Source organism: Acinetobacter sp. YH12140, from assembly GCF_013418475.1.
Lineage (GTDB): Bacteria > Pseudomonadota > Gammaproteobacteria > Pseudomonadales > Moraxellaceae > Acinetobacter > Acinetobacter amyesii.
Window position 1 is genome coordinate 288,356 of the sequence record NZ_VPBZ01000006.1, and the last position, 57,671, is coordinate 346,026.

Below are 57,671 nucleotides of genomic sequence, written 5' to 3' on the forward strand. Positions count from 1 at the left end.
CTGCGCTTTTTGCCTTTCAAATGTGGGTAATTATCCACAACTTCATCACGCAGTTCTTGCAAGGCTTCAATTTGCTCTTCACACAAATTTTCCACTTGCTGAAAAGCCATATTTTCCTGCAGCAGCTGATGCCACTTGGTAAAACGCCGATGCCCTTGCAGCAATTCTTGCTGCCAAAACTCGACACGGCGGGTCAAAGGAACACGTAAATCCAAGTATCCATCTACCATATTATTCAGTAAGCGCAATGCCAAATCTAAGGGTGTAATGGCTAATTTTCGTGGTTTATTTTGTTCATCAATCGGACGAGAAATTAAAGTTTCAATCCGTTGGATATAACTTTCAATGGCTTTGTTGCCTTTTTCGCGCACCGTGATCAGCACTTGGGGCGTGATCAAAAAACTGATCGGGGTGGTCGCCAAACCAAAGACTCGCTCATGCTTTTCAAGAGCTTCTGCACCTGCAACAATTTGGTCATCGGGTGTGACCATTTTTCTAAAAATTAATAAATCGTAATCATCGAGTGTGTCAAAAGCACACGGATGCTCTAAATTTAAAATATCCCGAAGATGGTATTCATTTACCCGTAGATCTGATGCCTGAAAAATATCACTCTGCCACTGCTCTGGGCGGTTGACGACATCTTCACGGGTACAATCAATCCAAATAAACTCAGGTTCAAGTTCAGGATGATGCTCACATTGCACTTGGTCTTGCACATAGATATGCGCGGCTGTTGGATGCTGAAAAAAATAATAGGTTTGCATATCTCATTTATTATTGTGTTTACTTTTTGCATGATGCCATAAAAAAAGCCTTGAGCAAGTCAAAGTTCATACTCTGACTGCACTCAAGGCTTTTTAGAATCCATTCACAGAGCCGAAACCCTGTGAATCAACAAACCATTAAGCTTGTTCGATGTCTTTCATAGTTAATTTGATACGACCACGGTTGTCGACATCAGCAACTTGTACTTTGATCTCTTGACCTTCAGACAATACGTCTGAAACGTTCGCAATGCGTTCGTTAGAAATTTGAGAGATGTGAAGTAAGCCATCAGTACCTGGAAGGATGTTTACAAACGCACCAAATTCAACGATACGGATTACTTTACCAGTGTAGATTGTACCTGGTTCGATTTCAGCAGTAAGCGCTTGGATTTTCGCAACAGCAGCAGAAGCAGCCGCTTTGGTTTCACCAAATACGCGAACTGTACCGTTGTCTTCGATATCAATTGCCGCTTTGGTTTCTTCAGTGATTTGACGGATTGTTGCACCGCCTTTACCAATCACGTCACGGATCTTATCAGGGTTGATGTTGATCACTTGGAATGTAGGTGCATGCATTGAAATTTCAGGACGAGCACGTGAAATCACTTGGTTCATTGCATTTAAGATGTGCATACGACCTGCATACGCTTGGTTTAATGCAACTTCCATGATTTCTTCAGTGATACCTTCGATTTTGATATCCATTTGAAGTGCAGTAATACCGTTTGCAGAACCGGCTACTTTAAAGTCCATATCACCAAGGTGGTCTTCATCACCCAAGATGTCAGAAAGCACTGCGAAACGTTCGCCTTCTTTTACTAGACCCATCGCAATACCAGCAACTGGCGCTTTAATTGGCACACCTGCATCCATAAGTGATAAAGAAGCACCACATACAGACGCCATTGAAGATGAACCGTTTGATTCAGTAATATCAGATACGATACGAATCACGTACGGGAAGCGGTCAGCTGCAGGAAGAACAGCTTGTACACCACGACGCGCTAGACGACCATGACCGATTTCACGACGTTTAGGACCAGATTCACGACCAGTTTCACCTACAGAGTATGCAGGGAAGTTGTAGTGCAACATGAAGTTGTCAGTTTTCGTACCTGCTAATGTATCCACCATTAACGCATCACGTGTATTACCCAAAGTTGTTGTTACCAACGCCTGAGTTTCACCTCGTGTAAATAATGCAGAACCGTGAGCACGGTCTAATACACCAACTTGTACGTCAAGCGCACGAACTGTTTTCGTATCACGGCCATCAATACGTGGCTTACCTGACAAGATGTTGTCACGTACTGTACGGTATTTAAGGTCTTCGAATAATTCAGCTAAGTCGTCAGCGATACCGTCAACGTCATCTTCTGGAACGAATTGAGCAACAGCTTCAGCTTGAAGCGCATCAAGTGCTGCATAACGATCGTGTTTAACCGCGATTGTGTATGCTTCAGAGATTTTCGCTTCAAACGCTTCTTTTAATTTCGCACGAAGCTCTTCGTTTTTCGCAGGTGCAGTCCAAGTAGACTCTGTTGCACCAGCAGCTGCAGCAAATTCTTTAATCGCTTGGATCGCGATTTGCATTTCGTCATGACCGAACAATACAGCGCCAAGCATTTGGTCTTCAGAAAGCTCTTTCGCTTCTGATTCAACCATCAATACCGCAGATTCTGTACCTGCAACCACAAGGTCAAGGTCAGATTCTTTTAGCTGTTCGTGATTCGGGTTAAGGATGTATTCACCGTTGATTAAACCAACGCGAGCACCACCGATTGGACCACGGAAAGGTGTACCCGCAATTGCAAGTGCAGCTGAAGTACCTAACATTGCAGCAATGTCAGCTTCCATTGTCTTATCAGAAGAAATAACAGTCGCAGTCACTTGGATTTCGTTATAGTAACCTTCTGGGAACAATGGACGAATTGGACGGTCAATTAAGCGTGAAATAAGCGTTTCAGCTTCAGACGCACGGCCTTCACGTTTACCATAACCACCTGGAATACGACCTGCAGCATATTGTTTTTCTTGGTAGTTAACAGTCAATGGGAAGAAGTCTTGACCTGCTTTCGCTGTTGGCTGAGCAACAACAGCAACAAGAACTTGTACACCACCCATAGTGATGATCACAGTATTCGCTTGACGCGCAATACGACCTGTTTCTAGGACAACTTGATGCTGACCATATTGGAATTCTTTACGAATAATATTAAACATCGACATGTTTTATTTTTTCCTGATTTTATTCTAGTGGAGACCCCTAAGGTTTGGCATTCATTCAACGCCCCAAACGCTGTAACATAAATGACAAAGCTTAGAAGCCGACCTCACTAGAGATTAAAAACATTAATTTAAAATACTAATTTAAGACACAAAGAAGGAGCGAATCATCGCCCCTTCCCCATTATCCAACCAAGGTTGGATAGACTTTAGTTTTCAGTAATACGGCACTTAGCATGCAATAGTCCGAAAATAAAAGTTTAAATCGAATTAACGACGTAAACCTAAAGCAGCAATCAATGCGCTGTAACGAGTAGCGTCTTTACCTTTAAGGTAGTCAAGAAGCTTACGACGTTGGTTAACCATACGAATAAGACCGCGACGGCTATGGTGGTCGTGCTTGTGCTCTTTGAAGTGACCTTGTAAATCATTGATTTGAGCAGTTAAAAGAGCTACTTGAACTTCTGGTGAACCAGTGTCGTTTTCAGCGCGAGCGAATTTTGCAATGATCTCTGCGCGATCTGCGTTTGTTAAAGCCATTCGATTTCTCCGAGATGCTTATAAAGTTAACTTTTGATACGAATCAACCAATAAATCAGCTGACTGCCGTGCATCACTACAGCAAGTGCATTATATTAAGGGAAAATCGTCTTAATTGCAAAAAGAGATAGCCGACTTCGTCAGGTTTTCTTAATGACAATAACGCCTTATTTTTCCTCTCGATTCCATTATAAATTTTTTATATGCTTCGATACTCTATACGACACAAAACTGCATATTTCCAACACATTGAATTCCATATTATTGAATGAATTTTAAACTTATTTTTGATACATTTTGCCACTCGATGTTTAGGATACAAAACTTAAACTGGAATGATTAAAAAAAAGCCCGAGTTGGGCTCGGGCTTTTTTGCGCTGTAGTTTCTTCTTTTTTAGTTATTGTTTTATTATTTATTGTTTTATGTGGCGCTTTTCCGCGTCCTTATGTTAAACATTCCATGTTTTAACTTGCACTTCCTTATGTGGTAGATTTTGCCACAACGGCTGTTAGATAAAAGTCGTATTTTTCGTATCTATATGTAAGCTTTTTCGTACATCGGTTAAGCTCTATTTCTTTTCTGTTACAGCATATAGGCATTTCTTATTTTCTATACATAAAAAAGCCTTGTAGTCTCTCCCAAAACTACAAGGCTTAGCGGCTGTAAGTTTCCTATTTCCTTACTTCACTGTAAGTTCGCTGTCTTTTGACGTTATTCTTATACTTTTGCGATTTTACTCAACCATCCGTGTTGAGTTCTTTTTCTGTGAAGTCATCTTCTCAAAAAGCTCTAAGAAGCTCTATGCGCAAATCTCCTGAATCAATGTAAGCTATTTCTTACAAAATACGGTACATTTTGCCCAGGCTTTACAAAGATAGGTGATTGTTAATTTTTTCTAACAAACCACTAACTCGTGCTGTTCTTTTTATAAGCGCTTTTGCCAATGCATCTTTTGCAACAAGTAAACTCACCACTTTTTTCGCACGAGTGATGGCGGTATAAATCAGCTCTTTACTCATCATTTCGGTTGCATGATTTTCCAAAACTACCGCCGTATGGGTAAATTCAGAACCTTGAGACTTATGTATAGTCAATGCGTAGGAAGTTTCTATACTTTTAGGTAACCGTGTTGCCACAACCCATTTATCCAAACTCGGAAAATAAACCTCAAACTGCGACTTTTCCGTCATCGGTCGTTTTAAGCAAATCCCAATATCACCATTTGATAGTCCAAGTTGATAATCGTTATAGGTCATCATAACTGGACGACCAACATACCAATCCCCTTGTTTCAACACACCCAAGGCATTTAAGACCCGAAGTTCAATCTGCTGATTGAGCTCATGTAAGCCTAATTTTCCATGTCGAATGGCCGATAGAATTCGATAATCATCAAAATAACGAATCAATTGGGCTAACCAATCTGCATATTCAGCGGATTGCTCTGGCCATTGTTTTAACCATGCCACATAGGGCTGAAAACCATACATCAGTTGATCATAATATTTTGCCCAATGTGCCGCACTGTTCGTGGCTTCGGGGAGATATTGCAACTGAATCACATCGCTCATATTCGGTGTCAGTTGAATCGGCTGAAGTTCGGATGCAGATACCACCTGATGTTCGAATTTCGCCAGAACTTCTGTGGTTGTTTGCTGTTGTTCTTGTTGTTGAATAAAACGAGCAAACTCACCAATGGCTGCACCCTGTACAAAACGGCGGCTGGTCTGTAAATGGGTACGGTTGGCTTGTAAGGCATCAACATCCTGAAGGTTGGCCAAAACAGCGCCAACATCGACCGAAGCCAACTGTTCTGCATCCCCCAATAGAATCAGCTTGCTGTGTTGAGGGATTGCCGCGAATAGCATCTGTGCCAAACTTAAGTCCAACATAGAGGCTTCATCGACCACAATGACGTCATAGGGTAAGCGTTGACGCTCATTAAACCGAGGAATAGCGCGCGTCCCTAAACCCAATAGACGATGCAAAGTTACGGGTTTCAAATGTTTGTGAATAATCGAATAATGCTGCAATGCAGGATCTTTAAACGCTGCTTGTAAGGCTTCTTCCATTCGCTGCGCCGCTTTTCCTGTCGGCGCTGCCATCGCAATTCTTAAATTTGGATTTTGCTCATTCAACACGGCAATAATCCGAGCCAAGGTATAGGTTTTACCTGTCCCAGGTCCACCGGTAATGATATTAAAATTGTGCTGACACACCATGTGCAGTGCTTGGATCTGATGGGGATCGGTCAGTAAATCCTTTTCAATATTAAGCGTCTGCGTTTGATTAAGATTTTGCTCTGTTTGCTGCTTTAAACGTGCGACTTGCTTGGCCAAAGCATTTTCTAATGCCCAATAGCGATAAAGATACAGTCGCTGTGAATCAAAAATAAAAGGTGCAACAGGTGTATTTTCAGCTTGCTCATGCTGAACCATCTGAGCCAAACATTGAATCTGTGCATCTTCGGCCAAGATACAACTATCGCCTTTTTCCACGGCTTGCATCAATTGTTGAATTAACTGATTTGCAGCAGGATGACTGACCTGATTGGGTAAATAGTGTTGGATTAAATAGTCAATCCAATCCGGCAAAACCGCATCTAAATCAGCTTTTTCTTGTGTATTTTGGGGAACTAAAAGCTGCGTTTCTGCAGTATTTTCTTGTCCCGCGTACAAAGGCTGTGCTGACAAGGCTTTTTGATCATTTTCCACACAGTTATCCTCAAACTTATCCACAATGCAACTTATTGTTTCAGCGTGAATATTTTTATCTTTTTCGTGCTTATTTACGTTTTAACCACAACCTTTTCGCTCAATATTGCATCGAGGTTTTGAATGAATGTATCCGCCGGCTTCCAGTGATATACTCCACGATCGGACTGTCCATCCATACCGCGAAGATATAAATAACTCGCCCCACCCAAATGCTGCGTCATGTCATAGTCTTTCATCACTGCTTTCAAATAACGATGTAGGGCCACCAAATATAAAGCCGCCTGCAACCAGTAACTGGAATGACTCATACTTTCTCGAATATAGGCATGATCATAATGTGCGGTCTGATCGCCTAAGAAATTACTTTTATAATCGGCAATATGATAACGCTGACCATCAAAATATACCAAGTCAATCGACCCCGTCAGATAGCGTGCTGTAAACACATCATTCAAATCTTGTATCTGTAAATCTGGCTCATTTAGGCTTTCAAATAGCATGCGTATTTTACGTATTGCCAATGCACGATCCGCCATACTTAAATGAAAGTCCATTTCTGAACGATATTCACCATCGTTTAACTGATGCAGGCTAAAACCATCATGCAACGGTGTATGAATGATTTGACTGTACCATTCCTGCATTTCTTCAATCAGTTCAGCTTCGTCTTGTTCAGGGTTCGCCGTTTGCCCAAACTGTTTAATCAAATTTTGCAATATTTGCGGCGAATCAAACTCAACATCACTATGAAAACGCGTTGCGATGGCTTTGGCCAACTTATCTTCTGGGGTGCTAAATCGAACTTTTTCCATCAACTTGTGCAAGAAACTTCCGGGCTTGGTTCCCTTTGGAAAGTGCCGTTTAATCCAACTAATTTTCTCTGCAGTTTCTGCTTCAATAATTTCAAGCTGTTCCACTTCATCGGCAGCACTGTCTTCTGGCTCGGTCATGACCGCTGCCAGTTGGTCACGTTGTATATGTGCCTTATGTGTCGTGCGCGTGAGCGCGGTAAAGCTGGTGGTTTCCCGTGGATAAAAATGGCTGTTGGGAATTTCTTCCGCGTCTAATACAACAGCTTCAACCTGAGTCTGAGTCAAAATCGGTGGTGCTGCACGCAAAACATCAGCATCCACACTTTCTGCATGTTGGAACAGATCAGGTTCGCTTCCACGCCAAAAAGTCAGTCCTGAACGCGCTTCTGCCATTTGTTTCTTTTCTACTTCATGATGACGTAGCACGGCATAGACACGATAACTGGCACGGGTCAACGCCACGTACCACAAGCGATGATGCTCTGCTTCATTGCGCGCATCATTTTGTTGAATATCATCTTCGGGTAAGTCCGAAGACTTCACGGCAATCACACGTTCTAACCCAAGGCTTTTTTGCTGATTGTCTTTAAGGGAAAAATTCAAATTGCCTTTTTCACTTAAGCCTGCATTTGCTCCCAATAAAAATACACAACCAAACTCTAAGCCTTTGGATGCATGAATCGTCATCAGTTGCACCCCCAATTGCCCAGTCAATTTTCGCTCTTGGGTGCTTTCATTATTGATGCCTAAATTGATTTGGCGAATAAACCATTGATAAAGCTTATGTGCACCTGTGTAATGTTCACTTTGCTGACTTAATAATTCTGCGATATGGCGTAAATTCACCACTGTGCGTTCATTATCTCGACTTTGCCCAGCCACCAAACGCGTCCACACCTGAAAGACTGTCATGCAGCTATTCCACGCGCTGCGGAATCCTTGCTCATTCCAAATTTGTCGGATCTGTTCGAGTTTTTCGATAATTTCGCTCAGTCCATCTGCCTGCTGTTCGAGTGCGACCAGTTGTTTCAGATCAAAACCCAATAAACGGCTCAGCAGCGCACGTTTCACCTTGGCTTCTTGATAAGGATTCAAAATCGCCGTCAGCAAAGCGGCAACATCTTGTGCGACGGAACTTTTATAGACACTGTCCCGAGAGGCTTTATAACAAGGAACGCCCAGCTGCAATAAACATTGTTGCACTTGCTCTAAGTCGAAATGGTTTTGCCCCAAGACCGCAATATCGTTTGCTGTCAGTGCTCGCTGGGTATTGTTGTCTTGAAAATATAAATGTCCTTGCTGAGCTTGGTTGAGCAAGGACTGAATCTGCCAAGCCACTTGCTCTGCTTCATTCAGCGTTTCATCCAAAGCCAACCAACGCAGCGGTTGTGGATTGACTTGATCATGATCAATCAACGGCGGATGCTCGCGCTCCCCTGCTTGAATTGGGGTGTATTCAACATGCTCACCAAAGTCCATTTGCCGATGAAACAAGGCATCCACCACTTCAACCAAATTTTTGACTGAACGATGGTTTTTGTTCAAGGTATAACAACGCCCACCCTTGCTTTGAATATCATGACGCGCTTTACGATAGGTCAGCATGTCACCGCCACGGAACCCATAAATCGCCTGTTTGGGGTCGCCAACCATAATCATACAACCCTGATGTAAGCGCTCCTTGACCCGCCAAATACTGGACAGCATGTCATCTTGATCTTGGTTGGTGTCTTGAAATTCATCGACTAAAATCAGCGGATATCGTGCTAAAACATGAGCGGCAAAACTATCTTTCCTTGCTGATGAACTTTGCTGCAAGGCTTCCGATAAAGTCCGAATTTGCTGTGAAAAGGTGGTTTCCCCAGCGTGGGACAACACTTGAGGCAAACGCTTTTTAACTTCCTGCGCCAAATAAAAATTCAGGTATTGTTCAGCTTGATTGATATGTTCATAAGCGCTGAGCACCGCTCGGAGTTGTTGAACAAAAGCATGTTGATAAAATTCTTTTGAGACATCTGGCTGCTCTTCAACGACTTTGTCTTTAAATACACGTGGCTTGAATTCAGTTTTATTCGGATCATAAAACAATGAACGAATGGCTTTCATTGTCGGTTGTAACACGTCGGACTGAGTCAATACCCCTTGGCTACCCGAATCTTCAAAGTGCTGTAAAAACTCGGGAATGCGTGTGTTAAAGGTGACAAAGAATGCCCCTTTATTAAAACGTCGAGCGTCGACAAGGTTCTTATAATGACTTGCGGCATCAAAACACGCTGCAAGTTCTACACGAGCAGCAGGCAGCATTTGCGCAAGCTGATGACACATCGCCTCAAAATGTGCCAAAGCATTTTCGGGTAATTCAGGGACACGTAAATCCACCGATGGGAAGTTTAGACTTTCCTTTACCACGCCCAGATAGTATTCAGGGCCTTTCAACTGATGATTCAACAGCAAATATTCAATCAAATGCGCAGGCTGCTGCTGAATCCAATCTCTTAATAAATCATGAATAATACGTTCAATATGTAGATCTTCATCTTCACTGATTTGCACCTGTTCAATACGACCACTTTCAAAGGCAAATTCACGTAATAACTTTTGACTAAAGCTGTCTAAAGTTCCGACAAAGAGTTCTTCATATTGTTGTAAGACCACGTTCAGCCGATTGTAGGCATAATCTAAATGATGCCCATGATCTTTCAACACCTGCTGATACAAAGGGTCACTCAAACTCTGCTGAAGTTCGGCCAACTCATCTTGAGGTGCCGCTAACAGGCTATAAATAAAGTTACGGGTTTCTTCAATCCGCAGTCGAACCCGCGCTTTGAGTTCCGCTGTAGCCTTACGTGTAAAGGTAGTGGCAATGACCTGATTCGGCATATAACGATCGAGAAAAATCCGCACCATCAGACTGGAAAGCGTATAGGTTTTCCCTGTACCCGCAGAAGCCTCTATCCAATGCAGTCCCGTAAAGCTCATGTCTGCAATCGGGTTGGTGGACATATTCATCGTTTGCTGTGGCATATTCATTTTTTGACCTCAGGCTTGATGACATTAAGTTTTTTTAGGCCGTCATCTGCCTCGGTATCCATCACATGATATAAACGTTCTGCATAATAACGACAGGACAATGCCAGAAGCTCATCTGCCGCTTGTTGCTGTAAAATAAAGCTCCAATCACGATGGTGGCTATTGGCTTCATTCGACTCCAACCCCACTCCACCAAAACTATGATTTTTCAACCATTCCTCTTGAAGCTTTGCAAAATTATCTGGCATGAGTTGGCCTGTTTCATTTTCCACCCAAGTGCATTTTTCTTGGCGAATTAAAGCAGCAGGCAGCACCACAGGACGTTTTTGTGCATGTTTCCACATCGCCAGCCATTCACTGAGCTGCAGCTTGGCTTGTGCAGAGCTTAAACCACAACAAACTATACTTTTATCATTACAAATTACTTCACGACGATACGTCGCGCCCTCATCGCCTAAGTCTAAATAGCTCAACCACAGTAGATATTCGAGCCACGTTTGCGTCTGACGTTTAGGCTTTGCCCCTGACGCCATACAGCTTAACCAATGCATACTCTGACGGTCTTCAGGCACGGTGATGCTCAGTATCAAATGCGGTTCAAGCTGTAAGTTTTGTAAAGTGGTCGCAGTTACACAACGTCCATCTAAACGTGCTAACAATTGTGTCTGCTCTTGTAAACTGAGCTTCCAAGTCGCTATTTGGCTATGTCCTACAGGCAGTACATCTTGGAATAATGCTATATCTGGTTCAGTTGGAGTCGTAGAGTTCTGATCCTCAGCTTGATTGACACGAGATGCAGGCTGCACATAATGCTTTTGCAATAATTCACGGACATGGTATTGCTGTAAACGGTCAAGTAATAAAGGCTCTTTCTGTGGTAACTGATCACCGGTATACACACTGGCCACACCAAGCGTTTTCAAATATGCCCGAGCTGGGAATACCACATCTTTAATCCATTCCTGACCATCTAACACCCTTACTTCTTGTGCATCATGCACTGGATAATCAAGGTTAATCCAGGGTTGGCGTTGTCCAGACTGATTTAAAATATGTTCCGCCACAGCAAACCATTGATCTTTATATCGTACGTTTTTCGACTGCTGAAATCCTGTCGGGTCAAATGGCTGCAACGGATAGATATGATAGAGCGGTTCGAGTTGCTCTGGAATTCGTAAGCCATCCAAATCCAACATGGCATTATGTGGCTGATCTAACTGCTGGGGTTGAATCATTCGAGCGAGGAATTGGCTAAACTCATAAATGACAGATGATGGTTCACGACTTTCACCTCCATTGACATCAAAGCCATTATAGAAAATCCATAAGGACTTTCGGGCAAATAACAAGGCATCTAAAAATGCACCTTTATCATCTTCCAAACGTGAGCGATCACCCAATACTGGCTTAAACACATCCATTAAATCAAAAGGTACTTTCTGATCACGACGTGGGAATTTTCCACTATCCATGTTCAACAACACCACCAGTGAAAATGGGACTTGACGGATTTTACCCATGTCTGCAAAGGTCACTGAACCAGTTGGTTCGATCTGATCGACAGAACCATCGATGCCTTGTTGTATCTCCTTGAGCAATAAAGATAGCGGTAAATTAAAGCTATTTGGTAGCGACTCAACTTTTTCACTTTGGGCATTTTTCAATCGTTGTGTCATTGCACGCATCACACCGCGTATGGTTTCAAATGCTCGACCACTGGCTTCAACAAAAGGTTTTAAATCTGCATCTAGCTTTTGCAACCACGCTTTGACCGTCTGTGCACTGAGGTTCGGATTAAGCCAATCTCGACGCGCACTGATATCTTGATAGATCTGAATTAAGGTTTGCACCAACTCAAAATCACTACTCTGCACCCCTGCGAAACTTAAGGTATTCTCAAATACGGCATGCTGTGGAATCGCAATCCCTATCGCCAAACGGTCTAAAGCAAATTTAAAGGTATAACGATAATCTCGGTCTTGCTCAGACAAATAAGCCAACATGTGCTGTTCATCTAAACCACGACGGAAACCGGCTTGAATTAGCAGTTCCATCATACGTTCCATTTGTACATGGTCGAGCTGATACAGTTCTTGCACCGCATTCAAATTCAACCAATCGTGAAAATCTTCTGCGGTAAAACGACCTTGGCTAATTTCAATGCGTCCAACAAAGGCTTTCCATGCATTTTGAATATCTTGACTAACCACACCTGCAATTTTTACTGGGATATAAGGTAAATCCACAGCACTGCGACCCATGCCTCGAGTCGTCGAAAAGACCGTCCGAATATGCGGTTCCAGTTCTTTTAAGTTTGGCACCAATACCAAGATATCACTCGGATGGCGTGGCTCTTGTTCCGAGCCTTCGGCCAACCAATGTACCAACTGCTCACGTAAAACTTCTAACTGACGCAGGCTAGAATGACAGACATGAAATTGAATCGATTCATCTGAACCCGCGAGTGCATATTGATGCTGTTCGGGCTCTTCTAGAGTCATGATGTCATATTGAATTTGAGCGAGCAGCGTTGTCGGCTCAGTATCTGGAAAAATATCTTCCCAGCCTTCGCCACCAGACATATTCACCAATAATGCAAAGTTATCCCGCGCACGTTTGCCTAAACGAGTCAATAATGAATGCTGTGATTCACGAAATTCCGCATTGGTCGTACTCAGATAGGCCTGAATTTGCGCTGTGCTGACATTAGGATTTCGTTCAATATAACGCTGTTGCAATTTTAGGTTATAACGATCTTTCCAAACAGGATCGACCATGTCTGCCCAATACTCACGCGATGGGTTGAAATACAACAAATGTACTTCGGTATACGCCGCCAAACGATATAAAAATTTGAGTTGTGCAGGTGGTAGCTCTAAGGTAGTAAAGACGAAAATCTGTTCAGGTAAACCGTTATAGGTTTGATGACGCTCATCATCATCGCGTTCATCATCCTCAGCATCCAAATCAAACTGCTGCTGCCGATTTTGCTCAGCATGCGCCAAGGCAAACCAAAATTTATTGTCTATTTCCTGACGGTCATTAAAATCTTTTTTGAATACTTGATGCCACAACCAACGCTGCCACTGCTCTAGTTGTCGAGCCTGCGTCGGTAGATATTCATCAGCTTGTTCAGGTTTCAGACCTGTGAGTTGCATAATATTTAATGGCTGGTTATGACTCCACGCTTTTAGCCAGTCGGTATCGCAATGTGGACAAATCCATTGCTCAACACCTTCATCAGGGGTATGAATACAACTGCCACGAAAGGCCATGTAGTTGGTAAAAAGCCGAGTGACTTGAGCAGCGATCCAGTACAACATTTCTTGGCGCTTTTGCTCACGTTTTTTTTGATCTGAGAGTTGTGCTGTGCTGTCAAAAATACGCTGAACTAAGGGCTGCACGTCTGTCGGAATCTGAGCAGCATCAAACTTATCAGCCGCAATAAAACCGGCTAGAGCATTATAAATACGCCATTGCATAATCAATGGCGGCATGTTGATACCTTTAATTCGCTCACGGTCTTGTTTGTTCGGCAAGGCCCAATCGTAGGCTTTCCACTGCAACCCTAAAATTTTACGATGATGCTTAATATTGGCACTAATACTGATTTTTTCAGCAACTTGTTTTTCTAACCATGCTGCAATGGCTTGATCGGGTACCACGATATGCCGTTCTTGCAAGACAGATAATGCATTAGTCGACTGATTTGATTTTAATTTTTTGATTAGACAATCCACCAAAACTTCGATTCTTTGACTCTGAATTACATGTATTGCCATGGATTACCTTTACAGCCTGAGTGACCAACTACTACAAAACAACAATGATTATTTACTATACATCTTGGGCTGTCTATGCGACTTTGACAAGAGAATAGATTGCAAAAAATGCTTTTAAACAAGTATCTTAATGATACTTTATGAGAAAAAAACCAATCCAGTATTAAGGGTATTTGCTTATGAAAATTGATAACATTCCTGATTCCATCGACCCTAACTTAAATCTGGACATTATTCGCGCTGAATGCTTAGAGCTCGTCAAAAAACGTGCTTATTTTTCAGCAGGTGCAGCCATTATTCCTGTGCCATTTTTGGATGTGGTGATTGACGTCGGAATTTTGTCACAGCTCATTCCAGAAATTAATGCGCGTTTTGGTTTAGCGCCAGATCAAATTAGTGTGTATGATCCAAAAACCAAACAAATTCATTGGACAGAACTGCGTAAACGTGGTGTCGAATTTTCTGGTTTAGTGGTTGCACGAACTGCGATGAAAAAATCGCTAAATAACATTGCAGCAAAATATATTACCAAACAAGTCACTAAATTTATTCCATTAGGTGGACAATTGGTGGCAGCCAGTTTGGGTTATATTGTGATGAAAAAAGTCGCTGAAACCCATGTAGAAGAAAGCTACCAATTGGCGAAGCGTATTCAACAGAAATTTCCGAACCAACCTGTTCCAACGCCGAACAATGGTTAACGAAACGATGTCTAGCGCATCAACAAGATTTAAGAATCAAAGTGATTTAAACCATAGATCTAAAGATGAAGTAAATCTGAAAATGAGCGAGTTTTGAAAATGAAGAAAAAAGCCACGAATTGCGTGGCTTTTTTCATAAAATCAATCTGCTTTCAACTGCGCTAAAATCGTTTTTAGCACTTGTAAACGAGCACTATGCTTATCATTGGTCGCAATCACATGCCACGGCGCATATTCTGTATTCGTGCGTTGCAACATATCTGCAGCAGCTTTGAGATAGTCATCCCAACGGTCACGATTCCGCCAGTCATCTGGAGTGATTTTAAAACGTTTATGCGCGGTTTCTTCGCGGGCTTTAAACCGCGCAGCTTGCTCATCCTTATCTATGGCTAACCAGAACTTGATGACAACCGTTTGACTGTTATATAGGTCCTTTTCAAAGCGATTAATTTCATCGTATGCCCTCTGCCATTCAACGGTATTAGCAAATCCTTCAATCCGCTCAACCAAAACACGACCATACCAACTGCGATCAAAAATCGTGATTTTCTCTTCAGGGACAATTTTATTCCAAAAGCGCCATAAGTAAGGACGGCGTAGTTCATATTTTTCAGGTGCTGCTATGGTATGAATTTCATATTCGCGTGGGTCTAACTTTTTAACAATACGTTTAATTGCTCCGCCTTTCCCTGCGGCATCCATCCCTTCAAACACGATCACCACGTTGCGTGAATCAAAACGTAAAGCTTCAGCCACCTTACGGCTTAATTTTTTTAATTCTTTTTTATAATCGGCTTCATCAGCGACTGCTGTACTTGGCTCCAATAAAGCCTGTGGTGTTTTGGCTTGTTTCCAACGCCCTACCGCTTTAGTTTCATGTGTTGGACAATGTTTTAAAGTGCGTAAAATATACTGTGCAAATTGCTGATCACGGACTTGCTCATCTTCACAGTCGATAATGATCCAGTCATGACTAAAACGCTGACGTAAACGTTGCAAGTTGTCATATTGTTTTTTATTGCGCCAATCTAAACCATGCAATTTATGCCAACGCGCTTCACTCGGGTCCATTTCATCCAAACGTTTTTGTAAAGATTTCCAAGATAAATCGAACCAGACCTTAATCACATCGACATGATTATTTTTTAGGTCTCGTTCATAAGCCCGCATGTTCTCGACATATTCATCAAATAAGGTTTCATCCAAAGGCTTCGACACATGCATGGCGGTACTGAGCAAATCACTATACCAGTTTCCAAACATCACCATAATTTGCCCTTCGGCAGGAATAAACCGTGCATAAGACTGCCAAAAGGTTTGTTTTGGATTAAATATGATCGGGGCATCCGCTTTCACCCTTAAGTAACGTGGATCGACCCATTCGCGGAGCTGTTTGACGGCCTCGCCCTTACCCGCAAGCTCGATTCCACTGACTAAAATCAACACGCTTTTGGCATTAGGCTGACGGCTGGTATTTTTCAGTTGATATTGCGCTTCAATTAGCTCAACCGAGAGTTGTTCTTCATCCATCAATTGAAATTCTGTTTCTTTTAAGCTCATGGCGGACCCTTGGTTTTATTCTGTTTTGAGTATAACCATGCCATTCATCACACAACAATGCTTTCATGTATATGCTGAAATGCAAAATATGACCATTTCTGCAACAAACTGACTCAGATTAACCTGTAATTTCGTCACTTTGTCATAGCCCTAAGCTACAACACCCACTAAGATTCAAACATCTAAAAAATAATTGAGACACTCAATGTCCAAACTTGCAGTATTAGATGATTTACTTGAACTGTATTACCAGTTGAACTACCACAAAAAGCCAGAAATTTTACAGCGTTTACAAGATGTCCAGCAGTGGCAAAAACAGCGTATGCAACGCACTCATGCCGTACAATTTGCTGAAAAACACAATGTGCTGATGTCTGAATATTTTATTAATCGTTTATATGGCGGTCCTGATTTTGATGCATTAGCAGCACAAATTGCTCGTCTCACGCGCTATGCACACAAAGCTGAAAAATTGATTCCAGACAATGCTATAAAGACTGGTACTTCGGGCGTACAACTTGCCATTTTAGCCGTACAGCTTGATGAACAAGTGGCCATGCAATTATTAGAAGATTATCCATCCAATCTGACCCTAACCGATGAAATGATGCGCCAGACTTATCTTAAGCTTGATCAGGGCAAGGACCGTATGTTACAGCTGCAACTATTGGACGATTTAGGTCGTAATTTAGATAAATATATGCGCTCATTTATGGTCTATACCGCCTTTAAGATGTGCAAAGGTGCAGCAATAAAATATAACTTCGAAGTGATGTATGACTTTATGCAAGATGGCTTTCTCGCAATGAAACCACTTAAGTCAGCAGAAAAATTTGTGCGTGAATTTACCACTGTAGAACGTCAAATCATTGACCGTGTACATGCTGGAGACCCGAACCCGTTTCAGCCTGCGGCCTAACAAAATTATCATCCCCATTCAGCCCACATTTGATATAAAACAAACAGGGCGCTCAAAGCTGAATTCAGATTTTTTATAGGGGTTTTGCAAAGCAATTACAGCAGCCCCTGATTTTTTCTGTATATTATTCACAACAAATGCAAATGACTGCTGTATAACAACAGAGAATCTGTCATCATGCTTACAAAGTAACATTAACCCTATTTATAAGTTAGGAGTGACTCTAATGTCTAACGAGAATCAAACGCCTGTCCCTACACCTGAGTCGGCACAAAATACAGACAAAGCGAGTCCATTCTTAACTGAACCTTTACCACAAGGGACAGCGCAAGGTCAGCAACAATCTTTAGAACAACGTCTGACCGACACACCTGTGACAGGTTCAGTACCCAAATATAATCTGCCACGTGGCGCGAACACAGGTAATGTTGGGCCAACTACACACTTTGGTTATCAGACCGTGAGCAGCGAAGACAAAGCACAAAAAGTCGCGGAAGTGTTCCACTCAGTGGCTGCGAAATACGACATCATGAATGATTTAATGTCATTTGGTATTCACCGTCTATGGAAACGTTTTGCCATTAACATGTCAGGTGTTCGTCGCGGTCAGCACGTACTGGATATTGCAGGCGGTACAGGTGACCTTGCTAAAGTGTTCAGTCGTGAAGTTGGTCCGACAGGTCATGTGGTGCTTTCAGACATTAACGAATCGATGCTCAATGTCGGTCGTGACCGCCTCATTGATGCTGGTTGTACCAATGTCGATTTCGTTTTGGCCAATGCTGAAACTTTAGAACCTTTTGCAGACAACAGTTTTGACCTATTAACCATTTCATTTGGTCTACGTAACGTGACTGACAAAGATGCTGCTCTTGCTGCAATGTACCGCGTTCTTAAGCCAGGTGGTCGTTTACTGATTTTAGAATTCTCTAAACCGGTATTTGAACCATTCTCAAAACTGTATGACTTATACTCATTCACTGCATTACCAATTATGGGAAAAATCGTAGCAAATGATTCTGAAAGTTATAAATACCTTGCAGAATCAATTCGTATGCACCCAGACCAACGTACTCTTAAAGGTATGATGGAAAATGCAGGCTTCCAAAACTGTGATTATCACAACTTAACGGGTGGTATCGTAGCCGTACATCGTGGTTTCAAACTTTAATACTGCAGGCTGAACTATGTGGTCGATTCTCGCACTTGGTGCAGTTGAACGCTTAATTCATCATTTCATTGATCTGGATGCTATTACTCGCATCCAACTGAATGAATTGCAAGGCAAAATGCTTCGTGTGGTGATCGACTCACCACAGTTGTCGGTGGATGTGTTTTTTGACGATCAGAAAGTTCGCTTAGAACCGACGCCAACAGGACACTCTGAAACCGCATCCATCTTTGAGCAACGCCCTTACGAGCAGCAGTCAAGTACGACCGAAGCAACGGCGACCTTGCATGTCAAAACGGTCGTCGAGCTCCTTAAACTGCTGTTGGCTGAAGATGTCGGCAATATCCCATTGCAAGGTGATTATCATTTATTGCAGGATATCCAACGCATTATGCAGCAAGCTGAGCCCGATTTAGCTTCGCATTTAAGCCCTTGGATAGGTCCAAGCCTTGCGCATGAAATTGGTAAGTTGCAACTTGCACCCAAATATCTCAAACGTACTTTACAAAGCCATTTGTTCTTTGCTGAAGACGCGTTAAAAGAAGATTCTGGCTTGTTTGCCCCACGTTGGCAGATGGATGACCTGAATCAAGACACACGAATTTTGAATCAAAATCTGGACCGTGCAGAAGCAAAAATTCAGCAACTGCATAGCCAAATTGACTCATTACAAGACAACACTTAAGACTAGGTAATTGCACATATGATTCCGCACGTTTCACGTTTACTCGACCTTTGGCGCATCGCTGCGCACTATAGACTCGACACGTTGTTTCCTGCGGAAGAATTACCGGAAAAAGCCCGTCATATTCTTTCTCTCATTCGCATGCACCCTGCGGCTTGGTCAAGCCGCGAGCGTAAAAATCCGCTCAAGCTCAAAGAAGCCATGGAAGAGATGGGCCCGCTGGCCATTAAAATGGGGCAATTACTGTCTACCCGTCGTGACTTGATTCCACCTGAAGTTTTACAGCAATTGGTACTACTACAAGACCGTGTAAAACCTTTTTCGAATGACGTTGCCAAAATGCGTATTCAGGAATCACTCAAAGCGGATGTGAATACCTTATTTGCACGCTTTGACGAGCAGCCTTTAGCAGCAGCATCTATTGCACAAGTGCATACTGCAGCCCTGCATGATGGCCGTGAAGTCGTGGTAAAAGTGACTCGCCCAAATATTCACAATCAAATTCTGGAAGATTTTGAAATATTAGAGTGGCTTGGTCAGTTCCTTGAAAAACGTCTAGAAGCCGCTCGTGCCCTGCATTTATCTGAAATTATTCAGGACTACCGTCAAATTATTCTCAATGAGTTGGATTTGACTTTAGAAGCGGATAACACCCGTCGTATGCGTCATTACTTCACTGGTTCAAGCATGATGTACGTGCCTGAAGTCTATATGGACAGCCGTGATGTCATGGTCGAAGAACGTATTACGGGTGTACCCATTTCAGATATTGCGACCTTTGATCGCTTGGGCATGGATCGTAAAGATTTAGCCGAAAAAGGGCTCACCATTTTCTTTACCCAAGTGTTCCGCGACAACTTCTTCCATGCCGATATGCATCCGGGGAATGTCTTCGTCGAAACCATCAATCCTAGCAATCCACGCTTTATTGCCTTGGACTGCGCGATTATGGGTGAGCTTTCAAAGCACGACCAAATGACCGTAGCACGCATGCTACTTGCGGTTATGAACAGCGACTTTATGCAGCTGATTCAAATCGTGCATCAAGCGGGTTGGATTCCACCGGGTACAGATCAAGATGCCTTAGCACGTGAAATGCGTCGCACAGTTGGCCCAATGGTCTCTAAACCAATGCATGAATTGGACTTCGCCGGCATTCTGATTCAAGTGATGGATATTGCGCGTCGTTTCCATTTAGAGATTCCGCCACAACTGATGTTGCTGCTCAAAACCTTGGTCCATGTCGAAGGTTTAGGAACTGATCTCTATCCCGAATTGGATATTTGGAGTTTGGCAAAACCAATCCTCACCGATTGGATTAAAGCGCAAATGAATCCTCAGAAAAACTTAAAAGAACTCGGACAAAAAATTCCAGACTTACTTTTAGGTGCGCAAGATTTACCAACGCTGATGATCGACAGTCTGAATGGTTTAAAAAATCAGTCAGCTTGGCATGCAAAACAACTCAATGAACTGCAAAGCATGCGCTTGCAAATGGAACATCAGCAAAAGCGTAGTTGGGTCTTTGGCAGTGTTATGGCCATCTTTCTCTCCATTGCGATAATTGCGCCATGGTATGTTTCCATCGTATTAATTGCACTTTCAAGCTTACTTGCCATTTGGCGTGTGTTTAAATAATCTGTATTTAAATGATCTTGATGTATCCATAAATCCTTTAAGCCTTTTGACAATAAAGGGCTTAAAGCTATAAAAACAAAAAATTCAAAAAATTAAATAAGGCTGAACGCCATGTCATACAGTTATTTAGGGGTACTGTATGGTCGAAATCTACTCCGAGCATGTGCAACAGCCTCGCTGTATAGTTTTTCGACCCTGCTTGATGTGTTGGTTAAACTAAATATACACATGCCGTTTCTAAACTGGCAACCGTCAGCCAACACCACCCTGTATAGGATGCAGCGTAGCTGCTGCATTTTGGTGGATCATTATCTTTAATGCACTTCCCTGTTTATTCCTACTTTGTTTGCCACAGCAAAAACTGATGGCCGGGTTAAATTATTGGTTATTAGCTGGGGCCGTGGTTTTTATCATTAATCTATTTGCTTGGGCGATCTTCCCAATGGCGACATGGGCAATCGTCTGCCTCAGTTTGTTTCAATTGCATCGGCATAATGAACAATTATTACAGCATTCGTGAGCGGTGCCCTGATATGACTGAGAAGTCATTTGTCGTAAGTTTCAGCCATTGGGTCTGTGCAAAAACGCACTAGAATAATTCTACGACTGTATTTTAAGCGACTGCCATGACTCAAATTTTGCAAAAAAACCCGCCTGCGCTCAATATCCGTGCTGGCCATTTAGCACGCCAACTGATTGAACAAGAAGGTTTAAACGCTGCTCAAGTGGATATCCTGCCCGGTGCTGCTGGTGGCCCGAAAGGCATTGGTATTCAAGGTTTAGATCAGGCGATTTTTGCTGACTTTTTGCCACGTGCGCAACAAAAGCGTACTTTAATTGGTTCATCGATTGGCAGTTGGCGCTTTGCCAGTATTGCTGCTTGGGGAGCTATCGAAGGCACGAAACGCCTCTCTGAGCTGTATACCAATCTGAGCTTTCATAAAAAGATGAGTCGTCAAGAAGTCAGCGATGTGTGTCGTGGCATGCTGATCGATTTGATTCAAGGTCAAGAAGCTGCACTGGTTAATCATCCTGATTATCACCTCACTGTGCTTTCAGTCAAAGCTCAGCATATTTTCCAAAGTGATAAAGCCCTGCCGCTGTTAGCCTCTGTCGCAGGGATCGTGGGCACGACAGCGCTTGCACGTAAACACAGTCGTTATTTCATGCAGCGTGTGATTAGTCAGCCTGTGTCAGGTCATCAATTTACCGTGGCAGATGATGGCTTTACCACGCATTACCATGCATTGACTCAAGACAGTGTCATGCCGTGGCTTATGGCTTCTGCATCTATCCCCGGTGTCATGGCCGCGATACGTGATATCCCTGATGCGCCACAAGGCAGTTACCGCGATGGCGGCCTGATTGACTATCATATTGACCTACCCTTCCAAAGTCAGGGCATCGTGCTGTATCCGCATTTCACGGATAGCATCACCCCAGGTTGGTTTGATAAATTATTTAAACGCCAAGCCAATCCTGAAAATCAGGCGCGTACCCTGTTGCTGTCACCTTCACAAGAATACCTTGCAAGCTTGCCGCTTGGCCGACTGCCTGATCGTAAAGACTTTACCCTCAAAGGCTTAGACAACCAACAACGCATTAAAATGTGGAATCAATGTGTGGCTGAAAGTCAGCGTATGGGCGATGAGTTTTTGGAGTTGGTTGAAAAGCAACATTTCCCAGCAGTCATGCAAGCACTCTAAGCGTTACAGTAATCTCTTGCGAGGGACGCTATAATCCTGTTTCAGAATTTTGAGCTTATTTAGTATAGATTTATGCGGATATTTTTAACTGTTTTGCAGTATGCCTGCATCGCTTTTGCACTTTTCCTTGGCTATCAAGTGTCAACCGCCTTGATCAGCGGCCAATACGATTTAATGGAAGTGGTAGCAGATGTCGGTACCATTTTAATTTGTATCGATTTGGCGGTGTTTTTATTTACCAGTAATGCAAAACAAGGCATTAGCATCGAAGACTATGCGAAACAATTGGAACAAAAGCCGTCAAAATTGGTATATGTCACCCGTAAATTGGGACATTTCGGTATTTTGCTGATCATTACCAGTTGGATTGTACCGATGATTCGCTAATGTATTTTAGTTCAATAAAAAGGATCATCATGTGTTCATGATGATCCTTTTTATGTCATCGGATTTTATTTATCCGAAGAAATTAACCCGTCCAGTTTTTACATCATACACTGCACCAACAATCGCCACTTTACCTTCTTGCACCAACTGCTGTAGCACTTCACTATTTTGCAAAATATAGCGGATGTTGTAATGCACATTCATTTGCGTCACTTGCTCTAAAAATGCCGGACTCAGCGTTTGTGGTTGCATCAATTCGGCAACACGCGATACAGACTCATTGAGTGGCCCCAGCACATATTGAATATGTGGCATACGCGTCAGGCTCTGAATCGATTGACCAGCTAAATGCAACTGACAAGCACTGCTAACCGCACCACAGTCCGTATGACCAAGCACTACGATCACTTTGGCACCTTTGGCTTCGCAGGCAAATTCCAATGATCCCAAAACTTTTTGTCCCGCGACATTCCCCGCAATGCGTAAACTAAATAAATCGCCAATTCCAACATCAAAGATCATTTCAGTCGGCGCACGAGAATCCATACAACCTAACACTGCCGCAATCGGATGCTGTCCTTCTTCTGCGGTCACCCGCAGTTGACGATAGATATCTCGTTGCAAACGCTCATTTTGTACAAACCGCTCATTGCCGGCTTTAAGCAAAGCGAGCACGGCCTCCGGAGTCAAACGTTGCTGTAAAGCTGCGGTACTGATATCTATATCTAATGCCGCCTCCTGCGCATCGGCATAGTGTGCCTTGAAACCAATCAACTGCACTTGCACTTTACGCTGCACAGCCTTTTCCTGTTGGTACTCTTGAATGAGTTGGAAAATATCAGCATCCATATCACTCACATGTGTGGCATCAATCACCACTTGTTCGCCGCGATGGATATGTTCCAATGCAGATATTAATGCCGAACGGTTGAGAAAACTGACTTGTGAAGGCAATTCAATCCGTGTAATCACCCCATGTAAATGATGCTCTTTATACACCTTCAGTCCCTTATTAAAATTGGCATATAAAATAAAGGCCGCACTACTGGCTAAACCAATCAAGATTCCGAGCAATAAGTCTGTGAATAAAATCGCCAGTAAGGTAATGATAAAAGGAATAAATTGTTTCCAACCTTTTAAATACAACTGTTTAAACAATTTGGGATGTGTCAGTTTAAACCCAGTGAGGATTAAAATTGCGGCTAATGCTGAAAGCGGAATCATGTTCATCAAAGGCACTAAACACAGTACGGCAAACAAGAGCAATACGCCATGAAAGATGGCAGAACATTTACTTTTAGCTCCAGCACTGGCATTGACAGAACTACGAACAATTACTGACGTTAGCGGCATCCCGCCTATAGCACCCGAAACGACATTGCCGATGCCTTGCGCCCATAACTCTCGGTTGGGGGGTGAAGAGCGCTTATGCGGATCCAATTTATCTGCTGCTTCTAAATTCAATAGAGTTTCTAATGACGCCACAACCGCCAAAGTAATTGCACCCGTATAAATCAGAGGATTATTTAAAGCGGTCCAATCCGGAAAGATCATCACATTTTGTGGCTGATCCCAAAGGTTAGGAAGTTGGATGAGATTTGATGGATGAACTGCAAAAGACGAGCCACTAAGCACCAACATGGCATTACATAGTGCAGCGAGGACTACAGCAACCAAGGCTGAAGGCAGAACCCAGTTTTTGCATGGACTCCTCTCCCAAAGCAACATCAAGACAATGCTACCTATACCGATCAGAACGGCACCGATATCCCATTGCAAATCGAGCGGCTGTGACTGCCACAGCACAGACCATGAAAATTGGTTCAAGCCAAACAAATAAGGTATTTGACTCCCAATCAAGATCAGCCCGATAGCTGCCAACAAACCCAATATGACATTGTTCGGAATAAAGTTGGCAAAGAAACCGAGCCGAAATATGCCAAATCCAATCTGTAAAATACCGGCAAAAACAATACACAATAAAAAGGCGGCATAGTTGCCGCCCAGTAATTCAAGCTGTACCAAAATGACTGCTGTTAAACCTGCTGCTGGGCCTGCAACACTGATATGTGAGCCACTCAGTACCCCAACTAAAATACCACCGACAATGCCAGCAATAATGCCAGAGAGAATCGGTGCGCCAGAAGCCAATGCAATGCCTAGACATAGTGGTAAAGCCACGAGAAATACCACTGTTCCAGATAAAAAGTCGTGAATATGAAATCGATGTCGTTCAATTTTAGATATCATCATTTTACCGTTTATAATAAATATCAAATAATTAGATGTAAGTATGTAAAGCCTAAAGTTTGTGACCACTTTATGGCGTGACTTATATTGTCTGACAATCGAACGATTCTATAGTGTGTTTTGATACGTGATTTGTGTAATTTTTACACTTTATTGCGAAGTTTAAGGTTCAGCTCATTTATCTTTGATAGGCCGTAAAAGAAAATAAAAAAAACCTCCCAAATGGGAGGTTTTTTTAACAGTTCAAGATTACTTCGAACCTTTAATCCCTGCTTGTAATAACAACGCACCTAAACCACCAATTTTATTTTCTTGTGGTTTCGCTGCTTGAGGTTTTTTATGACCTTGTGGGCGGTCGCCTTGCGGACGAGCATGCTGTGGACGTTTCGCATGTGGCTTACGCTCACCACGTTGTTCTTGCTGCGCATTGTCACGACGTGGTTGACGTTGTGGTTTCGCTGCAGCAGCACCTTCTGCACGCATAGACAAGTTGACACGGTTACGTTCAACATCGACATTCAAGACACGAACTTGAACAATTTGACCTGGTTTCACGACTTTGTGCGGATCTGCAACAAATTCATTTGCAAGCTCTGAAATATGAACTAAACCGTCTTGGTGTACACCCACATCCACGAATGCACCGAAGTTAGTCACATTCGTAACCACACCTTCAAGCTGTAAACCTTCAGTCAACTGCGCCACTTCTGTGATGTCTTCACGGAATTTAGCCGTGCGGAACTCTGGACGTGGGTCACGGCCTGGTTTTTCAAGTTCAGATAAAACGTCTTGAATTGTCGGTAGACCAAATTGGTCATTCACAAATTCTTCGGCGTTTACTTGGCGAATAATTTCAGTATTACCAATAATATCTTTGACTGTGGTTGCTTTCGCTGCCGCAATTTTTTCTACTAAACCATAAGATTCAGGGTGAACAGCAGAAGCATCAAGTGGCTCAGACCCATCTTGAATACGCAAGAAGCCTGCTGCTTGTTCAAAGGTCCGCTCGCCTAAACGAGGAACTTTTTTCAAACTTTGGCGGTTGTCAAAACGACCATTTTCTTTACGGAAATCCACAATTTGTTGTGCAATTGATTTATTCAAACCCGCGATATAACCCAAGATTGCAGATGATGCAGTGTTGACATCGACACCCACTGAGTTCACACAGTCTTCCACAACCGCTTCTAGCGTTTTTGCCAAACCGGTTTGGTTCACGTCATGTTGGTATTGACCTACACCAATCGATTTCGGATCAATTTTCACAAGCTCCGCCAATGGATCTTGTAAACGACGAGCAATCGACACTGCACCGCGAATAGATACATCTAGCTCTGGCAATTCTTGAGATGCCAATTCAGATGCTGAATAAACAGATGCACCTGCTTCAGAGACAGACACACGAATCAAGTTTAAGTCTGTATTTGCTGCCATCATTTCGGCCACAACCGCTTCAGTTTCACGGCTTGCAGTACCATTACCAATCGCAATTAATTCAACATTGAATTCGCGGCAAAGGCGCGCAAGTTCAGCAACTGAACCAGCTTTATCTTCTTTCGGGGCAAATGGGTAAATCGTGCTATGTGCAAGAACATCACCTGATGCATTGACAACAGCCAATTTCACACCCGTACGGATACCAGGGTCAACACCCAGAGTGGTACGCGCGCCTGCTGGTGCAGAAAGTAATAAATGACGTAGGTTTTCAGCAAATACATCCATTGCTTCAGCTTCGGCAGCCAAACGTTTTTCAGTCAATAATGAATGTTCAATCGCAGGACGTACTTTGCCCAACCAGAACAGTTTTGCTGTTTGTTTTAAGAAATCTGCACGCGCTTGTGGCTGAGCTGTTTCTATATTATATTCAGTTTCAATACGTGCCAATGGTGCATCATCTTCACCATCGACTTTTAAGCCTAAGACATTTTCTTGACGGCCACGTAGCATCGCCAATAAACGGTGTGAAGGGACTTTGTTTAAGCTTTCAGAGAAATCAAAGTAATCACGGAATTTTTTACCGACTTCCTTTTTCTCATCACTTGCAACTAAACTTTTCAACACTGCAGTTTTCGCAAATGTTGCTTTGAGTTCAGTGGTTAATGCAATATTTTGTGCCCAGTCATCAATTAAAATGTGTTGAATCGCGTCTAATTGGCTTTCAACATCAGCATAATCTTCATGACTAAAACCAGCTAAAGCTTCGGTTGGATCAACCGCTTCATTAAAGATTTTTTCAGCGATTGGGCCTAAACCCGCTTCTTTGGCTTTAAATGATTTACTTGTACGTTTTGGACGGTACGGCGCGTAAATCTCTTCTAAAGCATTTTTCGTTTCTGCTGCATTCACACGAGCAAGTAAGTCATCAGATAACTTGTTTTGTTCTTTTAGAGATTCGATTACCTTTTCACGGCGCTCAAATAAATCACGCAGGTAAGTCAGACGTGTATCGAGCTGACGTAATTGAGTATCGTCCAGACCTTGCGTCACTTCTTTACGGTAACGTGCGATAAATGGAACACTGGCACCTTCATCAATGAGCTTGATGGCAGCTTCAATTTGATTTGGACGTACGGCAATTTCTTTTGCCAACTGCTGAACTAAGTCAGTCATCGTATTAGATCCCTGCAAGGATAAGTTCTAAAAGCCATGATTATAAAGACCAAGACCATAAAATCCACAATTGTTTTTATAAATTTATTCGTGGTTTTTAATGCCAATTCATCTCAAATACACATTTTTTTACGAAACTGACTATGAAACAGCAAATTAGCGAGACTTAGGCAAGCAAACTGATTCGAACAACATGTATACATTTGGTATCTATGTCTTGATTTTAACTGCAATATTTGTTGCTTTAGAGCATAGTAAATTTATATAAATGAATCGTATACTCAAGTGAAATCGACTTTTTGTTTACGATGACAATAAAGAATAAGGAGCACGTCATGAGTTTAGTTGTACCTGCTGAAAAAACAGATGCCGTACAAGCCGAAACCGACCGAGTCGAACGCATTCTGGTTGTCGATGATGATGTGCGTCTACGCACCCTCTTACAACGCTTCCTAGAAGATAAAGGTTTTGTGGTCAAAACCGCACATGATGCGACTCAGATGGATCGTCTGTTGCAGCGGGAACTCTTTTCCCTGATTGTGCTCGACTTTATGTTACCTGTTGAAGATGGCTTGAGTATTTGTCGCCGTCTGCGCCAATCTAGCATCGATACCCCAATCATTATGCTGACCGCTCGTGGTAGCGATTCAGACCGTATTGCAGGACTTGAAGCCGGTGCAGATGACTATTTACCAAAACCATTTAACCCGAATGAGCTATTAGCTCGTATTCGTGCGGTCCTACGTCGCCAAGTGCGTGAAGTTCCGGGCGCACCAAGCCAACAAATGGAAGTGGTGTCTTTTGGTCCTTGGTCACTCGACCTGTCTACTCGTACATTAACCCGTGAAGGTCAAGTCGTCACATTAACAACGGGTGAATTTGCCGTACTCAAAGCATTAGTTCAACACCCACGTGAACCACTGACACGCGACAAGTTAATGAATCTTGCTCGTGGTCGTGAATGGGGCGCGATGGAACGTTCAATTGACGTTCAGGTTTCTCGCCTGCGCCGTTTGGTTGAAGAAAACCCAGCACGTGCGCGCTATATTCAAACCGTTTGGGGCGTAGGTTATGTCTTTGTTCCAGATGGTGCTGAATAAGCCATAAAATAAGACCTGAGAATCGAGTCACCGTACCTCATGTCCGGAAATACCATTCGCTGCTGTCTGAGCCACTTGAAATTGAATGAATAAAAGTAATGTGCGCGAGTTCAGCGAATGGCAAAAATTTTGGTTACTTTTTTAAAAAGTAATATAACGAACTCCTCCCGAAGAACGTTCCAGCAGTAAGATTCCATCGCAAAGAATAAAAACTGCCTTTCAAAAAATTTGCTTAAAGGATTCTGCGTGAAACTCGAACCCATCGACCCACAGGAATTTACCGACTACGTTACCTACTCCGAAAAAAAACGGACACCTTGGGAACGCTTCCTCGATAAAATCAAACCTCGCTCTGCAGCCATGCGGACCACCGTATTGGTCTTATTTGTGGTGTTTTTTAGCCTGTTTATGTCCTTATGGTTCTTTTGGCGCACACTCTATTTACCCGAAATTCAACAACATGCTCGTTACCTCGCGGTCGAACTTGAAATCATTAACAATCCTGATTTACGGATTTTTCATAACAATGCCGAAGTGGATGTCGACGACTGGATGCGCAACCGTGTCGGGATCGAATATGTGACCGATCCGAAAGAATTCCCCAACGTCAAAGACAAAGTCATTGCAGAGTTCTTTACCAATCAAATTGAAAAGAAACTGGCCAAAGAAATGCGCATTGATAATGCGACCGTGTATTTCCAATTTAAACCTGACCCACGCATCTGGATTCAAACTCCAGAAATGAATGGCAACTGGGTTCGCGAGCCTTTAAAAACCTATGCCAACTATAGCGCAGAGCTGATTTTAGGCTGGTTATTGGGTATTCCGCTGATTGCTGGCATCATTATCTTAACCTTGGTTCGTCAGCTCAACCGTCCACTAAAACGTTTACAAGATGCGGCAAACAACTATAGTAAACAAGGCACTGCTCCTTATTTAGAAACCAACCATGGGCCACAAGAAATCCGTGAAGTAAACCAAGCTTTTAACCACATGGTCTACACGCTGGAACAAACTGAACGTGATCGTCGCATCATGTTGGCCGGTATTTCCCACGATTTGCGTACTCCGCTGACCCGTATTCGACTCAGCGCAGAAATGATGCCTGATGATGACTTCCTAAAAGAAGGTCTGATTTACGATGTTGAAGATATGGATGCGATTCTGAATCAGTTCATTTCGTATATGCGAGATGGCTCTGATGAAGTTCCGCAAGATACTGATTTAAATGCGCTATTGCAGGAATTAGTGATTCAATTTAAACCTTTAGATATTCGCTTTGAACCTCAAGACTTACCGATTATTCAAGCACGTAGCCTGTCCTTAAAACGACTAATAGGCAACTTAATCAATAACTCAAAACGCTATGGTGCCGAGCCGATTGAACTGTCTACCGAATATGAAGGTGACCATATTCAAATTCGCGTTGCCGATAATGGCGAAGGGATTCCTGAAGACCAAATTGAAGACCTGATGCAACCTTTTGTACGTGGTAATGATGCACGTACCATTCAAGGCAGTGGACTCGGTTTAGCCATTGTAAAACGTATTGTGGATATTCACGAAGGTCAACTTTCAATTCACAATCGAGCAGAAGGTGGACTCGAAGCGATCATTTCTTTACCACTGCAAAAACTCGAAAATGATGAAATATTAAACAACAGCCCATTGGAAAAAATTAAGCAAAGTTTAACTGAACGCTTTTAACAAGCGTTCAAAAAAGCAACGAACAGTTTTGTTCAATCCTTAATCATTGGTATTTTTAACTTTATTATTCATCAACTTAGAAATCATAATAAAATCTTATACCCACATTTTTTCAAAAAATTAGACCTTAGCCTAACAGGGATGCAAAATGGCTTTTTTGATCGGTACAATCCGTATCAGTTTTGAGAATTTCACGAGAGTATATGATGTCTTTAGATCGCATCCGTTTAGCTGCCCTTCACGACAAAGTTATCAGCGCAGAAAAAGCTGCTGAATTCATTCAGGATGGTATGACGGTAGGTATGAGTGGTTTCACACGCGCAGGTGAAGCGAAAGCTGTACCTTTAGCGTTGGTTCAACAGGCTCATGCTAATCCTCTTAAAATCACCCTAATTACTGGCGCGAGCTTGGGTAACGATTTGGACAAAAAATTGACTGAAGCAGGTGTTCTTGCTCGTCGTTTACCGTTCCAAGTAGACAATACATTACGTAAAGCGATCAACAAAGGCGAAGTAATGTTCATCGATCAGCATTTGTCTGAAACAGTTGAACAAATGCGTAACCTTCAGCTTAAAAAGCCTGATGTAGCAATTATTGAAGCTGTTGCGATCACTGAAGATGGTGGCATCATCCCTACAACTTCTGTAGGTAACTCTGCAAGCTTCGCAATTTTTGCTGAAAAAGTGATTGTTGAAATCAACACCAACTTAAGTCCAGCATTTGAAGGCTTACACGATATTTATATCCCAACATATCGTCCAACACGTCAAGCTATTCCATTGACTCATGTTGATGAACGTATTGGTACACATGCAATCAACATCGATCCTTCAAAAATCGTAGGTATCGTATTTAACAACGAATTGCATGACTCTCCATCTACAGTTACTGCCCCTGATGATGAAACTCAAGGTATTGCAAACCACCTTATCGCTTTCTTTGAAAAAGAAGTCGCTGAAGGTCGTTTACCGAAAAACCTAGGTCCATTACAAGCAGGTATTGGTTCAATTGCAAACGCAGTATTGACTGGTCTTAAAGATTCAAACTTTGAAGACTTGATCATGTACTCTGAAGTACTTCAAGACTGTACATTTGAATTGATCGACGCAGGCAAAATGAAATTTGCTTCAGGTTCCTCTATTACGCTTTCTGCGAAATATGGCGAAAAAGTATTTAATAACCTTGAACAATACAAAGACAAACTTGTATTACGCCCACAAGAAATTTCTAACCACCCAGAACTTGTACGTCGTTTAGGTATTATCGGTATCAACACAGCACTTGAGTTTGATATCTACGGTAACGTGAACTCGACTCACGTTTGCGGTACAAAAATGATGAACGGTATTGGTGGTTCAGGTGACTTCGCACGTAATGCGCACTTGGCGATCTTCGTGACTAAATCAATTGCAAAAGGTGGCGACATTTCTTCTGTTGTTCCATTTGCTTCTCACGTTGACCATGCTGAACACGACGTTGACATCTTGGTTACTGAACAAGGTCTTGCTGACTTACGTGGTCTTGCCCCACGTGAACGTGCTCGTGCTGTAATCGACAACTGTGCTCACCCAAGCTACCGTGCAGCATTGAACGATTACTTCGACCGTGCATGTGCAAAAGGTGGTCAAACACCTCACCTTCTACGTGAAGCATTGTCTTGGCACATCAACTTCGAAGAGAACGGCCATATGTTAGCTGCTCAACCTGAAGTGAAAACGGCTTAATTGACAGTGAAATAAAAAACGCTCTTCGGAGCGTTTTTTTATGGCTTTTATTTTTCAATATGACTTATCAAGTCTGCAAAACTCGACTAATCTAAATTGGTCAAAATACATGCTAAAACAAAAATTATGTTTATTATTCGCCCCTATCTCGAATCTGATTTAGACGATGTGATTGCACTTTGGGAACTGTGTGATCTGACCCGTCCATGGAATAATCCTGAAATTGATATATTTCGAAAACTAGCGCAACGCGACCAATTATTCTTGTTGGCAGTCAAAGATGATCAACTGATTGCAACTGTGATGGGTGGCTATGATGGACACCGAGGCTGGGTCAATTATCTTGCCGTACATCCACATTTTCAACGTAATGGTGTTGCTACTGCCCTCATTCAGCAATTAGAAAAACGCTTAATTGCTTTAGGCTGCCCAAAACTTCAATTACTGATTCGCCAAGACAACATTGACGTACAAAATTTTTATGAACAATTGGGCTATGAAGAGGTTGAAGTGATTTGTTTGGGTAAACGTTTAATCACGGATTAATCGTTCGACAAATCTTCATTCAATCCTTGTAACAAAATCAAAAAAAAACGACATTGCGCCATCGAAACAAAAATGGATTGCATTGCTTGGCTTTAAATTTTAGGATTTGCCCCCATCATTTTCCCAGAACATAGAAAAGAGATTTCCCATGCGTGTAGATATCTGGTCAGACGTGGTTTGCCCATTTTGTTATATTGCGAAAAAACGCCTTGAAGCTGCTGCCGAAGAATCGGGTGTAGAGCTTGAAGTGTTTTGGCATAGCTATCAACTTGATGCAGATGCGCCCGCTCGCCTAGAAATTTCTAATACTGAACGTCTAGCTCAAAAATATGGCCGCAGTATTGAAGAAGTAGAGGAAATGCAGCGCAATATTGCCGAAATGGCAAAAGCTGAAGGTATTGAATTTAACTGGCAAAAAGCCAATTCAGGCAATACTTTCAACGCGCACCGCTTGATTCATCTTGCACAAAGCAAAGGTCTCGGCAGTGAAGCCAAAGAAGCTTTCTTCTATAGCTATATGACGCAAGGCTTGGCCATTGGTGAACGTGAAACCTTAGAAGACGTTGCATCTCGTATTGGTCTAAACCCTGTTGAAGTCGATGACTTATTAGACTCAGATGAATTTGCTGATTTCGTCAAATACGACGAAGAAGTAGCACGCGATCAACTTAAAGTTACGGGTGTACCGTTCTTTGTATTTGAGCAACGCATTGCTTTAGCAGGCGCTCAACCGAAAGATGTATTTAAAAAAGTGATGGACAAAGCTGCGGAACTCCCTGAGCTTGCTCCTACACCTGTCTGTAATGATGAAAGCTGTGAAACACCTGAAAAATAATTCAGCGCGTTCAATCAAAAATCCCCGAACTTCGGGGATTTTTTATGATCAGTTTTTAACATCAATAAAATGAAACTTATTCCACCAAGAAGCTGATTTTTAAGTTCACTCGATATTCCGCAATTTTATTGTCTTTCACCACAACTTTTTGTTCATTAATCCATGCACCCTGAACGTTCTTTACGGTTTCAGTGACTTTATTAATTCCCGTTTGGATGGCATCTTCAAAACTTTTTGTGCTACTTGCATTTACTTCAACGACTTTAGCAACAGACATTGTATTTATCCTCATTGTTATGATTTTGAATCTTCATCATATGATTAAGTCACTTATTTTGGTTATTTTTTAAACATCAAAACAGCAAAATATTACATGTCTTACACAGGAGTGAATTCCACTTCGAGGGATTACAAACTGACCATCATTTATTACATGCTTTCTGTTTAAGCCAAGGCCACTACCGATTAGGCTAAAAGCTTCATTCTTCAAACGATCATGCTCGGGAGTAATGTCATGACTATTGAACCTCAAGCAACTTCTGCTGAAACCGAACTATCTACCAATACACCCTCTCAAACAACCACCAACAAGTCCCAAACAGGGAAGAATAGCTTTCTCTCACGTTTTTCTCCGACCGTCAAAAGTGCTGCGATCGGCGCTGTTGCAGGCAGTATTTTGCCTGTTTTTGGTACGATTAGTGGTGCCATTATTGGGGGTATCGCAGGCAAAGTCTATGAAAAGAAATGTGCCAAACATTCATAGATTTTTCATCTATATCTGAGTGATACGCCGCTGTCACTCAGCCACTAAAAACTCTAGAGCAATAACTCTAATATATTGTTTTATATAAATATTGAATCCTACCATTTATCTTGTGTTGCCGAATCGATCATTTTTAATTGATTATTTTTTGATATTATTTTCACATAAATTCAAGTGATTAATTTTCTCCCTGACTCAATTTTTGAGTTACTAATGATTGATAGGAATACACAAATGAACGCAATCAAATATGCTATGGCTGTTGCTGTGATGGCGCTTTCTGCAACTGTTTCTGCACAAATCGTTTACGTACCAGATTTTCCAGTAAAAAAAGCTGTAACTGCTGAAACTGCCAATGCAGAGAGCCAAGCTCCAGCTGCTGATACAACTGAAGTTATAACAAACACAGAAAAAAAAGCTTAATTTTTAGCTGATTTTTCCATAAAAAAACCGATGGCTCCCACCATCGGTTTTTTATTTTATGTGCCTTTACTTTGGGCTTTATTCTTTACTTAACATTAAAAATGAACATCTAAAAGCGCTCGATCGCTGATGATGACTTCAAAAAAATTGATCAAACCATACCGCTATATCTTTTGCAAAACCTATCTTTAAGCTAATGATTTGGTATTATTTTTAAACAAAATGCGCATTAATTGTCATATTTAACGCTTAATTTGTAGAAGCTGACATTTATTTCCATGTTTTTTTTAATGAAATCTCTATAATCAAATGAACTAATCGACTTCTTTATTTTTAAATTTACATTGTCCTATGCAAGAACTTCAGGCACTGATACAAGGAAAAATTTCACCGCAGGTCATAGATATTGAGCACCTGATTGAATTGGCCAATACATATCGAAACCCGAATTCGGCTGAATATAAATTAGTAGAACTTGCAACCAATATTGTATTGGCTAAATATTTAGAAAAAGCACAAAAAGTCCTTTAGGAAGCGGACAAATGAATTTACAAGAGAAAGTACAATTAATAAAAGAAATCCATGTACTGACCCATCAACTTGAACACCGTGCTTTGAGTTTTTATGAAACTGCGCTTTCTAAACGTCGGATTCATGAAATTTTTGCCTTATGCGATGAACCGATTTTTCAAAAGCAAATATTAAGTTATCGTGCATTAACTAAGCCACAAATGGCTGCAACTGAATTTTCCAAACAAACGCCATATTCATTGTTATTTCGTGGCTATTTTAACCATGATGCTGCACTTGAAAATGCTTTATATCAATATCCAGAGATGGGTTGGGCCTTGCTGCATGACCATGAATTAGGTTGGCAAGTGTGGATGATTCCAGCCAAACAGCGCACGGCTTTACTCAGTGAATGGGGCAATTTTAGCGAATGCTATGATTGGTTAATTGAACAACAACAGCTATATAAATGTTTAATCAGTGATACTGATCTACGTCTACATGCCGTACGCCTAAAAGAAGAAGTCAGCACAGCACCAAACAATGTTGCAGCAAGTGTGGATGCCCTACTGCCGATTGAAACAATAAATAAAGATGGATCTGTCGATATAGATCATTGCGATAAGCAAATCAATGAAGCGGATACGTTGCTTGATAACTCAAATACAAATAAACCGGAGCTTTCTGCACCTGATACCGTTCCTCTTGTTCTAATTGAGCAGCCAAGACATGCGCCATCGGAGGAACATCTCAACTCGACAATGGCAGGCGTTGAACTTCCTGAACAGGTTCAAATCGCTCAATATGCCGCTCGCGTTCAAACGCTGCAAAACATCGATGCGCAATTGGCCTTGTATGAATTGCAGTTTATAGATCAGCCTGAACTCACAACACAACTTGATGTTCTATTGCATACGATAGATGGTACAGATTGGAAAAACCAGCCGCTGTATTTAGCAGAGCAAATCAATACCGAGGGCCGCTTCATCAAATATCTCTTGTTGTTTGGTGCGCAAACGCAGATGGAAGCCATTCGACTCTCTCAGCTGTTTTGCCAACAACATCAACATGAACTTGCTGCGATTAAAGTCATATCATGGGACAGTCTAGAGCAACTCTGTGCTGCACCTGATCAGCTCTATCAACAGTCTCAGCGGGCTGAAATGATTTGGTCGCAAAACGACTATTATCCATTTATCCCGGCACAATTAATTCATACGCAAAAATTCATTCATTTTGATGAACCTGAACCGACACTACATACCCCGTTGTTATTATTACAAGAACGTCAAAAAATACGTTTAATCCACGGTCAAAAACGCATGGCACTCTTGCGTACCGAACAAGCCCTTCCCTATTTGATCCTCCATCGACAGCAAGGTTTAAATTGGCAAAGCATCCAAAATGTGATCCAACAATTGCCTCAACCCATTGATGTGATTTCGCTTTATCAAGCACTTAAGCAAATGACCGAAGATTAATTGCATTTATTTTGTAGTTTGGCTTGCATTTATCCGACAAAAATAACAAAACTACAGATGCAGGATACTCAGATGATAATTAAATAGAGCCAAAACATATGCATAAAAAACAACAGTACTTTATTCGGACTTTGCTTTTTTCCGCATCAATGAGCTTGATGTATCAAGTTGCTTGGGCCAATGAAACTGATGCTGTCGTCAATGAAACTGAGGGGCTACATTCGCAGGATGTGCCTGCAACCGAGCAAAGTTCATCGTATATCACGCCAAAGACCTATGATTTTTTAGATCAAATTCCACGTTGGATTGATGCAACACCGACCTTCTTACCTGAACAATCAGATCACCCCATTGTTCCGACAACAGAACAAACGGAAAATAATAGCTGGACCGATCGACAACAGAAGAAAGTCCGAAATTGGGCAGATCGAACGGCCGTTCGCATGGATAACTGGTTTGGGCAAAGTGAGCCTGATAAACCAGCCAATGCTACCCTTAGGGTGATTTTAGACAACAGTTGGAATAAGCACGATGAATACGAAATTAAGCCACGTATTCGCGGTAAAATTAAGCTTCCCACTTTAGAAAAAAAATTGAGTGTGGTCTTTGGTGATGACTCACTTGATAATGAATTAGAAAATAATGCTGCAATTACCAATGAAAACCCTGCGGGGCGTAGTGATAAAAATTATGACAATAAGCAAACCCGTGAAGATAACAGTTCGCTCGCGTTACGTTGGTCAGAAATTTCAGATCGACTGCCCTTCGAAACTGACGTTGATCTAGGTTTACGTTCTGGTGATGACCTATATGTCCGCTTAAAAGCAGCTAAAAAATGGCAACTCGACAATGATTACAGTTTTTTAGCCGAACAAATTTATCGTTATGGTATCGATAGTGAAAATTATCTAAGAACCAATTTAGAATTAACCCATGCCCGTCCAGGCCAACCCTTTATCTCAAACCAATTCAACCTGACCTATGCAGATGCACAGGATGATGATCTGAAATGGGATAACTTCAGTTACCGCCAACACCAATTTTTTAAAGGTAACCGATTCAACTACGGCCTATATACAGGTGGTTTTTACAATAACGATCAACTGCGTTTAAACAGTTGGGGACCCTATGTATCATGGCGACAGCCCTTTCTGCGCGAATGGTTTTATATCCAAGGTGATCTCAACTACCTCAACAACCATCGTGACGATAAAAGCCACTTTGTGGGCGCTTTAGTGCGACTTGAAGCCTTGTTCTAGAACCCGCTATTTCACAGCGAATAAAAAGCCCATTTCAACAGGATGGGCTTTTTTTAAATAACTCAGCTTCAATTTTTCTTAATCACACGCACACGATCATTACGTAGAATACTCGGCTGTTTTTCAGCGACTTTTTTCACTTTAGGAAAACTATACTGAACACGATCATTTCGCATCACACGGCGACTATCTACAAAAGGATTAATATCATATTGTGCGATTTGTTTTGAAACCTGCACACGGTCATTACGCACCATTTTTTGCTTAGCGCTATCTGACTGAGCAGATTGCATGAGACCCATAGACAGCAGCGAGCCCACTGCAGCGATCACTAAAATTTTCATCTTAAGATTCCCAACACTTAATGATCGTTATTATAGATTAATTATCTATTTTTAATCTATTTTAAAGATTAAAACATGGACGTTTTTATTCATGTGGTCTATCGAAAAACCAAATAAAAAACCTCCCGAAGGAGGTTCATTTCATATCTACCGTTACTTCAGCAATAAGCTGTTAATCCGTTTGATGTATTGGGCAGGATCTTCGGGTAAACCGCCTTCAGCAATCAACGCCTGATCAAAAATAACATTTGCTAAGTCATCAAACTGCACCGAACTTTCTAATTTTTGTACCAACGGATGGGATGGATTGATTTCCAAGACTAGTTTTGACTCGGGAACCGCTTGTCCTGCTTGTTTTAGCATACGGACCAGTTGCGGTGATAACTCACCCTCAGCCACCACCAAACACGCAGGAGAGTCCACTAAACGTGTTGTTACACGCACTTCAGAGGTCTTATCTTTTAACGCATCCGACAGTTTTTCAACAACAGGTTTAAACTGCTCAGCAGCTTCCTCAAGTGCTTTCTTCTCTTCAGCATCTTGTAGATCACCCAAATCAACTGCACCTTTTGATACATTCTGTAATGGTGTTCCATCAAACTCAAAAACAAATTCCATCGCCCACTCATCCACTCGTTCAGTCATGAGCAGCACTTCGATACCTTTTTTCTTGAACAATTCAAGTTGTGGTGAGTTTTTCGCAGCATTTAAACTATCAGCAGTCACATAGTAAATTGCCTTTTGGCCTTCTTTCATATTGGCTTTATAGTCTGCAAATGATGTTTTCACTTCATCATTATTTGACGAAGCAAAGCGTAATAATTTTAGAATACGCTCACGATTCGCCATGTCTTCGCCTAAGCCTTCTTTTAAGACTGAACCAAACTCAGCGTAGAATTTTGCAAACTTCTCTTGATCAGCAACATCTTCAGATTTCGCCAAACCATCTAGCACCGTTAAAATACGGCGGGCGTTACCTTCACGAATCGTTTTCACGTCGCGACTTTCTTGTAATAATTCACGGCTTACATTAAGTGGTAAGTCTGCGCTATCAACCACACCTTGAACAAAACGTAAATAATTTGGAATCAAATTATCCGCATCATCCATGATAAATACACGTTTCACATACAGCTTAATTCCTGCTTTAGCTTCACGTGTGAAAATATTGCTTGGTGCGCGAGATGGAATATAAAGTAACTGTGTATATTCCGTACTTCCCTCTACACGGTTGTGTGTCCACGCAAGCGGGGCTTCAAAATCATGGCTCAGATTTTTATAAAACTCAGTATATTGTTCTTCACTGATCTCATTTTTATTACGCGTCCATAATGCACTTGCTGAGTTAATCGCTTCCCACTCATCCGTCAGTACATATTGACCAGGTTTTGCTTCTTCGCCTTCGGCAGCTTCCTCTTGTTGCCAAACTTCTTTCTGCATCTCAATTGGCAAACTGATATGATCAGAGTATTTATTAATAATCTGCTTAACTTTGTAACGATCTAAATAATCTAAAGCATCCTCGCGTAAATGCAAAATGATGTCGGTTCCACGTGAAGCCTTATCAATTGGCTCTACATCAAACTCACCTGTACCATTACTAACCCAACGTACCCCTTCAGCAGCATTTACCCCAGCACGACGTGATTCCACTGTAATTTTTTCAGCAACAATAAAACCTGAATAGAAGCCCACACCAAATTGACCAATCAATTGTGCATCTGACTTTTGATCACCCGTAAGCTTCGACATAAAATCTTTAGTGCCAGACTTAGCAATCGTACCCAAATGATCAATCGCTTCTTGTTGTGTCATACCAATACCATTATCCGAAATGGTAATTGTCTTCTGCTCTTTATTTAAATGAATACGCACATGTAAATCTGGATCATTTTCATAATATTCAGGATGGTTAATGCCTTCAAAACGTAATTTATCGCAGGCATCAGATGCGTTTGATACTAACTCACGAAGGAAAATTTCAGGATTTGAATATAAAGAATGTGTTACTAAATGCAGTAACTGAGCCACTTCCGCTTGGAAGCTGTGTTTTTGAGATTGTTGTTCGCTCATCAGTCTCTCCGTTCATACTGAGTAAAATTATCAATTGCCTATATGAATGGAGGGACTTCACTATTTTTCAATAGTGTGAATGGAAAATTTTTATTCTGTCGCACTAAATTTTAAGGTTTAAAAAGGTCCTTGTTTATAAACGCGGTCCATGTAGAGATCCAGTTTTTGCTGCCGCATTTTATATACATCACTTAAACAACTGACATTGTCACGGCACTGATCGCGTAGTTGTAGCCATTTTATTTGTTGATCTTGAATTGCACCACGTGTCCCCATGGGAACCAAATGACGAATAATCGTATAGGTCGTGGCCATTTTGACATCGGCATCATTAATACTCCGGTTATCACAAACCGCATGTTCGGTAATGGTTTTCGCCTTTTTACAATCAAAACTTGCGGCATAACTTGTCGAAATAAAATAAGCACTGCCCAAGACCAGCATACCCTGAATAATTTTTTTCATCGTCTTTTCTCTTCTTCCAACTTGCTGATTTATTTCGACTCTAACAGTTCTACCTAAATTTTCTATTGCCTATTTGTTCAATTCGATCAACTGATGGATGGAATATGCTGCATAAAAAAACCCTGCCATTCGACAGGGTTTTAAAATTAGCTACAGCTTAGAATTTGTAGCTATAACCAATTGTATACACCATTGGATCGATATCTAAATCAAAAGTTGTAACATCTTTAATTTCAACTTCTGGGCTGATCTGTGCATAACGCGCATCAAAGAAAACACCCCAGTTTTTTGCATCAGCTGGCTGGTAGTTAAAACCGACTTGACCTGCAAAACCAAAGTCTTCTTTTACTTTTACTTTAGCACCAGCTAAATCACCACTTGCTTTTTCATCCCACGCAACAAATGCTGTACCACCTACACCAATATATGGTGTAAAGCGTGTTGAATTTTTGAAGTTATATTTTGCAGTAATTGTAGGTGGCAAATGTTTGACCTTCACACCAGCATCTACAGCACCTGTAACATTTACATCATGACTTATTGGCGTTGCCAAAAGTAATTCAGCTGAAATGTTGTCATTAAAGAAATATTCAATTGATGGTGTAAATGCATATTCATGATCTGCTTCAACATTTACTGCGCCGTTTAAAATACTTGTGTCAGAAGTAGGGGCTACCACAGAACCACCAACTTTCACTTGCCATTGACCAGCCATAGCTGATGCAGACATACCCAATAATGCAATAAGAGCAGCTTGTTTTAACATTTTTAAACAACCTTCTAGAATGAATAATTAATATTAAACATTAGTATTAAAATTATGCAATAACATTATTTAATAATTTATTACATTATTATATAAGTTATTATTAATTAAATATATTTATTTTAATCATAGTACAAAGGTTGGTTTTGTTTATCAACCATTATAATTAACTTATTATTTAAAATATACCAACCTTTTTAATCAGAATTAATAAAATGAATGATTTTAAACCAACTAAATTCATCAGGATTAAATAACAAAAAAGGCGATTATATAATCGCCTTTTTATTTATCTTTGAAAATTTTTTAGAGTACCATTGCGGCAATCCAACCAAAGATCATTAATGGAATATTGTAGTGAATGAAGGTCGGTACCACACTATCTTTCATGTGGTCATGCTGACCATCCATATTAAGGCCTGATGTTGGGCCTAAAGTTGAGTCTGATGCCGGAGAACCTGCATCTCCTAAAGCTGCTGCTGTACCAATAATGGCAATCGTTGCCGCTGGGCTAAAACCAAATTGAATACAAAGTGGTACATAAATAATGGCCAAAATTGGGATTGTTGAGAATGAAGAACCAATACCTAAGGTAATTAATAGCCCTATCAATAGCATCCAAAATGCAGCTAAACCTCGGCTGTTTCCAATCCATTCAACCGAAGCTTGTACCAGTATTGGTACTTGATTCGTAGCCTCAATCACAGATGCAAAGCCCTGCGCAGAAATCATAATGAAACCCACCAGTGCCATCATGCGCATACCACTGATAATGACATCATCGGCTTCTTTCCACTTAAAAATACCTGCACAGCTTAAGATCGCAACACCAACCAGACCCGCCAAAATCATCGACTCAGATATGACTTGAACAGAAAGCGTAGCAACAACTGCAACCGCAGCCATAATCAAAGTAAATTTAGCGACTTGTGGTTTACCATTTTCATCTGCTTTTACATCAGATGAGATGGTGTGCTGTGATTCCTTAACCTGAACGTCAGCATACTCTCGTGGTTTACGGTAGCTATAAAAAACAGCAATTAATAAGCCAACAAACATCCCAAATACTGGAATTGCCATAGCAGTTGGAATTTGATCATAGCTGATGTTGAAACCGTATGGCTTACCAAAGGTATTGATGTTTTGACCTAAAATATCATTAAGGAAAATAGCACCAAAACCAAAAGGTACCAGCATATAAGTCGCCACAAGACCAAAAGTCAGAACACAAGCAATCAAACGACGGTCAAGTTTTAAATGATTAAATACGCTGAGTAATGGTGGAATTAATACTGGAATAAACGCAATGTGCACTGGAATCACGTTTTGTGAACATACGGCGGCTAAAGCGATAGTAGCGAAAATTACGTATTTCACGCGATTCTGGGCTTTCACATTACTGTTACCTTTGAGTTTAGTAATGAGTTGATAAGCCAGTAAATCTGGCAAACCTGAACGCGCAAGTGCCAAAGCAAATGCCCCCAACACGCCATAAGCAAGTGCGATTTGAGCACCGTTGCCTAAGCCACTATTAAACGCTTCGATGGTGCCATGAATACCAAGACCAGCTAACAAGCCACCTGTTACTGCACCAATGATCAGCGCAAATACAACAGGCACGCGTGCCAGCGACAGTCCAAACATGACTGTAATTGCGGCAAGAATAGCAAACATAAGAAAAAAGGGAGTCTGACAAAAAACCGTATTTTATCAGAATTTGCTCGCTATTTAGCCCCCTATCGATGAAACTGCCACTGTTGAACGATTTACTTAAAGCTGCTGTGATTGCGCAAATTGAGCGATGTAACTTGCAATTTTTTCGGGTTGGCTCAGCACAGCCCAATGATTGGCATTGACTTCAACCACCGATAAATCTTCAACCCAATTAGGTAATTCTTTAATGTAATCTGGACTGACAAAATTATCATGTTTCAACACAATCGCTTGTACAGGACAGACCGCATGACGTTGTCTAGGCTGAGTTAAGCGGGGAATAAAATTAGCACGGTAAAGCGCAATACCGTGTTTACCATCATGCTGAATATTATGATTCAAAGGCAATTCTTGAGTACGTTCTAAATCATTCACAATTTTTCCCCAACGTTCAGCATTCAAAAAATGCCACGCCGTCGGTGCCAAAAATGGTAATTGGAATACCCCGATGTACCATGACTTACTTAATAATTTGAGTAATTTTTTCTGCTGATGCTTAAAGCTATTTCTGAGCAAAAATGCCGCATGATCCAAACATGGCCCAGAAATAGTTGAATAAGACAAAATACGTGAGCGAAATTTTGGCTCAGTTACCGATTCCCAAGATTGGATAGAGCCCCAATCATGCGCGGCCAAATGAAAACTACGCTCGCCTAATACCGCTTGCGTCACACTATCTAAATCAAGTGAAAGTTGTTCTAAACGGTAATCTCGTACTTTACGGGGCACAGAGGACTGCCCTGCACCTCGCACGTCATAGGTGACGATATAAAATTCATTAATAAGATGTTCAATAACCGGTTCCCATACTTCCTGATTATCAGGATAACCATGAACCAAAACCAATGCCGGCTTAGTTTCATCACCCCATGTCTTCACATAGAGCCGTTGTTGATCTGTGGTATTCACCCATTGCGTATTTAGTGGTTGCATTCTTCTAGTCCTTTTATCGATTCCATCGAATTGACGTTTTATTTGTGAACATGGGCAATGTGATCAATGCCACAGTTTTGAAACTCATTTAGTATGCAAAGTTCAGCATAAAAAAAAATTGACCCAGTATGAGCATAATCCAGAAAATAATGACAATGCCTATTGTCTCTAAATTCTTACTCAATCATTATGCCCCTTATAAAGGTGCTGGCATTTCGATTGATAAAATTGATCTCGCCAATTATCACATTCGCGTCAAAATGCCATTAACTCGTAAAAATCAAAATATCGTCGGTGTACATTTTGGCGGTAGTCTTTATTCAATGGTTGACCCATTTTATATGTTGATTTTGATGCATCACCTTGGCTCACGTTATATCGTGTGGGACAAAGCTGCAAATATCCAATTTTTATCCCCCGGGCGTGGAACGGTATACGCTGACATCCAGCTCGACCCAAATGAAATCAATCATATTAAAAACTTAGCAGATAACCACGCACCTGTACTACGGAACTATAGCTTAAATATTTTTGATGAAGCAGGCTTACGTATCGCTGAAGTTCAAAAAACCCTATACATTCGTCGCAAGCAACCCCGTCCACGCAAATAAAAAAGGCGCTTATCTTTAAGCGCCTTTTCATTCAAATTTATCGGATTGGATTAGCGATTTTGCTCAATTGCAGCACCTGCACCACCACCGATTGCACCACCAATCGCAGCACCGGTGTTACCACCAAAGATACTTTTACCGACTGCAGAACCAATCGCACCACCTACACCACTATATGTGGCATTTCGGTTTGAACCGTTTTGAGTTTTACTACCGACAGCTGCACCAGCACCACCACCAACGGCTGCACCTACACCACCACCGACATTATTACCCACACCACCACCTATAGCACCACCTAAAGCTGCAGCACCAATACGTTGTTCATTTGGCGACATGCTTTCACAACCAGCAAGCATTAGGGTCGACATCATCGCGACTGCGCATACGCTCATTACTTTTTTCATTGTGATGTTCCTTGTCTTCTTCAATACCTATGATTCTAAAACCATTGTATGAAACAATTAAATATAGCTTGTTACGGCTTGGAGCATAAATGCTGCATTTTGTAAAAACCATGCCTAATCGCTCACGAATCACTCAGGGTTTTCATCCAAAATCATCAAATCTTTTGTGGTTTCACCATTTTCAGTCAGCACAGCATGAGAGAGTTTGGCTTTGCTTTCTGGATCTGTTGCCTGATCTAGTTTTAGCGTGCGTTTAATCGGGTCTTGCCCTTTCTTAAACTCTACACCTTCTGCATCAATATTGGTGTTTTGACGAATAATCTGACCGTCCTGCTTCACCGTAGTCTTGGTTTCAATTTTAGAGGTCGGGACGATGACGCCACCACGTTGAAGTACTGGAATCGATAATTTCTTTTCAGAAAAATCACTTTGATGGTCTGAAAGTTCAATTTCACGTGCCACGATATCCTGACCTTTATTGGTCATTTCTAACACTGTTGCAGTCACTTGGCGTACAGGTTCTTGACCTGCAACACGGCGAATCACTTCTGTTTTTAGTACTGGAACTACAGCTTTATCTTCTACCACAATCGAATTGGGCATAGGTGCAGCAATCGCTGTCAATGAGCTGAATAATGCAGAAACTGCGAATAATTGTTGTGCGAATTTCATCAAAAGACCCCGTTATGTTTAAGTTTAAAAATCAAGAGATTTGTTATGTTCTATTTTTACTATAGGAAATAAATCAACATTAGGAAAGCTTTAATTTTCAATTCATCCGCATAAAAAAAGCCACCCAAAGGTGGCTTTTTTGAATGATTTAAGGGCTAATTAAAGACCGTTAAATTCATCGCTAAACGCTTGGCTTAATGCTTGATCTACATCAGAGAAATCATTGTGAAGCTCAAGCTCTGCAGCTTCAGACTCTTGACGACGACGTTCTAAGTGGTAAGCCAAACCTGTACCCGCTGGGATCAGACGACCTACAACTACGTTTTCTTTCAGACCACGTAATTCATCTTCTTTACCTGTTACAGCAGCTTCAGTTAACACACGAGTTGTTTCCTGGAACGATGCAGCAGAAATGAACGAGTCAGTAGAAAGCGACGCTTTGGTAATACCCATCAATTGACGTTCAAACTTCGCTGGGAACTTGTTCTGAGCTGCCACAGCTTGGTTTTCTTGAACAACGCGGATGTATTCCACTTGCTCGCCTTTGATGAAGCTTGTATCACCACCGTCAGTGATTTCAACTTTACGAAGCATTTGACGTACGATCACTTCAATGTGCTTGTCGTTGATTTTTACACCTTGCAGACGGTATACGTCCTGAACTTCGTTCACGATGTAGTTTGTCAGTGCAACTTCGCCTTTCAAACGTAAGATGTCGTGTGGGTTTTGCGGACCATCAGAAATGGTTTCACCACGGTTCACATGCTCGCCTTCGAACACGTTAATCGTACGCCATTTCGGAATTAGCTCTTCGTAAATCTCAGAGCCATCATCCGGAGTAATCACAAGACGGTTCTTACCTTTGGTCTCTTTACCGAAGCTTACGATACCTGAAATTTCAGCAAGGATCGCATGTTCTTTCGGTTTACGTGCTTCGAACAAGTCAGCTACACGCGGTAGACCACCGGTAATATCACGTGTACGTGAAGATTCTTGTGGCACACGACCAATAACATCACCGACACCAATTGTTTCGCCATCGCGCACAGTCAGAATCGTGTTTTGTGGTAGGAAGTAGAACTGTTCGCCGCCATCTGTTGTATCCAATACAACAGCTGGACGCATATCTTTACCAGATGCTGGACGTGAAGTTACTGGAAGTACCTCAATAGTCGTCATACCTGTTGCATCATCAGTTTTCGATGTTACAGTTACGCCATCAGCGATTTGGCTGAAACGCACTTTACCTGCAACTTCGGTAACTAGTGGATGTGTATGCGGATCCCAAGTCGCTACGATACCGCCAGCTTCCACAGCTTCGCCATCTTTAATGATGATTGAAGCACCGTATGGAATTTTGTAACGTTCGCGTTCACGACCAATGTCATCCGCGATACCGATTTCACCTGAACGTGAAGTTGATACCAAGTGACCTTTAGCGTGTTGTACTGTTTTCACATTGTGGAAACGTACTGTACCTTTGTTACGAACTTGTACGCTGTTAGCAGCAGAAGTTCGGCTCGCAGCACCACCTACGTGGAACGTACGCATTGTTAACTGTGTACCTGGCTCACCAATTGATTGAGCAGCCATTACACCCACAGATTCACCTGGATTCACCAAGTGACCGCGAGCAAGGTCACGACCGTAACATTTCGCACATACACCGAAAGTAGATTCACAGTTTACAACTGAACGTACTTTCACTTCATCGACACCTTGCTCTTCTAAGTAGTTTGCAAGTTTTTCGTCGATTAAAGTATTACGTGGAAGAATCACATCATCCGAACCTGGTTTCTTCGCATCTTCAGCAAGTACACGACCCAATACTCGAGTACCTAAGTTCTCGATGACATCGCCACCTTGAATGAACGGAGTCATTACAAGACCGTCGAAAGTACCACAATCTGGCTCAGTAATTACCAAGTCTTGTGCAACGTCAACCAAACGACGAGTCAAGTAACCTGAGTTCGCAGTTTTCAATGCAGTATCGGCCAAACCTTTACGTGCACCGTGTGTTGAAATGAAGTACTGAAGTACGGTCAAACCTTCACGGAAGTTCGCTTTAATTGGTGTTTCAATGATCGAACCATCTGGTTTCGCCATCAAACCACGCATACCCGCTAACTGACGAATCTGAGCTGCCGAACCACGGGCACCTGAGTCAGACATCATGTAGATCGAGTTGAATGATTTTTGTTTCTCGTCTTCACCCTGTTTGTTTTTAACAGTTGTGAAAGACAAGTTGTCCATCATCGCTTTCGCTACTTGGTCGTTTGTACGCGCCCAAATATCGACAACTTTGTTATAACGTTCGCCGGCAGTTACGAAACCTTGCTCGAATTGTTGTTCAATTTCACGAACTTCAACTTCAGCTTTTTCGATAATTGCTTGTTTTTGTGGCGGAATCAACATGTCTTCCATACCAACAGACACACCTGAGTGAGTCGCTTGACGGAAGCCCAAGTACATCAATTGGTCAGCGAAGATAACAGTATCTTTAAGACCTAATTTACGGTAGCAAGAGTTGATCAATTTAGAGATGTTCTTTTTAGTCATCTCAACGTTGATTTGTTGGAAATCCATACCTTCAGGTACAACTTCCCAAAGTAAACAACGACCTGGAGTTGTGTCTACAACAATGGTTTGTTGTTCACGGTTACCATTTTCGTCAATGACAGTTTGGTGTACACGTGCTTTTACGCGAGCATGTAAATCAACTTGACCTGTTGCAAGTGCACGGTTTACTTCGTCAGTATCCGCAAACACCATGCCTTCACCTTTGGCATTGATCGCATCACGAGTGATGTAGTACAAGCCTAAGACAACGTCCTGAGAAGGTACGATGATTGGCTCACCGTTCGCAGGAGAAAGAATGTTGTTTGTTGACATCATTAACGCACGAGCTTCTAACTGAGCTTCAAGTGTTAATGGTACGTGTACCGCCATTTGGTCACCGTCGAAGTCGGCGTTAAATGCCGCACAAACTAACGGGTGAAGACGGATCGCTTTACCTTCAATCAGGGTTGGTTCAAATGCTTGAAGACCCAAACGGTGAAGTGTAGGCGCACGGTTCAACATCACTGGATGTTGACGAATTACGTGAGCAAGTACGTCCCAAACTTCTGGAGTTTCACGCTCAACCATTTTCTTCGCAGCTTTAATGGTTGTCGCTTGGCCAGATGCTTGTAGTTTCGCAAAAATGAATGGTTTGAATAATTCAAGCGCCATTTTTTTCGGAAGACCACATTGGTGAAGACGTAAAGTCGGACCTACGGTAATTACCGAACGACCAGAGTAATCGACACGTTTACCCAATAAGTTTTGACGGAAACGACCTTGTTTACCTTTGATCATGTCTGCCAAAGATTTAAGAGGACGTTTATTCGAACCAGTAATTGCACGACCACGACGACCGTTATCAAGCAATGCATCAACAGACTCTTGTAACATACGTTTTTCGTTACGTACGATAATGTCTGGTGCTGCAAGGTCTAGTAGACGTTTTAAACGGTTGTTACGGTTAATTACACGACGGTAAAGATCGTTTAAGTCAGAAGTCGCAAAACGACCACCTTCTAGAGGAACCAACGGACGAAGATCAGGTGGAAGTACTGGAAGTACATTCATCACCATCCATTCTGGTTTATTGTTCGACTCTTTGAACGCTTCCATCAATTTCAGACGTTTAGAAGCTTTTTTAAGCTTCGTTTCTGAAGTTGTATTTGGAATTTCTTCACGAAGACGTGAAATTTCAGCTTCAAGATCGATGTCTTTCAACAAATCTTGAACTGCTTCTGCACCCATTTTCGCAGTGAATTCATCACCGTGTTCTTCTAAAGCAGTGAAGTATTCTTCATCGTTTAGAAGTTGGTATTTCTCAAGTGGAGTCATACCTGGGTCAGTTACAACGTATGATTCGAAATACAATACACGTTCGATATCACGTAAAGTCATGTCTAAAAGCAGACCGATACGGCTAGGAAGTGATTTTAAGAACCAAATATGAGCAACTGGCGAAGCAAGGTCAATATGACCCATACGTTCACGACGTACTTTTGCAGTTGTTACTTCAACGCCACATTTTTCACAAATGACGCCTTTGTATTTCATACGCTTGTATTTACCACACAAGCATTCGTAATCTTTTACTGGACCAAAGATTTTGGCACAGAATAAACCATCACGTTCAGGTTTGAACGTACGGTAGTTAATGGTTTCAGGCTTTTTAACTTCACCATGAGACCACGACTTAATCATTTCTGGTGACGCAAGACCAATACGGATGCGATCAAACTCTACAGGAGCATGACCGTCTGAATCCGTCTTTTTGCGCATGATATCGAGCAAGTCTTTCAATTTTTTTCTCCGTGTGTTGTGGAGATTTTCACTTCACAACTGGGTCACAAATATTGTTTTTTAACTGAATTTTAATCCCCCTTAATCCCCCTTTTTCAAAGGGGGAAAAGTCCCTCTTTTGCAAAGAGGGATTTAGGGAGATTTAATGGAGATTCTTAGTCACCATTTTTCAGTTCAATGTTGATACCTAAAGAACGGATCTCTTTGGTCAATACGTTGAACGATTCAGGCATACCTGGGTCCATGTAATGGTTACCATCTACAATGTTCTTATAGATACGGGTACGACCTTCAACGTCATCCGACTTCACAGTAAGCATTTCTTGAAGTGTATATGCTGCACCGTAAGCTTCGAGTGCCCATACTTCCATCTCACCAAAACGCTGACCACCGAATTGTGCTTTACCACCAAGCGGCTGTTGAGTTACTAGAGAGTAAGAACCAGTAGAACGCGCATGCATCTTGTCGTCAACCAAGTGGTTCAGTTTCAACATGTACATGTAACCTACAGTTACTGGACGGTCAAAACGTTCACCTGTACGACCATCATACAATACTGTTTGACCAGTACGTGAAATGCCACCAAGTTCTAACAATTCTTTGATTTGTGATTCTTCAGCACCATCAAATACTGGTGTTGCTAAAGGAACACCTTTACGCAAGTTACCTGAAAGCACCAAGATTTCTTCATCAGTCAAGCTATCAAGATCTTCTTGTTCGCCACCAACTTTGTTGTAAATCTTGTCTAAGAAATCACGAAGCTCAAGTACAGTACGTTGCTCTTTCATCATCTTGTCGATTTGATCGCCAAGACCTTTAGCCGCCATACCTAAGTGAGTTTCAAGAATCTGACCCACGTTCATACGTGATGGTACACCCAGTGGGTTAAGTACAACATCAACTGGAACACCGTTTGCATCGTGTGGCATGTCTTCTACAGGTAAGATGTTTGATACAACACCTTTGTTACCGTGACGACCCGCCATTTTATCACCCGGTTGGATGCGACGTTTTACAGCCAAGTAAACTTTAACAACTTTCAATACGCCAGTTGTCAGTTCATCGCCTGTAGACAATTTACGTTTTTTCTCTGCAAATTTCTCGTCAATTTCAAGGCTCTTCTCTTTCAAGAACACTTGAATTTGAGTTAAACGTTCAGCAATCGCTTCGTCGACTGGTTGGATTTCAATAAGATCAACCAACTCAAGACCAGACAATAACTCTTCAGTTAATTTGTCACCGCGTTTAGTTGTACCGCCACCATTCGATTCTTGACCTTTCAACAAACGAACAATACGTTCACGAGCTGCTTCTTCAAAGATTTTGAATTCTTCTTTCAAATCTTTACGGTAAGCATCTAATTGAGCTTTTTCAATTGCTTGAGCACGTTCGTCTTTTTCAAGACCATCACGTGTAAACACTTGAACGTCAATAACAGTACCTTTAACACCAGAAGATACACGTAAAGATGAATCTTTAACGTCAGCCGCTTTTTCGCCGAAGATTGCACGAAGAAGTTTTTCTTCCGGAGTAAGTTGGGTTTCACCCTTAGGTGTTACTTTACCTACAAGGATATCGCCCGCTGTTACTTCTGCACCGATGTAAACAATACCTGACTCATCAAGTTTAGAAAGTGCTGCTTCACCCACGTTCGGGATATCGGCAGTAATTTCTTCCGCACCCAATTTAGTATCACGTGCTACACATGACAATTCTTGAATGTGGATTGATGTTAAACGATCTTCTTGAAGCACACGCTCAGATAATAAGATCGAGTCTTCATAGTTGTAACCGTTCCAAGTCATGAATGCTACGCGCATGTTTTGACCCAATGCCAATTCACCACCATCTGTAGATGGACCATCAGCTAATACGTCACCACGACCCACTTGATCACCAAGGCTTACAAGCACTTTTTGGTTAATACAAGTGTTTTGGTTAGAACGTGTATATTTGATCAGGTTGTAGATATCTACACCTGCTTCACCCGCGACCATTTCGTCTTCGTTTACACGAATAACAACACGAGACGCGTCGACGAATTCAATACGGCCACCACGTTTCGCAAGAACACATACACCTGAGTCGTGCGCTACGTTTGCTTCCATACCTGTACCAACAAGCGGCTTGTCAGCGATCAACGTAGGTACTGCCTGACGTTGCATGTTTGAACCCATCAATGCACGGTTGGCATCATCGTGTTCAAGGAATGGAATAAGTGATGCAGCAACAGATACAACCTGCTGTGCAGATACGTCCATATGCGTCACTTTTTCAGGAGGCATACGTACGAAATCACCTTGGTGACGTACAGAAACAAATTCTTCTGTTAAATTACCGTCTTTATCTACACCTGAATCGGCCTGTGCAATCACAGTACCTACTTCTTCAATCGCAGAAAGGTATTCAACGTCATCCGTTACACGACCATCAACAACTTTACGGTAAGGCGTTTCTAAGAAACCAAAATCATTCGCTTTCGCATAAACAGAAAGTGAGTTGATCAAACCAATGTTTGGACCTTCAGGAGTCTCAATTGGACATACACGACCGTAGTGAGTTTGATGTACGTCACGTACTTCGAAGCCCGCACGTTCACGAGTCAAACCACCTGGGCCCAATGCTGATACACGACGTTTGTGTGTAATTTCAGACAACGGGTTGTTTTGGTCCATGAACTGAGACAACTGGCTTGAACCAAAGAATTCTTTGATTGCAGCAGCAACTGGTTTCGCATTGATTAAATCTTGCGGAGACAAGTTATCAGTTTCAGCTTGAGATAAACGTTCTTTAACAGCACGTTCAACACGAACTAGACCAACACGGAATTGGTTTTCTGTCATTTCACCAACAGAACGAACACGACGGTTACCCAAGTGATCGATATCGTCGACTTCACCTTTACCGTTACGGATTTCAACTAATGTTTTCAATACATCAGTGATGTCTTCGTTCGAAAGAATACCTTCAACTTCACGAGACTTCTGATCCGTACCCACTTCGTAAGGACGACCCAAACGACGGTTGAACTTCATACGACCTACTGGTGATAAGTCATAACGTTCAGAAGAGAAGAACAAGTTGTTGAATAAGTTTTCAGCAGCTTCTTTTGTTGGTGGCTCACCCGGACGCATCACTTTGTAGATTTCTACAAGTGCTTCTTCACGACCAGTTGTAGTATCTGCACGTAAAGAGTCCGCAATGAATGGGCCACGGTCGATGTCATTGGTATAAAGTACGTTGAATTGTTTAACGCCGCCTTCAGCCAATTTCACCATAATTTCATGGCTTAGTACTGTATTTGCAGCAATTACTTCGCCATCACGTAACGTTACATCTTCAGCAACAATACGTTCATATAGGTATTCATCAGGAACAGAAAGTTTTTCAAGACCTGCTGCTTCCATTTGACGAACATGGCGCGCGTTAATACGTTTACCTTGTTCAACAATTGTTTTACCGTCTGTACCCACGATATCAAACTGTGCCATTTCGCCACGTAGACGTTCTGGAACCAAGTCAATTTGATAGCTACCCATATCAAGATATACAGGTACTTTTTCGTAGAACATGTCTAGGATTTGTTCGTTGTTATAACCCAAGGCACGAAGCACAACAGTCGCAAGTAATTTACGACGACGGTCAATACGAACATATACAAGATCTTTTGCATCGAATTCAAAGTCTAACCATGAACCACGGTAAGGAATGATACGAGCAGAGTAAAGAACTTTACCGCTAGAGTGAGTTTTGCCTTTATCGTGGTCAAAGAATACACCTGGTGAACGGTGTAATTGAGATACGATTACACGCTCAGTACCATTGATCACAAAGGTACCGTTGTCTGTCATAAGTGGCATTTCACCCATGTAGACTTCTTGCTCACGCACATCTTTGATTGTTTTAGTTTCGCGATCTTTAATGATCAGACGAATTTTTACACGCATTGGCGCCGCATAAGTTGAGCCACGAAGAATACATTCGCGCACATCAAATTCAGGCTTACCAAGACTATACTCAACAAATTCTAAAGCAGCATTGCCAGAATAACTTTCAATAGGAAAAACTGAACGAAATGCGGCTTGGAGACCGATATCTTCGCGGTTTTTTGGAGTTTTGCCGTCTTGAAGGAAAGTTCGGTACGAGTCGACTTGAATCGCGAGCAAGTACGGAACATCCATTACCTTGGGCAATTTACCAAAATTCTTACGGATCCGTTTCTTTTCGGTATATGAGTATGCCATCTGGAGTCCTCGGAAAGTAAACTAAGTCCGCCTGCAGAACGAACTTAGAAGGAATTACGCAGGCCGATATGGCCACCACTTTCACAAATGCTGCAATTTTTAGTGGTATTAAAACGCTTAACAATATTTTTTACTGAAAAATATTGGTAAGCGTTTGGTTTTATAAATTATTTTTAATTTGTATGATTTTTATATCATGCAAACAAAAATCGAGCCGATTATTGTAACGCAAAAAGGCTGATGACCCAAGGGCCACCAGCCATTTTTTGGAGCCGATTATAAAAAAATCGACTCCCCTTAAGATTACTTAAGTGTAACTGTAGCACCAGCTTCTTCAAGTTTTTTCTTAAGTTCTTCGCCTTCTTCTTTAGAAACGCCTTCTTTAAGAACTGAAGGAGCGCTTTCAACAAGATCTTTAGCTTCTTTAAGACCAAGGCCAGTAGCTTCACGAACTGCTTTAATTACAGCAACTTTGTTAGCACCGAAAGAAGTCAACTCAACGTTGAATTCTGATTGTTCTTCAGCAGCAGCACCAGCAGCGCCAGGAGCAGCAGCAACTGCTACAGCAGCAGCAGATACGTTGAATTTTTCTTCGAAAGCAGAAATAAGTTCAACAAGTTCAAGAACAGTTTTTTCAGCAACTGCGTTTAAGATTTCTTCGTTTGTTAAAGCCATGAGAGTAACTCCAAATGGGTATTGAATGGTGTGTAAATTGATTTAAGCTTAAGCAGCTTCTGACTCGTTTTTCTCTTTGAGCGCAGTAATAAGGCGACCCAATTTCGAAATAGGAGCTTGAAGAACGTTTGCAAGCATAGTAAGCGCTTTCTCTTGGTTTGGAAGGTTCGCGATAACGCTAACTTCAGCACCTTGATAAACTTTACCGTCAAATGCAGCAGCTTTAAGTTCAAATGCTTTATTAGTTTTAGCAAATTCTTCGAACAAACGAGCAGCTGCGCCCATGTCGTCTTCAGAAGTTGAGAAAGCTAAGATTGTTGGGCCAACAAGGTTGTCGCTCAAGATATTGAATTGAGTATCTTGAAGAGCACGTTTAGCCAAAGTGTTACGAACTACACGAGTAGCAACACCTAGTTTACGAGCTTCAACACGTAGAGCAGTTAATTGCTCAACAGTTAAACCTTGATAGTCAGCAACAACAGCAGCATACGCAGTAGAAGCAACTTCAGTTACTTCAGCTACGATCTGTTTTTTGCCTTCGATAAGAAGAGCCATTGTAAAACCTCCTAACGGTGATTTATGCACCTATACAGATGCACTCCCAATTCGTTAGCTCATCACTGAACCAACACGCGGAGGAGGAACAAATCACACCACCGCGTCTACTCAGGCTGGGCTATTAAGAAGAAAGCATAAAACTCCCCTCGCCTGAGGTCTTTGACGCTGATAAATCTAAATTTATCAATTCAAAGTTTGCCTGAATCACGCAATATACGACGAAGCGTTTCTTGCGTAATATTTAAAGCAGTGCTTCAAATATTACTCAGGGCTTTAAAATTCTGTAATAAGTCGAAACTTATTTAGAAACGTTTGCTACATCAACAACAAGACCAGGACCCATAGTTGAGCTTAAAGTGATCTTTTGGATGTAAACACCTTTAGAAGTAGCAGGTTTTGCTTTCTTAAGGTCAGCTACAAGAGCTTCAACGTTTGAACGAACAGCTTCAGCAGTGAAACCTACTTGACCGATCGCAGCGTGGATAATACCCGCTTTGTCTACACGGTAACGTGCTTGACCAGCTTTCGCGTTTTTAACAGCAGAAGCTACGTCAGGAGTTACAGTACCCACTTTAGGGTTTGGCATTAAGCCACGTGGACCAAGAATCGTACCTAACTTACCAACAACGCGCATTGCATCCGGAGCTGCAATTACTACGTCAAAGTCAAGGTTACCCGCTTGGATGCTTTCAGCAAGATCATCAAAACCAACAACGTCCGCTCCTTCAGCTTTAGCAGCTTCAGCAGCAGCGCCTTGAGCAAACACAGCTACACGTACAGTTTTACCAGTACCTGCAGGAAGTGTAGTCGCGCCACGAACAACTTGGTCAGATTTACGAGGATCAACACCTAGGTTTACAGCAACATCCAAAGATTCTTTGAATTTTACTGCTGGAAGGCCGTTAAGAACTGCAACTGCTTCTTCCAAAGTGTAAACTTTGTTAGCTTCAACAGCAGCAACAATGGCTTTTTGACGTTTAGTTAATTTAGCCATGTCTTATAGCTCCACTTCCAAGCCCATAGAACGCGCAGAACCAGCAATGGTACGTACACGTGCGTCTAAATCAGCACCAGTAAGATCTGGTTCTTTAGTAGTCGCAATTTCTTCTAATTGAGCACGAGTCAACTTACCAACTTTAGTTTTGTTAGGTACAGCTGAACCCTTTTGGATGCCCGCAGCTTTCTTAAGAAGAATCGCAGCAGGAGGAGTTTTCATGATGAATGTGAACGACTTGTCGTTGTACACAGTGATCACTACTGGAATTGGAAGACCAGCTTCAACTTTTTGTGTCGCAGCATTGAATTCTTTACAGAATGCCATGATGTTAACACCACGTTGACCTAGTGCAGGACCAATCGGTGGAGATGGATTTGCTTTACCAGCTGGAACTTGCAGCTTGATATAGCCGTCAATCTTCTTAGCCATTTCAATTACCTCTGGGTACTAACGCCGCTAGGCTCCCCATACATATAAGTAACGATACCGTTACAACAACAATGCCCGACTCATAACAAATCGGGCGTTTATCAACCAAGTTAAATTAAACCGATTTTTCGACTTGGCGAAATTCCAGCTCAACCTGAGTTGGTCGATTAAATACATTAATCGTCAACGTCAAACGTGACTTATCGTATAGAACTTCTTCCACCACGCCTTTAAAATCGGTGAATGGACCGTCAATTACGAGTAATTCTTCACCTGGTTCAAACATCGTCTTAGGACGAGGTGCTTCACCAGTATTGCGTACACGTGCAAGAATCGCATCAGCTTCTTTTTGCGTAATTGGTGCAGGCTTTTCTGCAGTACCACCGATGAAACCTAATACTTTTGGACATTCTTTAACAATGTGCCAAGTTTCATCATTCATTTCCATCTCGACTAACACATAGCCGGGAAAGAATTTACGCTCAGATTTACGTTTCTTACCATCCTTCATTTCCACTACTTCTTCAGTAGGGACAAGGACTTCACCAAAGCTATCGGCTACAGCGCTACGC

Annotated in this window: 44 protein-coding genes (2 of these 44 running past the window's edge); 19 read left to right on the forward strand and 25 right to left on the reverse strand. The window is 41.8% G+C overall.

The genetic code is table 11. The features are described 5' to 3' along the window. The 6 genes from FTU75_RS10680 to FTU75_RS10705 all read right to left on the reverse strand — a co-directional run. On the reverse strand, positions 1-767 hold the 5' portion of the coding sequence (locus FTU75_RS10680; RefSeq protein WP_180115929.1) for a magnesium transporter CorA family protein. Its footprint begins 502 nt before the window's first position; only the first 767 of its 1,269 coding nucleotides appear in the window; its start codon is at positions 765-767; its stop codon lies off the left edge, out of view. Between the two features lie 138 nt (positions 768-905). Continuing rightward, entirely contained in the window at positions 906-2,993 is a 2,088-nt protein-coding gene (pnp, locus tag FTU75_RS10685) for a polyribonucleotide nucleotidyltransferase (RefSeq protein WP_180078135.1), read from the reverse strand. Positions 2,994-3,266: 273 nt separating this feature from the next. Further along, positions 3,267-3,536, reverse strand: coding sequence for a 30S ribosomal protein S15 (gene rpsO, locus FTU75_RS10690; protein WP_067761248.1), 270 nt, complete (start codon positions 3,534-3,536; stop codon positions 3,267-3,269). A gap of 867 nt (positions 3,537-4,403) precedes the next feature. Beyond that, positions 4,404-6,131: an exodeoxyribonuclease V subunit alpha gene (gene recD / locus FTU75_RS10695; protein WP_257223768.1), complete on the reverse strand. Its 1,728-nt coding sequence runs from the start codon at positions 6,129-6,131 to the stop codon at positions 4,404-4,406. Between the two features lie 194 nt (positions 6,132-6,325). Continuing rightward, on the reverse strand, positions 6,326-10,096 hold the full coding sequence (locus tag FTU75_RS10700; protein ID WP_257223766.1) for a UvrD-helicase domain-containing protein: 3,771 nt from the start codon (positions 10,094-10,096) through the stop codon (positions 6,326-6,328). Then, positions 10,093-13,878 carry an exodeoxyribonuclease V subunit gamma gene (locus tag FTU75_RS10705; protein ID WP_180115930.1) on the reverse strand — a complete coding sequence of 1,262 codons (3,786 nt, stop codon included), beginning with the start codon at positions 13,876-13,878 and terminating at the stop codon, positions 10,093-10,095. The genes FTU75_RS10700 and FTU75_RS10705 overlap by 4 nt, the downstream gene beginning before the upstream one ends. A gap of 179 nt (positions 13,879-14,057) precedes the next feature. On the opposite strand from FTU75_RS10705, the gene FTU75_RS10710 reads away from it, so the two are divergent. Then, the gene (locus tag FTU75_RS10710; RefSeq protein WP_180024754.1) at positions 14,058-14,579 is read left to right on the forward strand and encodes a hypothetical protein; all 522 of its coding nucleotides are present in this window, start codon (positions 14,058-14,060) and stop codon (positions 14,577-14,579) included. A gap of 141 nt (positions 14,580-14,720) precedes the next feature. Here the strand turns inward: FTU75_RS10710 and FTU75_RS10715 are convergent, their stop codons facing one another. After that, complete coding sequence (locus FTU75_RS10715) at positions 14,721-16,139, reverse strand: phosphate--AMP phosphotransferase (RefSeq protein WP_111885629.1); 1,419 nt, start codon at positions 16,137-16,139, stop codon at positions 14,721-14,723. A 205-nt stretch (positions 16,140-16,344) separates the two neighbouring features. On the opposite strand from FTU75_RS10715, the gene FTU75_RS10720 reads away from it, so the two are divergent. From FTU75_RS10720 to FTU75_RS10750, 7 genes are all read left to right on the forward strand, one after another. Next, complete coding sequence (locus tag FTU75_RS10720; RefSeq protein ID WP_180024752.1) at positions 16,345-17,058, forward strand: hypothetical protein; 714 nt, start codon at positions 16,345-16,347, stop codon at positions 17,056-17,058. 226 nt (positions 17,059-17,284) lie between these two features. Further along, entirely contained in the window at positions 17,285-18,229 is a 945-nt protein-coding gene (ubiE, locus tag FTU75_RS10725) for a bifunctional demethylmenaquinone methyltransferase/2-methoxy-6-polyprenyl-1,4-benzoquinol methylase UbiE (protein WP_078192823.1), read from the forward strand. Between the two features lie 16 nt (positions 18,230-18,245). Next, positions 18,246-18,914 carry an SCP2 domain-containing protein gene (locus FTU75_RS10730; RefSeq protein ID WP_180115931.1) on the forward strand — a complete coding sequence of 223 codons (669 nt, stop codon included), beginning with the start codon at positions 18,246-18,248 and terminating at the stop codon, positions 18,912-18,914. Positions 18,915-18,932: 18 nt separating this feature from the next. Beyond that, positions 18,933-20,552 (forward strand): AarF/ABC1/UbiB kinase family protein, encoded by a 1,620-nt coding sequence (locus FTU75_RS10735; RefSeq protein ID WP_180115932.1) that lies wholly within the window; start codon positions 18,933-18,935, stop codon positions 20,550-20,552. Positions 20,553-20,916: 364 nt separating this feature from the next. Further along, on the forward strand, positions 20,917-21,072 hold the full coding sequence (locus FTU75_RS10740) for a hypothetical protein (protein ID WP_180115933.1): 156 nt from the start codon (positions 20,917-20,919) through the stop codon (positions 21,070-21,072). A gap of 106 nt (positions 21,073-21,178) precedes the next feature. Beyond that, positions 21,179-22,258 (forward strand): patatin-like phospholipase family protein, encoded by a 1,080-nt coding sequence (locus FTU75_RS10745; protein ID WP_180115934.1) that lies wholly within the window; start codon positions 21,179-21,181, stop codon positions 22,256-22,258. A 72-nt stretch (positions 22,259-22,330) separates the two neighbouring features. After that, positions 22,331-22,645, forward strand: a complete 315-nt coding sequence (locus FTU75_RS10750) for a hypothetical protein (protein WP_180115935.1) — start codon at positions 22,331-22,333, stop codon at positions 22,643-22,645. 69 nt (positions 22,646-22,714) lie between these two features. Here FTU75_RS10750 and FTU75_RS10755 read toward each other — a convergent pair whose 3' ends face one another. Together FTU75_RS10755 and FTU75_RS10760 are read right to left on the reverse strand one after the other, a co-directional pair. After that, entirely contained in the window at positions 22,715-24,895 is a 2,181-nt protein-coding gene (locus FTU75_RS10755) for a SulP family inorganic anion transporter (protein WP_257223769.1), read from the reverse strand. A 249-nt stretch (positions 24,896-25,144) separates the two neighbouring features. Beyond that, complete coding sequence (locus FTU75_RS10760) at positions 25,145-27,505, reverse strand: Tex family protein (RefSeq protein ID WP_180115937.1); 2,361 nt, start codon at positions 27,503-27,505, stop codon at positions 25,145-25,147. A gap of 335 nt (positions 27,506-27,840) precedes the next feature. Between FTU75_RS10760 and ompR the strand changes: the two genes are divergently transcribed. The 5 genes from ompR (at position 27,841) to FTU75_RS10785 (ending at position 33,417) form a co-directional block, all read left to right on the forward strand. Next, positions 27,841-28,605 (forward strand): two-component system response regulator OmpR, encoded by a 765-nt coding sequence (gene ompR, locus FTU75_RS10765; protein ID WP_078189809.1) that lies wholly within the window; start codon positions 27,841-27,843, stop codon positions 28,603-28,605. 246 nt (positions 28,606-28,851) lie between these two features. After that, positions 28,852-30,312, forward strand: a complete 1,461-nt coding sequence (locus FTU75_RS10770) for an ATP-binding protein (RefSeq protein ID WP_180024744.1) — start codon at positions 28,852-28,854, stop codon at positions 30,310-30,312. Positions 30,313-30,518: 206 nt separating this feature from the next. Continuing rightward, positions 30,519-32,036: an acetyl-CoA hydrolase/transferase family protein gene (locus FTU75_RS10775; protein WP_078192882.1), complete on the forward strand. Its 1,518-nt coding sequence runs from the start codon at positions 30,519-30,521 to the stop codon at positions 32,034-32,036. A 126-nt stretch (positions 32,037-32,162) separates the two neighbouring features. Further along, positions 32,163-32,582, forward strand: a complete 420-nt coding sequence (locus FTU75_RS10780) for a GNAT family acetyltransferase (protein WP_078189811.1) — start codon at positions 32,163-32,165, stop codon at positions 32,580-32,582. 148 nt (positions 32,583-32,730) lie between these two features. Beyond that, positions 32,731-33,417 (forward strand): DsbA family protein, encoded by a 687-nt coding sequence (locus FTU75_RS10785; RefSeq protein ID WP_111885832.1) that lies wholly within the window; start codon positions 32,731-32,733, stop codon positions 33,415-33,417. Positions 33,418-33,493: 76 nt separating this feature from the next. On the opposite strand, the gene FTU75_RS10790 is transcribed toward FTU75_RS10785, so the two are convergent. Then, positions 33,494-33,694 (reverse strand): dodecin family protein, encoded by a 201-nt coding sequence (locus FTU75_RS10790; RefSeq protein ID WP_067761311.1) that lies wholly within the window; start codon positions 33,692-33,694, stop codon positions 33,494-33,496. A 237-nt stretch (positions 33,695-33,931) separates the two neighbouring features. Here FTU75_RS10790 and FTU75_RS10795 point away from each other — a divergent pair, with 237 nt between their 5' ends. The 5 genes from FTU75_RS10795 (at position 33,932) to FTU75_RS10815 (ending at position 37,853) form a co-directional block, all read left to right on the forward strand. Beyond that, positions 33,932-34,180, forward strand: a complete 249-nt coding sequence (locus FTU75_RS10795; RefSeq protein WP_180115938.1) for a hypothetical protein — start codon at positions 33,932-33,934, stop codon at positions 34,178-34,180. A gap of 234 nt (positions 34,181-34,414) precedes the next feature. Then, positions 34,415-34,603, forward strand: a complete 189-nt coding sequence (locus FTU75_RS10800; RefSeq protein WP_111885834.1) for a hypothetical protein — start codon at positions 34,415-34,417, stop codon at positions 34,601-34,603. A gap of 351 nt (positions 34,604-34,954) precedes the next feature. Beyond that, on the forward strand, positions 34,955-35,134 hold the full coding sequence (locus FTU75_RS10805) for a hypothetical protein (RefSeq protein WP_180007056.1): 180 nt from the start codon (positions 34,955-34,957) through the stop codon (positions 35,132-35,134). An 11-nt stretch (positions 35,135-35,145) separates the two neighbouring features. After that, positions 35,146-36,594, forward strand: a complete 1,449-nt coding sequence (locus FTU75_RS10810; RefSeq protein ID WP_180115939.1) for a hypothetical protein — start codon at positions 35,146-35,148, stop codon at positions 36,592-36,594. Positions 36,595-36,692: 98 nt separating this feature from the next. Continuing rightward, positions 36,693-37,853, forward strand: coding sequence for a hypothetical protein (locus FTU75_RS10815; RefSeq protein WP_180115940.1), 1,161 nt, complete (start codon positions 36,693-36,695; stop codon positions 37,851-37,853). A gap of 68 nt (positions 37,854-37,921) precedes the next feature. Here FTU75_RS10815 and FTU75_RS10820 read toward each other — a convergent pair whose 3' ends face one another. The 6 genes from FTU75_RS10820 to FTU75_RS10845 form a co-directional block, all read right to left on the reverse strand. After that, a complete protein-coding gene (locus tag FTU75_RS10820; protein ID WP_180115941.1) occupies positions 37,922-38,197 on the reverse strand; it encodes a hypothetical protein in 276 nt (91 codons plus the stop codon). 153 nt (positions 38,198-38,350) lie between these two features. Next, positions 38,351-40,270 carry a molecular chaperone HtpG gene (gene htpG / locus FTU75_RS10825; RefSeq protein ID WP_180115942.1) on the reverse strand — a complete coding sequence of 640 codons (1,920 nt, stop codon included), beginning with the start codon at positions 40,268-40,270 and terminating at the stop codon, positions 38,351-38,353. Positions 40,271-40,387: 117 nt separating this feature from the next. After that, positions 40,388-40,735 carry a lysozyme inhibitor LprI family protein gene (locus FTU75_RS10830; RefSeq protein ID WP_078189819.1) on the reverse strand — a complete coding sequence of 116 codons (348 nt, stop codon included), beginning with the start codon at positions 40,733-40,735 and terminating at the stop codon, positions 40,388-40,390. A 157-nt stretch (positions 40,736-40,892) separates the two neighbouring features. After that, on the reverse strand, positions 40,893-41,501 hold the full coding sequence (locus FTU75_RS10835; protein WP_180035020.1) for an OmpW family protein: 609 nt from the start codon (positions 41,499-41,501) through the stop codon (positions 40,893-40,895). A 306-nt stretch (positions 41,502-41,807) separates the two neighbouring features. Then, positions 41,808-43,175: a Na+/H+ antiporter family protein gene (locus FTU75_RS10840; RefSeq protein ID WP_180007047.1), complete on the reverse strand. Its 1,368-nt coding sequence runs from the start codon at positions 43,173-43,175 to the stop codon at positions 41,808-41,810. A 96-nt stretch (positions 43,176-43,271) separates the two neighbouring features. Continuing rightward, on the reverse strand, positions 43,272-44,147 hold the full coding sequence (locus FTU75_RS10845) for an alpha/beta fold hydrolase (RefSeq protein ID WP_180115943.1): 876 nt from the start codon (positions 44,145-44,147) through the stop codon (positions 43,272-43,274). A 128-nt stretch (positions 44,148-44,275) separates the two neighbouring features. On the opposite strand from FTU75_RS10845, the gene FTU75_RS10850 reads away from it, so the two are divergent. Then, entirely contained in the window at positions 44,276-44,758 is a 483-nt protein-coding gene (locus tag FTU75_RS10850; protein ID WP_078189823.1) for a DUF4442 domain-containing protein, read from the forward strand. A 50-nt stretch (positions 44,759-44,808) separates the two neighbouring features. On the opposite strand, the gene FTU75_RS10855 is transcribed toward FTU75_RS10850, so the two are convergent. The 9 genes from FTU75_RS10855 to nusG all read right to left on the reverse strand — a co-directional run. Further along, positions 44,809-45,165 carry a DNA transfer protein p32 gene (locus FTU75_RS10855; RefSeq protein WP_078192840.1) on the reverse strand — a complete coding sequence of 119 codons (357 nt, stop codon included), beginning with the start codon at positions 45,163-45,165 and terminating at the stop codon, positions 44,809-44,811. A 129-nt stretch (positions 45,166-45,294) separates the two neighbouring features. Then, positions 45,295-45,837 (reverse strand): hypothetical protein, encoded by a 543-nt coding sequence (locus FTU75_RS10860; RefSeq protein ID WP_111885842.1) that lies wholly within the window; start codon positions 45,835-45,837, stop codon positions 45,295-45,297. 159 nt (positions 45,838-45,996) lie between these two features. After that, a complete protein-coding gene (gene rpoC, locus FTU75_RS10865) occupies positions 45,997-50,196 on the reverse strand; it encodes a DNA-directed RNA polymerase subunit beta' (protein WP_078192842.1) in 4,200 nt (1,399 codons plus the stop codon). Between the two features lie 155 nt (positions 50,197-50,351). Further along, positions 50,352-54,440, reverse strand: coding sequence for a DNA-directed RNA polymerase subunit beta (gene rpoB, locus FTU75_RS10870; protein ID WP_180115944.1), 4,089 nt, complete (start codon positions 54,438-54,440; stop codon positions 50,352-50,354). Positions 54,441-54,743: 303 nt separating this feature from the next. Beyond that, positions 54,744-55,115 (reverse strand): 50S ribosomal protein L7/L12, encoded by a 372-nt coding sequence (gene rplL, locus FTU75_RS10875; RefSeq protein ID WP_078189828.1) that lies wholly within the window; start codon positions 55,113-55,115, stop codon positions 54,744-54,746. 48 nt (positions 55,116-55,163) lie between these two features. After that, positions 55,164-55,670, reverse strand: coding sequence for a 50S ribosomal protein L10 (rplJ, locus tag FTU75_RS10880; RefSeq protein WP_111885844.1), 507 nt, complete (start codon positions 55,668-55,670; stop codon positions 55,164-55,166). Positions 55,671-55,971: 301 nt separating this feature from the next. Beyond that, positions 55,972-56,667, reverse strand: a complete 696-nt coding sequence (gene rplA / locus FTU75_RS10885) for a 50S ribosomal protein L1 (RefSeq protein WP_078189830.1) — start codon at positions 56,665-56,667, stop codon at positions 55,972-55,974. Positions 56,668-56,670: 3 nt separating this feature from the next. Next, positions 56,671-57,099, reverse strand: a complete 429-nt coding sequence (gene rplK, locus FTU75_RS10890; protein ID WP_004868049.1) for a 50S ribosomal protein L11 — start codon at positions 57,097-57,099, stop codon at positions 56,671-56,673. Between the two features lie 115 nt (positions 57,100-57,214). Next, a protein-coding gene (nusG, locus tag FTU75_RS10895; RefSeq protein ID WP_078189831.1) for a transcription termination/antitermination protein NusG crosses the window boundary here: on the reverse strand, positions 57,215-57,671 show its 3' portion. The gene runs 77 nt beyond the window's last position; 457 of the gene's 534 nt are visible here — the last part of the coding sequence; the start codon falls outside the window, past its right edge; its stop codon occupies positions 57,215-57,217.

Coding starts and splice junctions, on each gene's coding strand:
- FTU75_RS10785 (WP_111885832.1), top strand. CDS start 32,731: ATGCGTGTAGATATCTGGTCAGACGTGGTTTGCCCATTTTGTTATATT.
- FTU75_RS10840 (WP_180007047.1), bottom strand. CDS start 43,175: ATGTTTGCTATTCTTGCCGCAATTACAGTCATGTTTGGACTGTCGCTG.
- FTU75_RS10820 (WP_180115941.1), bottom strand. CDS start 38,197: ATGAAAATTTTAGTGATCGCTGCAGTGGGCTCGCTGCTGTCTATGGGT.
- FTU75_RS10745 (WP_180115934.1), top strand. CDS start 21,179: ATGACTCAAATTTTGCAAAAAAACCCGCCTGCGCTCAATATCCGTGCT.
- FTU75_RS10735 (WP_180115932.1), top strand. CDS start 18,933: ATGATTCCGCACGTTTCACGTTTACTCGACCTTTGGCGCATCGCTGCG.
- FTU75_RS10775 (WP_078192882.1), top strand. CDS start 30,519: ATGTCTTTAGATCGCATCCGTTTAGCTGCCCTTCACGACAAAGTTATC.
- FTU75_RS10700 (WP_257223766.1), bottom strand. CDS start 10,096: ATGAATATGCCACAGCAAACGATGAATATGTCCACCAACCCGATTGCA.
- rplL (WP_078189828.1), bottom strand. CDS start 55,115: ATGGCTTTAACAAACGAAGAAATCTTAAACGCAGTTGCTGAAAAAACT.
- FTU75_RS10845 (WP_180115943.1), bottom strand. CDS start 44,147: ATGCAACCACTAAATACGCAATGGGTGAATACCACAGATCAACAACGG.
- FTU75_RS10790 (WP_067761311.1), bottom strand. CDS start 33,694: ATGTCTGTTGCTAAAGTCGTTGAAGTAAATGCAAGTAGCACAAAAAGT.
- FTU75_RS10755 (WP_257223769.1), bottom strand. CDS start 24,895: ATGATATCTAAAATTGAACGACATCGATTTCATATTCACGACTTTTTA.
- FTU75_RS10720 (WP_180024752.1), top strand. CDS start 16,345: ATGTCCAAACTTGCAGTATTAGATGATTTACTTGAACTGTATTACCAG.
- FTU75_RS10805 (WP_180007056.1), top strand. CDS start 34,955: ATGCAAGAACTTCAGGCACTGATACAAGGAAAAATTTCACCGCAGGTC.
- FTU75_RS10750 (WP_180115935.1), top strand. CDS start 22,331: ATGCGGATATTTTTAACTGTTTTGCAGTATGCCTGCATCGCTTTTGCA.
- rplJ (WP_111885844.1), bottom strand. CDS start 55,670: ATGGCTCTTCTTATCGAAGGCAAAAAACAGATCGTAGCTGAAGTAACT.
- FTU75_RS10810 (WP_180115939.1), top strand. CDS start 35,146: ATGAATTTACAAGAGAAAGTACAATTAATAAAAGAAATCCATGTACTG.
- rpsO (WP_067761248.1), bottom strand. CDS start 3,536: ATGGCTTTAACAAACGCAGATCGCGCAGAGATCATTGCAAAATTCGCT.
- FTU75_RS10855 (WP_078192840.1), bottom strand. CDS start 45,165: ATGAAAAAAGTAATGAGCGTATGCGCAGTCGCGATGATGTCGACCCTA.
- FTU75_RS10730 (WP_180115931.1), top strand. CDS start 18,246: ATGTGGTCGATTCTCGCACTTGGTGCAGTTGAACGCTTAATTCATCAT.
- FTU75_RS10860 (WP_111885842.1), bottom strand. CDS start 45,837: ATGAAATTCGCACAACAATTATTCGCAGTTTCTGCATTATTCAGCTCA.
- FTU75_RS10705 (WP_180115930.1), bottom strand. CDS start 13,878: ATGGCAATACATGTAATTCAGAGTCAAAGAATCGAAGTTTTGGTGGAT.
- FTU75_RS10715 (WP_111885629.1), bottom strand. CDS start 16,139: ATGAGCTTAAAAGAAACAGAATTTCAATTGATGGATGAAGAACAACTC.
- pnp (WP_180078135.1), bottom strand. CDS start 2,993: ATGTTTAATATTATTCGTAAAGAATTCCAATATGGTCAGCATCAAGTT.
- FTU75_RS10760 (WP_180115937.1), bottom strand. CDS start 27,505: ATGACTGACTTAGTTCAGCAGTTGGCAAAAGAAATTGCCGTACGTCCA.
- FTU75_RS10710 (WP_180024754.1), top strand. CDS start 14,058: ATGAAAATTGATAACATTCCTGATTCCATCGACCCTAACTTAAATCTG.
- FTU75_RS10795 (WP_180115938.1), top strand. CDS start 33,932: ATGACTATTGAACCTCAAGCAACTTCTGCTGAAACCGAACTATCTACC.
- ompR (WP_078189809.1), top strand. CDS start 27,841: ATGAGTTTAGTTGTACCTGCTGAAAAAACAGATGCCGTACAAGCCGAA.
- FTU75_RS10800 (WP_111885834.1), top strand. CDS start 34,415: ATGAACGCAATCAAATATGCTATGGCTGTTGCTGTGATGGCGCTTTCT.
- FTU75_RS10780 (WP_078189811.1), top strand. CDS start 32,163: ATGTTTATTATTCGCCCCTATCTCGAATCTGATTTAGACGATGTGATT.
- rplA (WP_078189830.1), bottom strand. CDS start 56,667: ATGGCTAAATTAACTAAACGTCAAAAAGCCATTGTTGCTGCTGTTGAA.
- ubiE (WP_078192823.1), top strand. CDS start 17,285: ATGTCTAACGAGAATCAAACGCCTGTCCCTACACCTGAGTCGGCACAA.
- FTU75_RS10815 (WP_180115940.1), top strand. CDS start 36,693: ATGCATAAAAAACAACAGTACTTTATTCGGACTTTGCTTTTTTCCGCA.
- htpG (WP_180115942.1), bottom strand. CDS start 40,270: ATGAGCGAACAACAATCTCAAAAACACAGCTTCCAAGCGGAAGTGGCT.
- rplK (WP_004868049.1), bottom strand. CDS start 57,099: ATGGCTAAGAAGATTGACGGCTATATCAAGCTGCAAGTTCCAGCTGGT.
- FTU75_RS10850 (WP_078189823.1), top strand. CDS start 44,276: ATGAGCATAATCCAGAAAATAATGACAATGCCTATTGTCTCTAAATTC.
- rpoB (WP_180115944.1), bottom strand. CDS start 54,440: ATGGCATACTCATATACCGAAAAGAAACGGATCCGTAAGAATTTTGGT.
- FTU75_RS10835 (WP_180035020.1), bottom strand. CDS start 41,501: ATGTTAAAACAAGCTGCTCTTATTGCATTATTGGGTATGTCTGCATCA.
- FTU75_RS10740 (WP_180115933.1), top strand. CDS start 20,917: ATGGCCGGGTTAAATTATTGGTTATTAGCTGGGGCCGTGGTTTTTATC.
- FTU75_RS10830 (WP_078189819.1), bottom strand. CDS start 40,735: ATGAAAAAAATTATTCAGGGTATGCTGGTCTTGGGCAGTGCTTATTTT.